Below are 57,671 nucleotides of genomic sequence, written 5' to 3' on the forward strand. Positions count from 1 at the left end.
CTGCTTCATCGGGTTCGGATCTGCGGAAGAACCCGGAGAATCCGCACCGAAAGCTAATAGAAACAAAACGCAACAAGCGGCACATATAAGCAGCAGATTTAGGATTTTCATCAGGCAATCCTCCGAATCTCATTTGCTTACAGTATAACCCGCTTTCGTTATGCACATGTTTGGCCAGGTTAAAGATTTTGTAAAGCTGTTTTATCCCAGGAAGGATTGAAGCATCCAACGGTGTTTTTCCAGAGAGGTTTGAATCGCTAATAGCATGTCCGATGTCGTCTCATCGTCGGCCTCTTCACACGCTTTGATTCCAGCCTTCAGCTCCTCGATGACGATGCTGAAATCTTCGATGATCGCTTCCACCATTTTCGTGGCTGTCTCGCTGCCGGATGCTTCCTTAAGTGAAGAAAGCTCCAAATATTGTTTCATCGTTGCTGCAGGCTGTCCGCCGATGGCAAGCTGACGTTCGGCAAGCTCGTCGACATGGAGGGCTGCTTCATTATAAAGCTCTTCAAATTTAACATGAAGCGTAAAAAATTGATTGCCTTTTACATACCAGTGGAAATTATGAAGCTTAATGTAAAGTAAGCCCCAATTCGCAATTTGTTTGTTGAGTACGACTTGAATCGATTGAGATGTTGCTGTTGCCATGATCAAACGCCTCCTTCATTAATCAAATCTTCCTTAATTATACAGGAACGCAACCGTTCATGCTAATTTGCCTCATTTTCGCTGTTTTCATGTAAATTATGTTGCAATTTAGAACTAAGTATTTCAAGGTTGGGCATTTTGTCTTATACTAGGGAAAGATGATCAATACATAGTAAATTGGTTGGAATTAAAACCAATGCATAGAGGAGGCAATCGCATGTCTAAATACCATCCGCTTAGCGAAGCGCAAGCGATCCAGTACGCCCGGCAAATTCCGGACTTGTTTCAGGCAGGAGCAGAGCTGTCCAGCCGGGAAATCGGTGACGGCAATTTAAATTTAGTGTTCCACATTTCGGAGCCAAGCACAGGCAAAAGTATTATTTTAAAACAAGCTCTTCCTTATGCCAAAGTGGTCGGGGAATCCTGGCCCTTAACACTAGACCGCGCTCGCATTGAAAGCGAAGCGCTGCAAATTGAAGAGTCGCTGTGCCCGGATCTCGTTCCGCACGTTTATGCTTACGAACCGGATCTCGCGCTGACCGTGATGGAAGATTTAAGCGATCATGTCATCATGCGCAAAGGGCTCATTGAGCGAAATCAATACCCGTTGTTTGCAGAGCATATCGGCCGTTTTCTGGCTCACACCCTTTTCTTCACCTCGGATTTGGGGAAAAATCAGCAGGAAAAGAAAGTTCAGCTTGGACGTTTTATCAATCCGGAGCTTTGCAAAATTACGGAAGATTTGATTTTTGACGATCCTTATCGCGACGCGGATACGAATAGCATCGAAGCCCATATTCGTGATGCTGCCGAGCAAATTTGGAATGATAACGAGCTTCATCTGGAAGTAGCTATTTTGCGCAACAAATTCCTGACCAGCGCTCAAGCGCTTTTGCACGGAGATCTGCATACCGGCAGTATTTTCATTAAGCCTGATTCTACCAAAGTAATTGACCCTGAATTCGCTTATTACGGTCCGATGGGTTTCGATATTGGCGCCGTTTTAGCGAATCTGCTGCTTAACTTTGCCGGCCAAGAAGGTTGGAGCAAGGATGATGAGAGCCGTGCCGCTTACCGTAATTACTTGCTGCAAACGGTTAAAGACGTATGGTCCAACTTCGAAAGCAACTTCCGCAAGCTATGGAATGAGCATGGGGTTGACCGTGTTTTCCAAACGCCGGGGTATCAGGACTATTTCATGGCGACTTTGCTTCAGGATACCTTCGGATTCACGGGAGCTAAAATGGTGCGCCGCGTGTATGGACTTGCGCATGTAGCGGATATCGATAAGATTGACGATGCATCAGCCAGAGAGCGCGCCCAACGCCTTGCTTTAGCCATTGGAACGAAGCTGATTCGTATCAACCGTCAAGCAAAATCAATCGATGAACTTATTGATCTGGTCACCCAAGAATCAACTATAGAAAGAGGACTTGCACTATGAGCCATATCGGAGCAGAAGTAACGAACGAGCAAGGGGCATTGCAATCCTTGCGCTGGAACGGCCAGCAGCTGGATCTGTTAGATCAGCGATTGCTGCCGGAAGAAATCGTGTATTTACCGCTGGAAACACCGATTGAGGTGTGGGAAGCGATCCGTCACTTGAAGGTACGCGGCGCTCCTGCGATCGGGATCGCCGCCGCGTATGGGGTTTATCTGGGCGTCCGTGGCCTGGATGCCGGTGTGGACGGGCTTCAGGCCGAAGTCCAGAAGCAAGCGGACTACCTGGCGACGTCGCGCCCGACGGCCGTGAATTTGTTCTGGGCGCTCGACCGCATGCGGGCTCGAGCGGAAGCACTTGCGTCAACCGGCGTGAATGCGGCTGACTTCAAGCAAGCGCTCCTCGACGAAGCGAAGCAAATTCAAGCGGAGGACGAGGAGACGAATCGGTTGATCGGCGAGCATGCGCTGACGCTGTTCGCCGACGGTTTCGGCGTGCTGACGCACTGCAACGCCGGCGGCCTCGCCACCGCCAAGTACGGCACAGCGCTAGCGCCGTTCTACTTGGCGAAAGAGAAAGGCGTGAACATCAAGGTGTTCGCGGATGAGACCCGGCCGGTGCTGCAGGGCGCACGGCTGACGGCTTTTGAGCTGCAGCAAGCCGGCGTGGACGTGACGCTGATCTGCGACAACATGGCCGGCGCGGTCATGTCCAAGGGTTGGATTCAAGCGGTTATCGTCGGGACGGACCGCGTAGCGGCGAATGGCGATGTCGCCAACAAGATCGGCACTTACAGCGTAGCCGTGTTGGCCAAGGCACACGGCATTCCGTTCTATGTGGCGTGCCCGCTGTCCACGATCGATCTGAACACGCCAACCGGCGCCGATATTCCGATCGAAGAACGTCACGAGGATGAAATTACGCAAGGCTTCGGCAAGCGTACTGCGCCTCAAGGCGTGAAAGTCTACAATCCGGCATTCGACGTAACGCCGAATGAGTACGTCACCGCGATTATCACGGAAAAAGGCATCGTGCGCGCGCCTTATAACGAAAGCTTGCGCGGCCTTTTCGAATAAAGAAAAAGTGGTTGAACAAGGAGTTAACTCCTGCTCAACCACTTTTTTCATTCCCGCTTGACTTAAGCTTGTTTTTCCGCGCTAACGGCCAGCCAAAGGCATGAGAGCCGACTTTAACGCGGAAAAACAGTCTTAAACTGCCGAAGATCCTTGCCCGCACCGTGCTTCCGCGGACTTAAGCATGTTTTTCCGCGTTATCGTCCTGCCATCGATTGCCTGCTCGACTTTAACGCGGAAAAATAGCGTTAACTGCTAGTTATTGCCGATTCCTCTAAAGACGCGCAGCTCTTCTCAGGTGTGTGCCCTCTTTTGGTCATTCGTGAAACGCTGCAAAGGGCATGAACATTACAGGCCGCCTCTTCGCTCCTCTATCCGGTACCTTTAACTTTCTCCCGATACTGCACCGGAGTCATGCCATAAGCTTTCTTGAACACGTAGTGCAAGTAATTGCTTGTGGCGAAGCCGTTGCTCTCCGCGATCTTTTCAAGCGTCCAGTTGCTTTGTAGCAGCTCGTTGCATACATGCTGCAGCCGAACTTGCTGCAAGTAATCGCTGAATGCGATTCCAGCCAGCTCCTTGAAAATACGCTGCAGCTGCCGTGAGCTGATCTGCACGCGCTCCGAAACAATTTCCAGCGTCAGCGGACGTCGGTAGTTGTCTTGAATAAACTGCACCGCAAGCTGGTAGCGGTAGCTCTTCATGTCGCGTGCAGGCAGGTTTAGTCCCTGCGGCTCTTCTCTATAAGCGCCTACGGTTCTTAACAGCATTTGCACAATGGCTTGCTTAATCATGGTGTAATGGCCTAATTGGTTGCTCCGCCAAGCTTCATAGGCGATAAGGAACCACTTCATCGCATCCTGCCGGTCCATCGCCGGCCAATGCGGAAGCTCTTCGAGCTGCCGGATGCACGCATCGGCCTCGGCAATCTCCCACGCCTCTCCCCAGGCACCCATGACGTGGGAATTTTCGGTAGCTTGATCCAGCTTAACGATATCCACGTGCAGGCACAGCTCATCCATCGCTTCCCGCTCATCAGCTTCCTGACGATGGCTGACGCCTGGACCCGTCAAATAAAGCATCCCCTCATGAAGGGGATGAACCGTCCCATCGAGTGTAACGGTGCCTTTTCCACGTGGTATGTAATGAAACTCATATTCAGAATGATGATGGAAATCGATAACGGTACCAGGCGGAAAAGAGGTTAGATGACACCGAAGTATGCGAAACCCGTAGCTTCCCCAACGAAAAGCAAGTTCCAACCGATCCAAGGCCATTGGATTTTCGAGCATCGGTTCAAAATAAAAAGGTTGGACCATCAGCTTCCCGTGGTTGCTTGTGTTCATACATAACCTCCTTTCCGTGTCATTCTAACGAATTATGCCTGTAAAGAATCGATTCGAACCTGCCCTTTGGAGGCGGCAGATCGATTGGAAGCCTCCATCAGCTTCGTCAGATCTACGGCGAGTTGTATATTTTCAGTTGCTTTGGTTCCATTTTGAATATGGGATACCCATTGTTCAAACGCGGATAGTCTCGCATCCGGCAGATTTCCTTGCTCTATCCACTTCCCGCTTGCTTCAGGGAGTCTTGTTGTGCGAAGCAGCAGCTTGCCGTCATGATCGGAGTACAGCAAGCTTCCATCCGTTCCGTGAACTTCAATCACAAACGGCGAAAATGCATTCACGAAGCCGGCCTCGACGATGCCGATTGCGCCATTATCATATTGCAGCGTAGATACGGCATTATCTTCCACTTCCCTGCCTGTCACATATCCGTAAGAAGCGCTTACAGACTGCGGCATTCCGAGGAAAAGCCGGGTCAAATACATGGGATGGCAGCCAAGATCGATCAAAGCTCCGCCACCGCACTGCTCTGCATTATAGAAATGTTCCGGAAGCCAGCCCTTCGGATTAGACGCTGTGGAAAGACCGCCATTATGGGACAAGCGTGTCCGCACCAACGTAATTTGACCGAGCAGCTCTTGCCGCACAATATCTTGAACTGCTAAGGTATAACTTGCGTTCAGCCTTGGAAGCGATACCGTCAACTGGACCCCCGCTTCCTCAACTGCTTGCAAAATTTCATTGACTTCCCGCAACGTCGGTGCAATTACTTTTTCAGTAAAAATATGTTTGCCCGCCTTCGCAGCCGCAACCATTACATCGCGGTGAAGATTCGTTGGCGTATCGACGACAACGCCATCAATTTCAGGATTCGCAAGCAGTTCTTGCAAATCTGAATAGAAAGCGACACCGCGAGCCTCTGCCTCTGCTTGTCCCCGCTCCTGCACCTCATCCCAAACGGCTACAATTTCCGTATTCGGATGCTCGGCTACTTGTTTCGCATAGTCTCTTGCATGAACGTGCCAAAAACTTAACATTGCTACTTTTATCATGATTAACCTCCAAAAAAGTGACTTGGATTCATTGTAGCATGACAAAGGAGCCTGATAAATTTCGAATTAGCGACAGACAACTATATAAAATTACGACATAACCAAAAGTAAAGGCGAACCGTGTTAAGTTATTTCGTTACGGGTGCCGCTTTAAAATATTCCTCCATCGTAAGCCCTTTAGCTGTAAGCTCTTTGGACAAATCCGTGCCTACATAGCGAATATGCCAAGGTTCATACTGGTAACCGGTAATGTTGGCTTTCCCTTTCGGATAACGAACAATGAAGCCATATTCGGCTGCATGCTGTTCGATCCATTTCGCTTCTTTCGTGCCTCCAAAACAATCCTCGGCCGCACATTTGCCATCGCTGCCCGTTACATCAATAGCCAGTCCCGTTTCATGCTCACTCGTACCAGGGACTGCACTATAGGTTTTCGCTTTTTCCTCGCCATCTTTCAGAACGTATCTCTGAAAAACGGACTTCTGCGTTGCGTAAGAACGGTAAGCCGACACGCCCACAAGGTGAATGCCGTCCTTCTCCGCTCCTGCAAAAAGTTTTTCCAGCGCATCTGCCGCTGTCTTGCGCATCTCCCGTTTCTCGATCTTTTCTGAGAAGACAAATGGAACATCAGGATACACCAAATCTGTAGGTTCGTAGTCGGGGGGCAAAGAATTTTGCTTGTTGACGAGTACGGTGATGCTTTCAGGTTTGGCAACGACTTGAACAGCTCCATTTTTTCCGCTGTTTGCTGAAGGCGTAGGCGTAACGCTTGGGGCTTGCGTCGGTTTGGGTGACGGCGATGCCGACGATGTGGCTTTATCAGAAGCCGATGCAGAAGGGGAGACGGTGCTCGTTGCATTAGCTGTACTGCTTGCTGTCGCGCCTGCTGAAGGTGTCGGCTCCGCCTTGTTGCTGCTGCAACCTGTTAATATCGTAAACGCCGCAACTAACGCAAGCGTGTATTTCATCTGATGGTTCATGTTCGTAAAATCCTCCTCAATATTGAAAAAGCACATATGGAATAGACTGTTTTAGTAATGAAAAAGTTTCAAATTCGGCAAAGCCAAAAAAGAAAAGCCGCCAAACAGCAGTTGCGCCTCATTCGCAGCCTTAACATATTTTATGCCTTCTGCATTCACCTTTCAAGCTTCATTAAACTTGATAATTCCAAGTGGAATAGTATAGAATAAACAATGACATTGTTAATAATTAATCCAAATAAGCGAGGATGTGAGCTCATATGCTTTTTACTCCCTATACCATTAAAGAAGTGACTTTAAAAAATCGGATCGTCATGTCCCCCATGTGTATGTACGCCTCGGACGAAACTGGCGTAGTGAAGGATTGGCATCATGTCCATTATGCGACCCGCGCGGTAGGTCAGGTAGGCCTCGTTATTTTGGAAGCCAGCGCTGTGACCGCGCAAGGAAGAATTTCGCCTAAAGATCTGGGCATTTGGGATGACACTCATGTGGAGGGTCTCCGGCGAGTCGTCGACTCGATCCACGGGCATGGTGCCCATGCAGGCATTCAACTGGCCCATGCCGGGCGCAAAGCCGTCCTGGACGGTCCGATAATCGCTCCTACGGCCATCCCTTTCTCGGATGCTTACAAAACGCCTGAAGCCGCTACGTACCAACAAATCCAAGATACGATTGCAGCTTTCGCCGATGCCGCGTCACGAGCCAAGCAAGCCGGGTTCGACGTGATTGAAATCCATGGTGCTCATGGCTACCTGATCAATGAATTTCTATCTCCACTCACCAATCACCGGGAAGATGAATACGGTGGCGACAGGGACCGGCGCTTCCGCTTCTTGAGCGAAATTGTCACCCGTATCCGGGAGCGCTGGGACGGTCCTCTATTCCTGCGTATATCCGCTCATGAATACGCACCGCAAGGGCTGACTCCCGAAGATCACGTCCACTACGCATCTAAACTGAAGGCGCTGGGCGTAGACTTGATCGACGTCAGCTCAGGCGGTCATGTCCCCGTTGTCCCGACCGTATATCCGGGCTATCAGGTTCCATTCGCCGAAACCATTCGTACTCAAGCAGGCATTCCTGTAGGTGCCGTCGGGTTGATTACAGAGCCTGAACAAGCCGAAGAGATATTGCGCAACGAACGGGCTGATCTGATCTTCCTAGGTCGAGTTTTGCTGCGGGACCCGTATTGGGCAAGAACAGCGGCTCGCAAGCTTAACGCCGAAATCACGCCGCCTGCATCCTACCAACGCGGTTGGTAAAACAGAAAAAAGTCTCACCCCGAAGCCATCGGAGTGAGACTTTTCACTTTCTCTTTAAAGTACTTTAGATAAAAATGACTTCGTACGTTCCTGTTTCGCATGCTCAAAAATTTGCTCGGGCGTTCCTTCCTCCACGATCACACCTTGCTCCATGAACATAACGCGGTCGCCTACCTCGCGGGCAAAGCCCATCTCATGAGTTACAACAACCATCGTCATTCCCTCTTTGGCGAGCTGCTTCATCACCGCTAATACTTCGCCGACCATCTCAGGATCAAGCGCCGAGGTGGGCTCGTCGAACAGCATAATTTTAGGTTCCATCGCAAGCGCTCTTGCTATCGCAACACGCTGCGCCTGACCGCCGGAGAGTGAGTCCGGAAGCGCATTGGCTTTATCGGAAAGGCCTACATTTTCAAGAAGTTCAAGCGCTTTTTTCCGCGCCTTCTCCACAGGCCATTTTCTTACTTGAATCGGTGCATGCGTAATATTGTCGATCACCTTCATGTGCGGGAACAAATGAAACCGTTGGAATACCATACCTAACTCCATGCGAATTTCGTGAATTTTGTTCGCCGGATCCAGCAACGATTTGCCTTCAACGAGAATGGTTCCTCCGTCCGGCTGTTCCAGCAGATTCAGACAACGTAGAAACGTGGATTTCCCTGAACCGGATGGCCCAATGACGACAAGAACTTCTTTATTTTGGATGTCAGCGTTAATATCCCGAAGGACGACATTGTCGCCGTATGCTTTTTTCAAGTTTCTAACTTCGATCATGGCGCTCATCTTCGTTACACTTTCCTTTCCAGATATCCGAGAAGCTTACTTAGGGAGTAAGTGAGAATGAAATAGATCAAAGCTGCCGTCAAATACGGCTCCCAGACTTTAAAGTACTGGCTGCGCATCGCGTTCGACCAATACATCAGCTCCGGCGCAGCGATGATTGCAAATAACGACGAGTCTTTGATCAAAACGATAAACTCATTGCCGAACGGCGGAATCATGCGTTTGATGGCTTGCGGCAAAATGATCGATTTCATCGTTTGGACATGTGTCATCCCGAGCGAATAAGCAGCTTCCGTTTGCCCCTTATCGATGGATTGAATCCCGGCTCTATAAATCTCGGCCATGTACCCTGCTGAATTTAAAGAAAGAGCCACAATGGATGCTGCAATCGCATTCGTTGTACCGATGAATAAAGGAACGACCCCGAAATGGACAAGCAGAATTTGTACGAGGAGCGGCGTGCCGCGAAAAAAGTTTACATACATGCTCGTCGGCCAGCGAAGGTACCAACGGCTTGACAATTTACCCAACCCAACACCAAGGCCTAATACGGAGCCAAAAAGGATGGATAGGATTGATATGCCTATTGTCCAAAGAGTACCCTTTAGTAACAAAGGAATGTACTCTGCAATGATGTCAAAACGAAAATCCATAAACACTTCCCTTTCGTTTCCTATTTTGCTGTTTACAGAATAAAAGCATGCGCAAAGTTGAAGTTACGCATGCTTGCCAAACGATTATTTTTGCTCGAGCAGCTTCTTGGTGTCAGGCTCTTGACCGAACCATTTTTTGTACACTTTCGCATATGCACCGTTCTCAATAACTTTCTTGATCGCAGGATCAAGCTTAGCTTTGAGTTCGCTGCCTTTAGGGAGCAGAATTCCGTAGTATTCGGATTCAAAGTTTTTTGGATCCGGGATTGCCACTAATTTTTTATTCGGATTGTTTTTCACATATTCGCGAATGATGGCAATATCCGCTACAACTGCGTCAACACCGCCATTTTCAAGCTCCATCAACGCGAGTGTATTGTTGTCCAAACGTTTCAGGGCCTTGTTATCAGCACCCATAATTTTGGTCATCAACGTATCAGCCGTCGTAGAGATTTGAACCGCTACTTTCTTATCTTTCAGATCCGTTGCGCTTTTGATCGGGCTTCCTTCTTTAACCAGAATCATGTTCGTGGACTCAAAGTAAGGAATTGTGTAATCGTAGGTTTGTTTACGTTCGTCAGTAATCGAAACGCTGGAAATACCCCCTTGATATTCTTTACCCTGCTGAACGCTTGTCAGCATCGTATCCCAGCCTGTGTTGGTTACATCATATTGAAGCCCAGCTTCTTTCATTACTTCTGCAAGGAAATCAATATCGAAACCTGACAATTTGTCTTTATCCATGTATTCCATTGGCGCATAAGCCGCATCTGTCGCAAATTTGTACTTCGTGCCCCCAGCTTGATTGGGTTTAGCCCCGCAAGCGGTAATCGCCAAAATGAATACTAAAGCTAAAATCATTACACTTAGTTTTTTCAAAGTTATTCCTCCACCATTATGTAAAATGTATGTATCATATTCTAACACCTGGTCAATAAAATGACAACGTATGAAGAATGCAAAAAAGGCAGGAAAATACAGGAATGAAGCGTTTTCTCCTAATATTAGGCATGAGAAAAGCGTTCCCCTAAGATAAGAGAACGCCTGAGAAACCTCATTTAACTTTCATTTACCCACACTTCATGCCAAAACCCCGTATTCGGATCAATTACATACTCCCAATACTTTGTATCTCGTATGTCCAGAGATTGCAATTCTGGTTTGACCCACGACTTTTTCGGCTGTACGACTGCCTGCTCATTAAGTTCCACGTATGATCCTCCTTGTATTTCATTTGGGGTCCCCGCAAAGTACCCGGATTATGCTCCAGAGCTTGGCGTCACTTTGTGGGGCTTTGTTCATTTGGGGTCCCCGCAAAGTACCCGGATTACGCTACAGAGCTTGGAGTCACTTTGTGGGATTAAGTCTAGAATAAGCCTGCTCCTGTGAAGATGCCTTTAACGAAATCCATTTTGTTCATCGGCCCTTCTATATTCCCTGCATGATCCACACTGTAGTACTCCACCGTCTTCGTCGATCCGGCGGTTACCGTGAACGATCCGGAGTAGAGGGTCCACGCTCCGCCATTGATGCGGTATAACGTAGTCTTTACGCCTGATCCCGCTTCAGGATCTGTGGCGCGCAGGGTCGTAGTAAATCCGCTGATGTATTGTTGTCCTGCCTTGTTGCGGGCAAAGATCGGGTCGAAGTGATATAGCGTAACCGGTGCCGTCTTGTCGAGCTTCAGCTCGATAGATTTGACGTTCTCTACGTTCCCTGCATTGTCGGTGCTTCGATACTCATACGTATATACCCCATTTTGCTGAACAAGGATCGGACCTGTGTACACATTCCACGTTCCGCCGTTTACGCGGTATTCGGTTCGCTTTACGCCTGAGGCGTATTCCGTCGCGAGTGCGCTAGGACCACTGTCCGTTGCAGTGAGCGTCAGCGTGATATCAGATCGATAGAAGTTATAGACAGGGTCCGGTCCATAAACCGACGAAGCTACAGCGGCGGTAACCGGTGGAAGAGTGTCGACAGGCACCGGAGTTGTTGCGTTCACCGTTACTGTGGCTACGTTGCTCGTTACCGTTGCTGTCTTGCTGCCTGTTGCGCTGTTGTTCGTGTTCGTCACCACGACATAGTAGTAGGTCGTTCCAGCCTTTGACGTCGGCGCCGCATACGATGCGCCCATTGCGCCGGTGATCGCTGTGCCGCCGCTATTGCTGCTCGTCGTGCTGCTGTACCACTGGTAGTTCAGCGTTCCGCTATCGCTCACCGTTGCCGCTATGCTCAAAACCGGGCTGCTGGCGCCTTCGTTCACCGTCGCTCCCACCGGCTGCGTAACGATAACTGGCGTGGCCGCATTCACCAATGCCCACTTTGCATACAACTTCACGTCAGCTAAGCCTAATCTTATCGGAGCGCCTGCCGTATAATCCGTTCCGGTTCCGTCTGCCTTTGTATTCCAACCGGCGAACGTGTAGCCCGTCTTCACTAAGACTCCCGTGTTGCCCAGAATCGTGGCTGCATCTCCTTTATGATAGGCGTTGCTGTCCGTCGGCACACTGCCTGACGTAGCGCCGTTGCCATCATAAGTTACCGCGAATGTCAATATAAATGCCATGACGCTTGATTTACTGCTGTTATTCCCATCCTGAAATACAACATATAAATTGCCGTTGCTGTCGTCGATAACCATTCGTGTATAAAAAGCATCACCTGCCGTAAAACCGGCGGCGCCCACATTCTCCCACGCGCTACCATTAAATTTCTTGACTGTAGCTTTACGTTTTTTACCAAAATCAGAATACACAACATAGGGCGCGCCGCCGCTGTCGAAGATTATACTTGGACGATCTGCGCTGTCTTCCGTAAAACCGGCGGAACCTACATTCTCCCACGATTTCCCGTTATATTTCATGACGGTCGCTCGGCTGCCGTACTTGCCGTCCGGATACGAGACATAGGGCGTGCCACTGCTATCGACTGCGATATCTGTAAAATCGGGATTGCCTGAAGTAAAACCGGCGGGACCTACATTCTCCCACGATATCCCGTTATATTTCATAACGGTCGCCATACCCATTTTGACCCAATCCTTATATACAACATATGGCGTACCGCTTTTGTCGATAGCTATATGTGTAGAGGTTACATTACCAGACGAAAAACCGGGAGATCCTGTATACTCCCACGTGTTCGAGACTCTGTTAAATTTCATTACGCTCGCTTTATTGCCGCGACTCTCATCCTGATATACAACATAAGGCGTATCACTGCTGTCGATGGCTATATTGGTCTCATAGACAGTACCTATCGAAAAACCAGGGGAGCCTACATTCTCCCACGAGTTCCCATTGTACTTCATAACGGTAGCTTTTCTACTCCTCCCCCCATCCTGATACACAACATAGGGCGCTCCTTTGCTATCGACGGCTATACTTGGATACGCTACAGAATACGTCGAAAATCCGGGGGGACCTACATTTTCCCACGAGCTTCCGTTATATTTCATGACAGTTGCTTGGTAGGCGTTCCCCCCATCCTGATACACGACATAGGGCGTACCTCTGCTGTCGATGGCTATACCGGTATAATCAGCTCTGCCTGCCGAAAAACCTGTGGAGCCAACGTCGACCCATTGGTTAACTCTCGCCGTCACCCACTTTGCGTACAGCATCATATCCGTCTTAATCGGCGTATTGAAATCGAATGCTGAGTTCAAACCGCTGTCGCTGTACCATCCGCCGAACGTGTAGCCGAGCTTCGACGGATCGGCAGGCTTGATCGCCGTATGGTTATAGTTCACCGTCTGGCTGCTCACAGAGGCACCGCCATTACTGTTGAAGCTTACTGTCTGCTGAAGGATAAAGCACGCTTTGACAGAACCAGGCGCAGGATCGCCGAAAGTACCATTATCACAAGTGAAAGTGCTGCTAAAATCACCATATGTATATTTCCCATTAACGCCGTAACGCACGTGCACGGTTCCAGTCCCACTAACACTGCAGGTATCATGCTCAAAAGCGCAGAATGCAAGATTAGCCGAGCTCACGGCTACCGTACTTGTCGCCGTGTAACTTCCGACCGTCGTCGTCACCTTGATATAAGCTATTCCTGCGCCCACCGGCGTCACCGCGCCGCTGCTGTCTACTGTCGCTACTGACATATCGCTGCTCGACCATGTCACATTTTGCACTGCGTTGCTCGGTGATACAGTCGCTGTCAGTTTAGCCGTTCCGGCACCCGCCGTCAGCGTCAGCGTGCTCTTATCCAGCGTCACTCCTGTCACTGGCACCGCCGTCCACTTCGCATATAGCGTCACGTCAGCTGAACCTATGCTGATCCGGGTACCTGCCGCATAATCCGTTCCCGTTCCGTCCGGCTCCGTATTCCAACCCGAGAACGTATAGCCCGTCTTCACTAAGCCTCCTGTGTTGTCCTGAACCTTGGCCGAATCTCCCGGTTGGTAGGCAGTACTGTCCGTCGGCGCGCTGCCGGATGTAGCGCCGTTCTTGTCATATGTCACAGTGTATGCCATTGTAAACTTCATGACGGTCGCCCTATTGCTGTTACCCCCGTCCTGATAAGTGATATAGGGTGTGCCGCCGCTGTCGAGGGCTATGTTTGTATAATTGGCTCTACCTGCCGAGAAACCGACGGAGCCTACTCTCTCCCACGAGCTTCCGTTATATTTCATGACCGTGGCTTTAAGACCGTTAGTCGCATCCTGATACGCGACATAGGGTGTGCCGCTTCGATCGACGGCTATGCTCGTATATTCCGCATTGCCTGCCGAGAAACCGGCGGAGCCTACAGTCTCCCACGAGTTTATGTTATATTTCATGACTGTTGCTTTAGAGTTTTTGTCCTGATCCTGATACACCACATAGGGCGTGTCGTTACTATCGATGGCAATTCTTGTATAACTTACGTTGCTTGCCGAAAAGCCGGCGGAGCCTACGGTCTCCCACGAGCTTCCGTTATATTTCATGACTGTTGCTTTAGAGTTTTTGTCCTGATCCTGATACACCACATAGGGCGTGTCGTTACTATCGATGGCAATTCTTGTATAACTTACGTTGCTTGCCGAAAAGCCGGCGGAGCCTACGGTCTCCCACGAGCTTCCGTTATATTTCATGACCGTTGGCTTACCATTGATGCTCCCGTCCTGATACGCTACATAAGGCGTTCCGCCGCTATCGATGGCAATATCCGTATACGTGGCGCTGCCTGCCGAAAAGCCGGCGGATCCTACAATCTCCCATGAGCTTCCGTTATATTTCATGACCGTAGCTTTAGAGCTGTTTCCCCCATCTCGATACACGACATAAGGCGTGCCGCTTTGATCGAAGGCTATGCTTGTATAATCCGCATTGCCTGCCGAGAAACCGGCGGAGCCTACAGTCTCCCACTCTAATCCGTTAAAGTTCATGACTGTTGCTTTAAAGTTTTTGTCCTGATCCCGATATACCACATAGGGCGTGTCGTTACTGTCGATGGCAATTCTTGTATAACTTACGTTGCCTGCCGAAAAGCCGGCGGAACCCACATTCCGCCACTTAAATCCGTCATATTTCATGACTGTTGCTTTTTTACCCGATTCTTCATACACAACATAGGGCGTTCCATTGCTGTCTAAGGCTATACTTGTATGATCTGCGGATTTCGCCGAAAAACCAGAGTAGCCTACATTGACCCAATTATTAGCGGCCGCCTCGGCAACCATTGGCGCGCCCATGCCTGACAAAAAAATCAGCATTCCCAGTATGATACATAATACTTTACGATGATTCTGATTTGCCTTTCGATTCAATATCATCTCGCTCCCTTCGAAAATAAATCAAAAGCAATATTCTGGTGCCAACCTTGCCGAAATTTCAATTCTTTAATAAGTCTACAACTGCCAAATAAAAGAATAATGAAAAATTCGGCCATAAACAGGTAAAAACCGCGCAGCATCAAGCCTTTGCGGTTTTTTTTCAATTGTAATTATTAAATTAAGTTTTAAAGAATAGTTGTGTTTATACATAATCTCACAAAAAAAACGCCGGGATCCGGATCCCAACGTCTTTATTTTGGATATAAAACAAACCGTCACATCATTTTCAGAATTGCTTCCCGGCCTGTCATTCCCGCAACAATCCCCAAATCTTCTGCTGTATAGGTCACAGATTCAAGCGGAGCATCCAATAGCTCTTGAATCGTTCGGACTCCCGTTGCCCGAGCAGCAATAATGTTTCTGTCCCTCAATCGTTCGTTCAGCAGCGCAACATCCAGCGCGCCGCACATAATATATCCTTTATCCGTCGTAACGACAAGCAATGTAGTCTTGGGCAGCTTCACTTCTATAGCTATAGCCGTATGTCCTTCAAGGAGAATGGGTTCTACGCGCATCATGCTCTGCACAGCTCCTCTTTGCAGTCTTACGGGTAGTATATGCGCGTAGTGCTAGTACGGTGTAACGAAAGTCGCAGCTACTAGTCCTTTTTGAAACTGTCCTGCAAGCAAGAGGTGTTTTTGGACATCATATCATGATATAGTTACATAATGAAGATTATCATCAGGAGCAAGGAGGCCGTATGAGTCAAGGTAAAGCAAATACGAATCAGACCGGACATTTATTCACCGTAGAGATATTAATCGAGGATGCCACCAATGGCCTTGCTTTGGAGAAGCTCCTTCGTGTATTAAATGCAAATACCGTTAAGGATTATCAAATTATAAAAGGTATCGAGCTGGGCAAATTAATCGAGCTCAATATGAATAAAGAAAACGCCATCCAGAATGAATCTCCCAAAAAAGCACAAGCATCGTCAACCGGAACAGCCGCTGCCGGACCGTCTGATGCCCCTGCATCCCAAAAAATCATTGAGCAATTGGAAAGCTTCAAAGCGAAAAATACACTGATCCGTCTAACGGTCATTAAAGCCAAGGGCATCAAACTTAACCTGCCATGCCGCATTCTGAATTATGACAGCAGCAGCCAGAACGTTACCGTTTATCATGTGGATGAGAAAAAAGTATATTTATTTAAATTAAACGAAATCGAAGATTACGTTGCTTTCTAAAAACATCATTTAAGATAAACCGTCGGGGACTTCCCTGACGGTCCTTTTGCGTGTAAATCCATTTATGTGCGACTTAGGATGGATACAAGGTATAGCATCTGCTCACTTCGAATCAGTAACGATGTAAAAAGGGTATCCCCTCATACGGGATACCCTTCTTTTTATCATGTCGGCTCATTAGCAGCCGCCGCATGAGCGTTGCTGCTCAGCATGCTTTCGATTTCACCGGCGCTTACCGGCGGACTGAACCAGTATCCCTGTACTTCATTGCAGCGGTTCTGATGAAGGAAGCGCAGCTGATCCTCCGTTTCTACCCCTTCGGCAATGACTTTCAAGTTCAGGTGGTGGGTCATCGCAATGATGGTCGCTACGATCGCCGCGTCGTTCGGATCCACCATAATATCGCGGACAAACGATCGATCAATTTTCAGCTTATCGATCGGGAATTTTTTCAAATAATAGAGAGAGCTGTATCCGGTACCAAAGTCATCGATGCTGACGTTCACCCCAAGCTCTTTGAGCTCAAGCAGGCACTGAATGGCATGATCCACGTCCATCGTCATGCTTTCCGTAATTTCCAACTCCAGATATTGCGGGTCCAAGCCGGTTTGCTCCAGCACATAACTAATCTTGCCTTTGAGGTTATGCTGGAAAAATTGCCGCATCGACAGGTTGACCGATATCGGCATCGGCGGGAAGCCTTGATTTTGCCATGCCTTATTCTGCTTGCATGCGGCACGCAGCACCCATTCGCCAATCGGCACAATGAGTCCCGATTCTTCAGCGAACGGAATAAAATGATTCGGCGATACGATGCCCCGCTCCGGATGGTCCCAACGAATCAGCGCTTCGATACCGACGATGCGGCCCGTTTCAATCTCCACCTGCGGTTGGTAGTAGAGAATGAATTCATCCCCGGCGATCGCCTTGCGAAGCTCGTTTTCAAGTTTCAACCGATTAATGGATACCGACTTCATATCGGAGTTGAAGATTTGGAAATCGTTGCGTCCTTTTTCCTTAGCTCTGGCTAAGGCGATGTCCGCATATTTCATTAACGTTTCCGCATCTTCGGCATCTTCGGAGGAGATCGCAATCCCGATGCTCGCCGTGACATGAAGCTCATATTGTTCAAGCAGAAAAGGTTTCTCCAGCACCCGGTTGATGCCGGCAACCAGCGCAATCGCATCATTTGAATCCGCTACGTTAGCAAAGAAGAATGCGAACTCGTCACCTTCTGTCCGAGCGAGAAAATCATTTTCCGTTACACATCTTGTGAATCTTTCTGCCAGTTGCAACAGCAGCATATTGCCGTAATCGTGGCCAAAGCTGTCGTTTACAAGTTTAAACCGATCAATGTCCAGATAGAAAACAGCGAGCTTCTGCCCCTTAGACTTCGACAAAACGATCGATTCGTTCAAATGATCCTTAAATTTCCGGCGGTTCGGCAGTCCGGTCATATCGTCATAATAGGCCATATACCGGATTTGTTCGTCTCCGCGCTTGCGCTCTGTAATATCCTGACAGATTAAAATACTGCCGTTTGTTTCGGGCTGAATGAGCACAGGAACAGCTGTCACATGCAGATCAACCCTATAGCCGCTTTTATGCAGTACAGCGGTTTCAAAAGTCGTCGGCGCGCCCGCATAAACCTGATCCAAACAGCTAGTTGTAACTTCCGAGCATTCCGCTGTCACATAGGAAGAAAAGGACTGATTCATCAGTTCGCTCACACTATATCCCATAATGGTCTCGGCTGCATGATTGATTCGAATGAACTGTCCGCCTCCGTCAAAAATACCGATTGCATTAGGATTATGCTCGAACAGGGAATCGAGTACACTTTGATGATCGTGGTCTTGCGCCTTTAGAGCTATCGATGCTTTCGTGCTGCTATCGCTCCAGCGCCATATAACGAGCAGCATCAGAGAGGCTAGTATACAAATCCACGCAGCATACGGCTTTATGTAAAGGCTTCCGAATACGACGAGAATGAGATACCCGCCTACATATACCCGCTTTTTCACAGGTTGTCCTCCTTCTACAGCACCGTCATAGATGAATGGGTAGCGTTACGGTGACGACTGTTCCTTCGCCCACTTTACTTTCTATTAATAAATATCCGTGATGATCTTCAATGATTTTATACGTAATCATCATGCCTAGCCCCGTGCCTTTTTCCTTCGTCGTATAGAACGGCTCCCCCAACCGGGCCAACACATCCTCAGGAATCCCGCTGCCTCTATCTTGGAGAACGATTCGAATCTGTCTGGCACCTTCTGCCCGCAGAAAAATATCGATTGGACCGCCATCCGGCATAGCTTCTATGGCATTCTTGATAAGATTAATGAACGCCTGTTTCAATTGATTCTCTTCACAAAGGACAAGAGGCAAATCCCGCTCGGCAACTAGGTGGATTTGAATGTTGCTTAGATGGGCCTGCGTTTCCAGAAGGGTCACTACACCGTTCAATATCGATTCGATGCTCTTAGACTGGTAGCGAACCATCTGCGGCTTTGCCAGCACCAGCATCTCTGTAATAATGAGCTCGATTCGGCTAAGCTCGGACATCATGATTTCGTAATATTCCGGTTTATTCGCCGCACCAGATTGCATGAATTGAATGAATCCCTTCAGCGATGTGAGCGGATTGCGAATCTCATGTGCGACCCCTGCCGCGATCTGCCCGACAACGGACAATTTCTCGGATTTGCGCAGCATCTCTTCTGTTTTTTGCCGTTCCGTTATATCCTTGAACGTCATCACTACACCAATCTTACGTCCGTTATCATACATCGGCGAGGTCATATATTCGACAGGAAAAGATTCACCATTTTTCTTGACAAATATCTCGTTCGAATTGCAATCGCACCCCCCTTCCAGCATGGTTCTGTATAAAGGGGAGCTGTTCGAGGGGCTCATCAATTCGCCCGCTTCGCAGGCCCCAGTCAAGATGAGATAAGGATTTTTACCAAGCATTTCTTCGTATGTATAACCTGTTAATCGTCTGGCCGCATCATTCCAAAATATCGTTCCCAAATGCTCGTCGATGCCGAAAATACCGTCTGAAACTGCATTAAGGATGAGCTGGTTTTTGTTATGTAATTCATCGATTGTCGCTTCATTAAGCTTCCGTTCTGTAATATCTTGAACTTGAGAGACATAGTATAGAGGCTTGCCGTCTTCATCTCTGACCAGCGATACGCTGAGAATTCCCCAAATTACTGAACCATCCCGGTGCACGTAACGTTTTTCCACTTGAAAAGAATGCCGTTGTCCTTGAACAGCTTGTTCCTGCAGCTGCAAATCGATCTCCCTATCATCAGGATACGAAAATTCGCTGTAATGTCGGCCTACCAATTCTTCTTCGGTAAAACCGAACAGGTTGCATAACATTGCATTCACCATGAGAAATCTGCCGTCCAAACTTACGAGTGCCATACCGATGGCTGCGCAGTCAAAAGAATGATGAAACAGATCATCGCCTGTGAGTAGACCAAGCTCCTCTGGAATCTGTTTCCTTTTATTAGATGGATTCCCTGTGAATTCTGCCATGCTTCCCTTCCTTTCGAGTGAGGAAGAATGATCTTTTCAATTCGGCATAATAATTCTACATAAACTGCGCTTTTTCCTGCTAAAGGCATAAAGAAAAGAAAAAAGAGTCGGATTTATCCGACTCTTGTCTTATTGCGTCATCTTATTTCCAAGCTGCTATCGCCAGAAGAATCCATCCTACCAAAAAGCTGACTCCCCCAAGCGGGGTAATAGGCCCAAAGAACTTAAGCCCCGTCAAACTCAAAGCATATAAACTTCCCGAGAACAGGACAATGCCAATAAAGATTGCCCAACCTGACGCTTGGACCATTGAACTGTGGCTAAGCTTGTCCGATAAGATCGCAATCAAAATAAGGGCAAGCGCATGAATCATGTGATACTGCACGCCGGTATGGAAAACGTCGAGTTTATCCGGTGTCAGCTTTTGCTTCAAATAATGCGCGCCGAAAGCTCCTAAAGCAACGGATAAGAATGCATTCACGCTGCCCAGGAACAAAAAGATTTTCATCATGCTCGTCTACTCCTTCATCCATGTAGATATTCCTTCCTATCATAGCTGATTTGCGGCAAGGATTCCACCTTCATGGATGGGACTTCAGGCAGCAATTCTATAGAGTGGTTTTAGCTAAACTCTCCGATATCATGCTGACCGACGATCAGTCTAACCGGTTCCAGGAAAACGCGCGTTACGGTAGGTTTTTTGATCAAGTCAATCTCAATGTCTTCTACTTTGTAACGACTGGTTTTACCCTCTCTTTTGTCATAAACGACATCGAATTGTTTCAAGCCTAGTTGGTAAATCAGAACGGATGCACCGATGGACAGTGCGGTAGATTCAAATTCTCCATGCTCAAATAAAACTTCCGATAACACCTCTTCATTCATGTCTACGATCGTAACTTTTTGACAAAATTGATACTTCAAAACGGACAGCCCCCTTAGTTTCTGATCATATGGCTACAATTCTCGCTAAATTGTCGAATTTCCTGCAAAAAGAAGCGCTATTCTTCAACATTCACATAAAATCCAATAAAAAGATCACGACAGGAATCGTGAACATACTGAATAATGTGGAGGTGAACACCGCTTGCGATGAAAATTCCGGTTCATTGTCATACTCAATAGCAAGCAGTACACTGCTTAGCGAAGTAGGCACGGCACAAGAAAGCACCAGTGCTTTGGCCGTCAGCCCATTAATGCCGAGCAGCCAAACAATGAGAAACCCCAGAGCAGGAGCGACTGCAAGCCTTAGTATATTGGAAACCAGCACATTCGAAAAATGAAATTCCCACTTCATGCCGCCTAGCTGCACGCCGAGTGTGAGCAAAGCCGTCGCCATGAATGCGCCTGAGATATATTGCAACGGCAAATAGATGGAATGCGGTACGGGCAAGTGAAAATAGCGAAGCAATATGGCAACCGGAATCGCATAAATAACCGGAAGCGAGATGATCGTCTTCATCGTCGCTTTCCAGGTGGATTTATGCGCATTCACCGTGTAAATGCCATAGGTATTCGGGATCAGGGTCTGCATGATCATAATGACGATTTGAATCGAGAGCGTGTATGTGTTGCCGGCGAATACCGTTTGGTTTAGCGGAATGGCATAGTTCGCACTGTTGTAAAAAATGACGCTGTTGCGCATCGCGCTGCGCATGCCGCCTTGCATTTTTTTGACTCGAATTACAACTTCGATCAGTGCAAAAAGCAGGCTGAAAAACAGCACAAAAAATAAGAGAACCTGCATGAGGACGTGCAAGTTCATTTCGGATTCATAGAGCTTGACGAAAACGAGAGCAGGTGAAAATACATAGAAATTCAGTTTGGACAAAGTACGAATATCCACTTTGAATGCGCGGTACATCGCAGCGCCAATAGCAATCATAATACTGATTGGAACAATATTGTTGATGAGGATATAAACAAAGTAGGTCATCTCTTAATCTCTCTTCTCTAGTTGATAGGATGTAACCTATTGTATCATACCTGAATGCAAAAAAAGACCTTCAGGCAGCGTTAATCTACCAGAAGGCCACACGATTTCAATTATTTAATCCCTGAGCTTTTCACATATTCCAGCCATTGTTTCTTATACTCGGCCTGGATCTTTTCTAGTCCGGCTGCTTTGGCTTTTTCCATGAAGGTTTTGAGTCCGCCTTCTACGTCCGCTACCAATCCTGCTTCAAGCGGATATAGATACTGCTTTTCAACTTGTTCCAATGCGGCTCTCTCGGCTTGATAGCTCGTGTAGTCTTCAGCGAAGCCTGTGAACTTATCAGGAGATTGGATTTTGTCCAGCTGTTGGAAGATTTGCTTAACACCATCATAACCTTTATCGAAGAGCATGAATTCCGGATTTCTCCAAGCCCAACTTTGCATGCCTTCTCTAGGGAAGCCGTTGCTATTCGTATCGCCAATCATGGTATAGTAGCCGTTGTCAACTTTATAGTTCTTGCCTTCGATACCATACTGCGTCAGCAGATTGTACGTTTTATCCGTCACCATTTTTTCGTAAAAAGCAAGCGCTCTTTCAGGGTTCTTGCTGCTCTTAGGAATCGCAAATCCATTGTGGATCGGGTGAACGGGTTCTGCGTGCCCTTTAATTAGCGGAGCCGAGTAGTATTCAAGCTTCCAGTCCGGATGCGCAGCAGCGACTTTGAGCTTTTGATCGTTAAAGCGGCTAGGGTTATCCCCTAAGTTCGCTGCAGCTTTTCCATTAATAATCAAATCCGTCATAGAATCCTTAACGTTCAGCACGTTTTTGGTCATATATCCGTTATCTTGCCATTTTTTGAGTGTTTTCAGCTCATTCAAATGCTCTGGCGAACCCCAGTAGGAAGTGACTTCGGTAGGATTTTTATAAGGAATTTGTATACCGTATGGAAGCGCTCCGACCGGGTCGATCGTTAAGTTTTTATACAAGTCGGAAAGATTCTGTTTGACATCGCTATTTGCTGCTAAAGGAGTAATATCCGGTACATTCTTCTTGATGCCGTCCAAATAAGCTTCAAAATTGGCAAGCGAGTCCGGCTTCGGCAAATTGAATTTCTCCCGTAGATCTTCACGCCAGATAAAGCCCGTTGTCACATACTCTTTATAGGTAGCGGGAACGGTATAAATTTTACCGTCGATTTTTACGGCATCCCACATATCTTTAGGCACGAAGCTGTTTAATTTCGGAGCTGCTTTAGGGAGCAAATCGTCAAGCGGCAGGAAAGCTCCTTTTTTCGCATAGGCTTGATACTGCGTCCAGTCAGCGGTGAAAATCAAATCGATCGGCTGTCCGGACGACAAAAGCAATTTATACTTCTGATCCCAATCTGTCCAGGTCGTGAAGTTAAACTTGACCGTCGCGTTCAGATCCTTCAGCGCAAGCTTGTTGATTTCTTCTTCAATAACCGGAAGATCTTTAGGAGCTGGGCCTAACATATAAAATTGCAGCTCCACCTTCTTGGATGTATCAAGCCCCGCCGGCTTGGCGGCTGCGGATGCCTCAGGCGCTTTCGTTGCTTGCGCTCCTGCAGCAGGACTGGCAGCGGGTGCGGTAGAACTGCTGCAGCCGGCAGCGATGGAGCCTGCGAGCACTAGCGCCATGGACGCGCTGTACATCTTTTTGGGGTTACTTTTCATGTGAATCCTCCCTTTTTATGATTGAATGATATATGTTAGCTGACGGAATGACTCCTCTTCAGTTCTAACCTTTGACAGCGCCAATCGTTAATCCTTTAACGAAAAATCTTTGTACGAACGGATATAGAAAGAGAATCGGGCCCGTGACAATCATAGCCATCGCCAGTTTGGTCGACTCCGTAGGGATATCCTGTCCAAACGACACTCCTGTACTTACGCCAAGCTGCGATACGGCTGCTGCTGTATTAATGATGTTATAAAGGAAATATTGCAGCTCATATTTTTCCTGGTCGTTGATAAACAGGGAAGTCGAGAACCAGCCATTCCAATAATGCAGTGCCAGAAATAACCCGACTGTTGCTATGCCTGGCATCGCAAGCGGCAGCACGACGCGATAATAAATCGTGAAGTCGTTGGCACCGTCAATCTTGGATGATTCCGTCAGTTCATCAGGGACTGCAGATTTAATGAAGCTTCTCATTAAAATAATAAGAAATGGCGTCATCAGTCCCGGAAAAATGAGCGCCGTATACGTATCCGTTAACTGCAGATATTTGGTGATCATGATGTACCAAGGCACAAGACCTCCGCCAAACAGCGTTGTGAAGTAAATGTAAAATGACAGCTGATTGCGGTATCTGAAATCTTTTCTTTGCAAAACGTATCCGGCCATGGTCATCATGAACAATCCGAGCGTTGTACCGACAACGGTAACGAAGATCGTCACCCCATAAGCCTTCAGTATTTTTTGCGGGAAAGTCAGAACGGCTTCATAAGCTGCGAGGGAATATACCTTCGGAAACAAATGATACCCGTCGCGAACAATCGATTCATTGTCCGTAAACGATCCGGATAAAAGAAGGAGAAATGGAAAGATACAGACAATTGAAATAAGCACAATGATCGTATAAGCAATGATATTGAAAAGAACAGAATCGAGACTTTTGATTCTCAATGCAAACACCTCCTAGAAAAGCGCATATTCTTCATTCGATTTTTTAATGAAATAGTTCACGGTCATAATCAAAACGAAACCGAAAAAAGATTGGAACAATCCGGCTGATGTCGCCATCCCGATATCAAAGGTCACTTTCAGCGAACGAAATACGTAGGTATCCAATATGTCCGTCGTATTGTACAAGATCCCGTTATTGCCGATGAGCTGATAAAAGAGATCAAATTGACCTTTCATAATACTTCCTAAGGCAAAGAGCAGCAAAATGATAAACGTTGGCTTGAGCATCGGTAGTGTAATGTACCAGATCCGCTGGAAAATGTTCGCCCCGTCGATTTTGGCAGCTTCATAGTATTCGTCACTGATACCTGTAATGGTGGCAAGGTAAATGACCATTGTATATCCCAAATTTTTCCACACATAAAAAATAACTAATAGAAAAACCCAGGCCACAGGCGTGTTATAAATGTCCATCGGATTCGACCCTAGCGATTTTAGCGTCGTGTTCACAAAGCCCGTATCGTAGTTGAACATGTTGTAAGCGATCGCATTCAATAATACGAAAGAGATGAAATAAGGCAGAAACATAACGGACTGCGTAATTTTCTTAAAAAGCTTGCCTTTCATTTCACTCAGCAATATCGCGCAAAAGATCGCAGCGCCGTTCACAAAGATAATAAACGCAACGTTGTAAGCTACCGTATTTCTTGTCAGTGACCAAAGCGCTCCTGACTTCCAAAGGAATTTAAAGTTCTCCAATCCGACAAATGGACTTCCGAATAGCCCCCCATTGAAATCGAATCGCGTGAAAGCATAGTAGATCCCCACCATCGGCACATAAGAATTAATGAAAAAGAATAATAAGGTTGGCGCTATCATGAGAAACAAAATTTTGTTTTTGTTTAACTCGTATAAGAAGCCGTTCTTTCGTAGCATGCTGCGAAACCTCCCTACATGATTTTGATCATGATCTGCTTGATGTCATGCTCGAATTATATACATGGCCGAACCATCAGCGATACTGAAGTTATGCGATCATTATGAAAAATGTGGAGGAAGAGCCCCGCTATGGCATATGTACATTTTAAACATTCATGGATTTATCGTATTTTTAGCGGGTTTTGGCCCTCTTTGCCTCTCCGGCTCCATTGCATGAGCAAATGGGGTACGATATACTTTTCCTACGAACGAGAAGGGAGGCTGTGCAATTGATGAAGCGCACGAAGGACAATAAACATGTCTACCGGAACATTTTAATGAGCATCATTCTGTCTATTGTCATCACTCTGCTTGTGTCTTCTACCATCCTTTACGTGAATTTCGACAATATCGCGCTCAAACAAGTATATGAATCCGACTCCAACAGCCTCACGCAGACCAGTCAGGAAATTCTCAAAGTAACCGAAACCGCTACCTCGCTTTCCTTTCAAATTTATCGGGATTTCGCGATCACGAAGCTGCTTTTTTACGATAAGCCGGATATTTATGATGTAACCAACGCTATGGGACAGCTGAACAATTATCGCTTCGCCATGCCGTTCATCGATTCCATTTATGTGTACAACGGAAAATCGGAGCTTTTCTATGTAAGTTCCAACAACTCTCAAAGCGGCATTCAAACCAAATCCACCCTAGGCGATCAAAGCATGGTCGATATTTTGGATCATTTTCAGGATTACACGCCTTTTTTACCCGTACCCAGAACGTTTAATCCGGCTGATAGTAGCCAGCCTACGGTGTCTAAGGTCGGTATTTACTCCTATTTGTGCTACGATGCAATCAATCTGAATAAAACCTTGAATTCTGCGGTTATCGTAAATATCTCAGAGTCGTTCATTAATAAGTCGTTGAAAAACATGCCAAACAGCCATTTCACCAGCGAGTTTATTATGAATAAAGACGGCGTTCTTCTTTCAACCGATCGAAACAACCCGGTGTTAAGCGATTACTCTAGCAAATCGTACATTCAAAAAATTACTGCAAACGCTTTATCCCCAGGTTATTTTGTGGATCACGTAGACGGGGTTAAGTCACTTATCTCCTACACGGCTCCAGATTCGCTCGGATGGCGGTATGTACGCACCACGCCTTACTCGATTATTACCCAAGAAATAAAAAGCATGAGAACGAAGACGATTTACATTGGTTTAACCATTCTCTTGGCCGGTCTGCTCGTTTCCATCTTTATGTCGCGCAAGCTATTCGATCCGATCGATAAAGTCATACGCAGTTTGAAAACATTGGAAATTGAGAAAAGAGATCATTTGCAAATCTTGCGGCAAGATTTCCTGAGAAATATGTTTGTAGGAAGAGAAAGTTATCATCAGGCTGCCTTACAGGAGAAGCTGCGATACTTTGGATCAAAAATCAACATCCAGCATCCATCGCTGCTGCTAATGGTCAAAATCGATCGTTTCGCGGAACATCTTGAACAATATCAAGATCAGTTTAAATTACTGCGATATGCCGTGATGAATATAGGCACAGAGGTCAGCGCACCCGCGTTTCAAGCTGAAGCCGTTGATATGGGGGACGACCATATCCTTCTGCTGCTTACCGCCCAGGACGCCGATTTCGAATGGAACCAGGAGATATTCATGGAAATGCTTCATCAGATGCAAACCTCTATTGCAACTTATATCAAGTTGTCTGTTTCCATTACAGTAAGTCCTCTACAAGCGCAAGCGGGTCCTTGTATTCATCTCTATAAGCAGCTGCTGGAAGCTTCACAGCACAGGATGTTCAGAGGCCATGGCTGCATCATTTGGTCCGAGGAAATTATGAGCTACAGATCGAAGGAATATAAATTTCCTGCCCAGAAGGAAAAGCAATTAGTTGATAGCTTAATGACCGGGGATACGGCCGAAGCCGGAGCTATCTATTCCGAGATTGTGCAAGAAACCGCAGAGTATCCTTATTCGGTCATTCAATTAGCCGTATCCCACTTAACGTTAACGGTCAATAACGTACTCCATACGGTCAATAAAAATAATGCGATTACCGGTTACCTGTATCTGGATTCGACAATGGTCTCCTTGAATCAGGTTGAAACCATTGAGGAAATCAATGTCCAATTTTATCGGTTGTTCGATCAGCTGCATAAAAAACTGGATGAAAAAAGAAACATGAAGCACGTAGAATTGATCAAAAGGATGAATGACATTATCGAGAGAGACTACGCCAACCAGAATCTGTCCTTGAACTCCATCGCCGATGAGCTCGATATGTCGCCGATTTATATTAGCCGTTTATATAAACAGCATACATTGGTAGCACTTACGGATGTGATTCATGATGTTCGCATGAACAAGTCGAAAGAGCTGCTTCTCCACTCTTCCCTTTCCGTGGCTGAAATTGCGGAAAAAACCGGATTTACGAGCGACTCCTATTTCTATAGAAAATTTAAGAAGCATAACGGAATTACACCGAACGATTTTCGAAGACAGTACACGCAAAATTCGGGATGATGGGTCTACGACCGTATGCTTTCGATCCATTTTTGTGGAAAGTTTTATTATAGGGATTGTTTCCCGTTGATTCACTGTTTCGGTGCACATAATATAAAGGTATCTAGCAATATAAGTAACACAAAAGGAGAGTTATTCATGTCTGAGGTCGTTCTTAACTAGCAATTTCATAATGCAATTTGTTGATCTTGGCTTACGCCATTCAACCGTCCATTCAGGCCGGTTTGTTTTGTCGTATTCTTAGGACAGATTGCATGTGATGCGGTTAAGAACATGGTTTCTCCCTTAGCGGACCGGAAACGATTGTTGTTTCCGGTCCGTTTTTTTTCATACCCAAAAGGAGGCTTACCCTTGAACAAATCCACTTATCAACGTTTGGAATATGACCGTATTAAGCTGCGTTTGGCCGATTTTGCCATGAGTTATTTGGGCCGTGCCCACATCGAGAACATGGAGCCGAAATATGAGCTGTCGGTTGTAAAGACTCTGCTTCAAGAGACGGAAGAAGCGGTTCTTGTGATCGCACACGGCGCAAGCGTGCCTATCCCAGCCCTGGAAGGAATAGAGCCGCTGATCAGCTCATTCGGCAAAGGATTTATTTTCACGCCGCAGGACTTTCTGCATTTCGCCAGATTCATTGAAAGCACACAGCAACTTAAAACATTTATGAAAAAGAGGGAATCCGTCTCCCCGCGCATCGCCTCATACGCGTTGTCCTTATATGAACTGCGTGAACTTTTAGGCGAGATTCACCGCTGCATCCGCCACGGTCAAGTGGCCGATGAAGCGAGCGCTGCCTTAACGCGTATTCGCAAGAAGATGAATATTCTTGACGAGCGAATTCGCAAAAAGCTCGACATGGCTATGTCCAAGTATCGCAGCTATTTGCAAGAAAGCGTCATTTCAACCAGAGGCGGCCGCTATGTGCTGCCGGTAAAGAAGGAATACCGCAAACTGGTCGGAGGTGCCGTACTGGACGAGTCGGCAAGCGGCCAGACGGTATTTATTGAGCCGTCCGATATCGCAGACCTGCTTTACGAATTATCGCTTCTACAGACCGAGGAAGCTGCCGAAGAAACCAAGGTGCTTAGTGAACTCACGGATCTGGCAGAAATCAATAAGAATGAAATCTTAATCAATCTGGAAACGATCGGCCACTATGATTTTGTGTTCGCAAAAGCGAAGTTTGCGCGGACCATCGACGGACGTGCCGTTACGTTGAACGACCGTGGCCGCCTCTCTCTTTACGGCGCTCGTCATCCGCTGCTTGGCAAGCAATCCGTACCGCTCGATATCCACATTGGAGACGACTTCCGTGCGCTCGTCATAACAGGGCCGAATACAGGAGGCAAAACCATTTCGCTGAAAACCGTCGGATTGCTGACGCTTATGGTACAGTCAGGCTTGCTCGTACCGGTCGGTGAAGGGAGCGAGTTTGCGTTGTACCGTTCCGTTATGGCAGATATTGGCGACGGGCAAAGTCTGGAACATTCGCTCAGCACGTTCTCGTCACATGTAAAGAACGTAATCGGTATCCTCAAGGAAGCCGGGCCTTCCTCGCTTGTTCTTCTCGACGAGCTCGCCTCAGGGACCGACCCGGGCGAAGGAATCGGCCTGTCGATCGCCGTGCTTGAGGAACTGTATCGCCGCGGCGCGACGGTCATGGCAACGACGCATTTTAACGAAATCAAGAAATTTGCCTCCGCTGCGCCGGGCTTCGAAAATGCGCGTATGGAGTTCGATGCGGAAACGCTTGAGCCCCTTTATAAGCTGACGATCGGTGAAGCAGGCAACTCTTATGCTTTCCATATCGCACAAAAGCTCGGTATGCCTCAGGAGCTCATTGATAGATCGAAGCAGATTACGTACGAGGCGACACTTCGCTCATCCGAAGCGCCTGCAGTTGCATCTAACGTTGCGGCAACACCTGTAAAGGTCCCGACGCAAAAGCAACGTGCGCGATCTCCACAAACTAGCTTCGCTATCGGTGACTGCGTATGGGTCCATTCACTCCGTCGAAGGGGTATCGTATGCAGCGAGCCGGATGACCGCGGAAACATCTTAGTGCAAATTCAGAAAGAGAAAGTACGCATCAACCGCAAGCGATTGTCGCTTTACATCGCACGCAGCGAACTATATCCGGACGAAGCTTACGATATGGACATCGTGTTTGAATCAAAAGATACGCGAAAGAAGCGAAAACAGATGAGCAAACGTCATGTCGAGGGGCTGCAGATTGAGCATAAGCGGAATGAGGAATGATGAATGAAAAAAGCCGAACGTATAAGTCTCTTTTTTACGAAGCATATTAGGCTATACGAATGGAAGGAGGAAAAGTATGGAGAATCGGAAAAGTCAAACTGAACAAAATTCGGAATCTACGGTTATTGCCGGAGATAAATCGGAGCAAACGGATGATTATAATCTGGATGTTGCTCTTCACATTAGCTCCGACCAAACGAGTCCAGCAACTTGCAGGGCAGATATCGACGAATAGAAGCAAAATGAAGAAAGCGCATGTTGTAAAGGGAAGACCCTCTAGCAGCATGCGCTTTCTATCTATTCTTCAATGCCTGTTTGTTGATTATTCTTCTCTGTTTCTTCGACTGAGTATTTCATCCCGCCGTTACGGGCATGATCCAAGACAACATTAACTTCCTTGGATTGACCGGTTTTAGGATCGAATGAAGTGACCGTTTCCTTTTGCTCGTCCATGATTCTTTCACCTCCGCCATTAGACTGCACATATTTGACGAAAATCATCCATATGTGAGCCTAACTGGGCAAATGACCGCCAAACACATCATAAAGGCATCAGTTGGATGCTGTATGAGCAAGAATGTTTATGAGCTTGCCAAAGGGGTCGCGCACATAAAATCGCCGAACGCCCCATGGCTCATCCACCGGTCCGTATTCGATCGGAAATCCGGCATTTTTCATCCCTTCAAGCGCCGCATCAACATCATCGACTTCAAGCGATAGATCAGGCGTTGGCGTGTTGGCGCCACCCTGCGAGGCGAAACTGATCTGGATGGCCATCTCCTCTTGCGAGCCATACGTAGCAATCCAGCCATGATCCATCAATAAATCGAGACCGAGCACGTCCTGGTAAAAGCGTTTAGCCGCCGAGATATGCTGCGTATCTATATTGGCTACGATTCGTTTGACCTTCACTTCAAACCTCCTTGCTTGACCGAATTATTGCATAGGACTACTCGCAGCTGATTCCATTGATGTAGTAAGCGTTTTTCTCGTATGTGGTAAATGCGACCTCGACTTCCGTAATATCGAGAGCAAGAACATGGTCTGTTATCGCTTTAGCAACCTGGTCGCGAATGACAGGCCCTCTTTCAAACCAGGCAACCTCGATAAATGGATAGGCTTCTACGATTTTACCGGCAAAAATCGTCGGATGCTGGATGCATTCCAAAATAAAGTTATCCACCCCGCATTCGCAAATGGATGCAAGCTGTTCAATTAGCGCCTCGCTCATGAGACAAAGCTGATCCGTAGTTAAGCCTCTTACCGTTAACCTTGGCAACAAAAATCCCCCCTTGATTTAGAAACTAATTGCTCGCATTGACGCTGCTAATGATACGTTTTAACTGTTCATTAAAGTTGTAAATCTCCTCAGGGGACAAGCCGCTGGAGGCAAGCAATGATTGTGGAATGCACAGCGCCTTTTCATAGAGTGCGAGCCCTGTTTCCGTGATGCGAATAATGACAACCCGTTCGTCTTCGGTCGATCTTTGCCGCTTAATAAGCTGCTGTGCTTCCATTCGCTTCAGCATCGGCGTTAGGGTGCCTGAATCCAGGTCCAGCTTATCGCTAAGCTCTTTCACCGTGCTTTCCTGCTGATCCCACAACACCAGGAGCACCAGATACTGCGGATAAGTGATCCCCAACTCCTCAAGAAACGGCCGATACATCCGTGTAATCGCTCTCGAGCTTGCGTAGAGACTGAAGCAAAGCTGATTTTCCAATTTGAGAAACTCGTTGCTGCTCATAAGACAAGTATCCTTTCCTTTAATCATATTGTAAACAATCGATTTGCTTCAAATGTATAGAAAAATTGTGGTCGTGTCAATGAGGGACTTTCAAATGCATGCAGACCAAATTGGAATATATTCTAATTGAAGGACAAAATCGATTGGAATAAATTCTAATCTAAGGACAAAATCCAATACAGATCAATAACTAGTACAGATCTAAATCCAGTACAGATCTAAATCCAGTACAGATCAAAATCAAATACAGATCAAAATCAAACAATACAGAGCAAACAATGCAGAGCAAACAATACAGAGCAAAGTCCAATACAGAGCAAACAATACAGAGCAAACAATACAGAGCAAACAATACAGAGCAAACAATACAGAGCAAAGTCCAATACAGAGCAAAGTCCAATACAGAGCAAAGTCCAGTAGAGATCAGAATCTAGTACAAATCAAAATCCAGTACCGGGCATAGTCACCTTGCGGGTGATTTAGATATAGCCAACAAATTAGAGACTATGGGTCGCTGATAGCGTACCTGTTGGACGCAATTTTTTTGAAGGTATGTTCCAAAAGGGGCTCGAAAGAACAAAGGTCTTTAATCAAAGAACCATTTTCTTTATTTATGGTCCTTTGTTCTTTAATCACCCCCTGGACGGCGATTCCTCCACTTTTAGCGTCTATTCGGGCTCTATTAGGGAACGTTAGTTCGCTAATAGAGAGTAAGTGAGTAAGTGAATAGGTGAGTAAGCAAGTGAGTGTTTGAGTGAGTGTTTGAGTGAGTGAGTGCTGTCAGCAGACGAAGGTGACGGACTCCTAAGTGTAAAAAACAACCAAACACACACGAATGAGGTTCCAAATAAATGCTTATTGACCAACAATCAGCATCTTGCCTAATTCCCAAAACAAAAATAAACGCTGCCCGGAGCCGGGAAGCTCGGGCAGTTCAGTAATGTTAATGCATTAAGGTAAAGCAAGCTTGCCCATGATGGTGGATCGCTCAGCTCCTGTTGCTGAGGGAAGGTTGTTTGGCACGCCGTGAATCCAATCATTGCCCAGTAAGGCGAACAAAATCGCTTCTTTGGCATCGCTCGAAATGCCAAATTCATCCGATGTGAGGATGGTTTGCTGCGGAAGCAGCTTGCCGAGCATTCGAAGGAGTGTTCGGTTGTGCGCTCCGCCACCGCTAATGATCACTTCCGCAATATCGAATTGCGGGAAAATGAACGCTTGGTAGGCGCGAGCGATGGAATGCGCGGTAAAAGCTGTTGCTGTAGCAACGATATCCTCCCATATAAGTCTCTTCTGCTTGGCCGTTATGAGCCATGAGGAAGCGTAGGACTTACCGAAGAGTTCGCGGCCTGTTGTTTTTGGCGGGAGCTGCTGAAAGTAAGGATGCGCCAGCATTTCACTGAGCAGTTCCGTGTTAACGTGACCCCTCGCTGCCCAAACACCGTCCGCATCATAAGTTAACTGACCTTGGGACAGTTCGTAGACAACCTGATCAAGCACCATGTTGCCTGGTCCCGTATCAAAGGCGATGAGCTGATTGGCATCAGCTGAGGCTGGAATCGCTGTGCAGTTGCCGATTCCGCCTATATTTTGAAGGATGCGGCCTTTCAACGCATCTCTGAATAAGATGAAGTCGCCATAAGGCGCAAGCGGAGCGCCTTGACCGCCAACCGCCATATCGGCGGTTCGGAAATCCCCGACAACGGGTTTGCCCATACGTTTGGCGATAACGGACAAATCACCGATCTGCAGCGTCGATTTTGGCAGAAATGGATGGGCCCGATCCGCCTCGGGGATATGCCAAACCGTCTGCCCATGAGAGCTGATCAGATCGATCTCCTCCAAGGGGAGCTTGGCTGCGGCGGCGGTTTGAATGACTGCCTCCGCAAAGCGCTCGGCGATGGCGAAGTTCATGCCGCACAGCTGGGCTACATCGGAATGCTCGACGGAGCACAATTGTTTTAGTTTCTCACGTACTTCCGCTTCGTACGGAAAGCTTTCAAAGTGGATGAGTTCCACCTTTGTCTCGATACCACAGCCGTCGATACGGACAAGCGCAACATCGATGCCGTCGAGCGAAGTACCCGACATGATGCCGGCAATGGTAAGCGTTGTACGATCTAACAGGCTTCTCAGACTCAGCATCACTCGCCGGCCTCCCATCTCCAACCCGCCGGATAGTCCGGCCCGAGTGAAACGGGGAGACGGCCCGTCGGCGTCAGTTGACCTAGCAGGCAGCGGGCCGCGCTTTGCAGCGCCAGCGGCCGGCTTTCGTAGGCCGCGATGAAGGTCGAAACCTCCGGCAGCTCCAGCAAGTCGTACGGCACGCGCAGCGCGACGATGACCAGCGGCTTGCCGAGCGCCTGCAGGTCGCGTACCAGCGCGGCCTGCTCGGGATGGAATCGGGCGTTATACGTCCCGATGACGATCTGTTCCGCAGCTAGCGCGTCGGCGAGCACAGCGGAGCTGCGTTCGCCGACTTCCCGCAGCGGGAGCACGCAATCGAGCACGTCAAGGCCGTGCTCGGCCAGCGCAGCCCCCAAGCTCGCGGGGCCCGCGTACGTTTCGTCGACGCCCGACGAAACGGCTGCGGCCACGGTGACCGCGAGCGTTCGGGCGCGCCTCAGCGGCAGCAGCTGCCGCTCGTCCTTGACGAGCGTGATGCTCGCCTCGCTGAGGCGCTGAGCGACCGCGCGGTGCGCCGCGGTCCCGACTGCGGGCGCGGCCGCTGCGCCCGGCCGCGAAGCGAGCACGCCGCGCCGCTGCTTCAGCGCGAGCAGGCGGGCGACCGAAGCGTCTATGCGCGCTTCGGTCAGGCGCCCTTCGCGCACGGCGCGCTCGATCGCCGCGATGGCGGCGATCTGGCGGTCGCGGCTGTGGCTGATCAGGATCAGATCAGCCCCCGCTTCGACCGCCATGACAGCAGCCGGCACGGTGCCGTAGTGCTCGGCGATGGCATTCATTTCCATGCAGTCGGTCATGATCACGCCTGCAAAGCCCAGTTCCTCGCGGAGCAGACCGGTGAGCACCGCCTTCGATAGCGTGACCGGCCGCTTTTCCGGCTCGAATGCTGGGAAATAAATATGCGCCGACATAATCGCATCGACGTCGCTTCGGATCGCTTCGACGAAGGGAACCAGCTCCACCGAGCGGATTCGCTCAGCTTCGTGCGCAATCGTCGGCAAGTCCAGATGGGAGTCCACATTCGTATCGCCGTGACCGGGAAAATGCTTGGCCGTCGCCACGATGCCGGCTTCCTGAAAACCCTGAACAACCTGTCGTCCAAAAGAGGCAACAAGTTCCGGCGACTCGCCGAACGAACGGACGCCAATCACCGGATTATCCGGATTGTTGTTCACATCCAGCACGGGAGCAAAGTTCATATTGATCCCGAGAGCCTTCAGCTCTGATCCGGAAATCAACGCAGCTTCATAAACTCCGTTACAATTATTTTCCACTCCTACCCCTTGCCTTGTTCCTACTCTTGCTCCTTCTCCTATTCCTTGCCCCGCTTCAGCGCCATCCTTTGCATCCGTCCCAAAGGCTCCAGCCGCCAGAGCCATTTGCCCAGGCATCAGGGCAACGCCCTCCGTAATACGAGCGACCATGCCTCCCTCTTGATCGATCGAAATCCAAAGCGGCAATGTACTCGAGCGCTCCGCTATTTGCTGCAGGTTGTCAGATAACTCAGCAACCTGCTGGGTATTCACCACATTACGCGCAAAATAAATGACGCCGCCAATGTGGTGCTCAGCGATCAGCGCCTCCAACTCGTCGGTCGCTTCCGTGCCGACGAACCCGCATAGGATCATCTGACCGATTTTCTCCCGCAGCGTCATCGATTGGACATCTTTCATCCTCTGTCTCTCCCCTCATCTAACAAAACTGACTCCTGAACCCGCTTCTCATGTTAAGTTCAATTATTTTAATCGGTTCTTATTTTAATCGGTTCAACGCCATCAAAACCGCACCGCTGGACGCATCCTTTCTGGCGGCAAAACATTGCATATCAGGATAGCGATGTTTCAATAGGTCTACGAATGTTTTCTGCACATAGTCATTCTTCAAAAGCACACTCCCTGCCATTGCCAGGCTTCCTTCTTGCAGAGTCAGTCTTTCCGCTACTGGACCCACCAGCTCGAATAAGGAAGATGCGCTCTTGTTCGCAATCGATAATGCCACTTGATCGCCTAAAGCACAGGCATCGGATAAGATGGGCGCCAAAGCGGCGATATCCTTTTTATTGGTATGTTTGTCATACACAAAGCGGATAATTTGCTGAACCGACTCCATCTGAAGCTGCTCATAGACCATTCCCGTGATGGCTGTTTCGGGCAAACGGCCATCGTGGGACCGCACTAATGCAGTGAGCAGATCCCGACCTATACTGTAGCCGCTGCCCTCGTCATCAATGAGATAGCCGTAACCACCGGCACGATGAGATAACCCCGATTCATTTTTTCCATAGCAGATGGATCCGGTACCCGCAATGAGAATGATGCCGTATTCGCTGTCATGCGCGCCGGTAAGCGCCGTTTCCTGATCGCCAGTAATGAATAATGCGCCTTGATATCCGCATTCCCTGACATTCGATTCCAGCCGGGTAACCACCGTTGGATTGCTGACCCCCGCCGCACCAATGCAAATTTGCGCGCAATGCTCTAGTCCTCCGCATACCCGGGCTATCGTATCAAAAATGTCTTGCAGAGTAGAGCGGACACTTATCTCGTCCTGTCCATTATAGTTAATCGCACCGGATGTAAAGGTGTGCACGACTAGCCCTCTCTCATCGGCTACCGTCACAGCGGTTTTCGTACCTCCGCCATCCAGTCCGGCTACATATCTCTTCATATGGTCATCTCCTAAGCGTTAATACAGATGATACTGCTTTTTCATATCAGCAAACTCCCGGCTTTCTTCACGGAATTGCTCCAGCAAAGCCTGAACATCCACCGTTTCTTCACGATACAGCCTATCCCCGCACAATAAATCAATAAAAGGTCTGGCGTTCTCCCTTACAGGCGGCAGAAACGCAAATTGCTCATAGTTCATTTTGATGGCGTACATGAGCGTAATTCCTGTTTCCAATGGCTGAATCGCTCGGTTGTCCAGCACATGAAGCTGCACGCCTCCGCATTGCTCTCCCTGAAACTTAGAAAAAGTAGGCTTAAAATAGACCGGTCGAAATACAACTCCGGGCAATTTTTTGCCGTTCATTTCATCCGCCAGCTTTTGCGCATCGATGAACGGAGCTCCCACCATCTCAAAAGGTAGTGTGGTTCCCCTTCCTTCCGAAATGTTGGTGCCTTCAAATATGCAAGTGCCGGGATACAGCAGTGCCGTGTCAAACCGGGGAATCCCCAAAGAAGGCATGATCCACGTACGTCCAGTATCCGGGAATTGCATCTTCCGCTCCCAACCGTCGCAGCGCACCACATGCAGGTTACAATTCCAGTTCATTTGGTCGTTAGCCATTGTCGCCACTTCGCCGGCTGTCAGACCGTAGCGCACACAAAGCGGATAGTTGCCGACAAACGATTGATACTCCCGCTTTAATAGATTGCCCTCTACCGTCACCCCGTCCAGCGGATCGATCCGATCCAAGACAACAACCGCCTTGCCTGCTTTCGCACAGTCTTCCATAGCATATAGCATCGTATAAATAAAGGTATAATACCGCGCTCCCACATCCTGAATATCATAAACAACCATATCGACTTCATCCAGCATTTCCTTGCTCAGACGTTTGGAATCCCTGCGATACAAGCTATACACCGGCACATTCGTCATTGGATCCAGATAAGTGTCCACATAGGCTCCGGCAGCTTGATCTCCCCGCACCCCATGCTCCGGCGAAAAAAGAGCTGCCATATGGAAATTCTCATGCAAAATTTGAATCGTCGAGACAAGATCATGGTTTAATCCGGTAGGTGCCGTAATCAGTCCCAATCGTTTTCCTTTAAACAGATGGGCATATTGCCCAATACAATCGATACCGTTTCGTATCATAACGGCCTCCCGAATTCTTGATTGATTTAAAATGACTGTAACAATTGCCTTGTTACAGTCATTTTTAGCCATATTTATAGTTCGGTTTTAAGTACACGTATCGTTTCTTCCGGAATCATGAACGTCTGCGCATATTGTTTTCTGGCTTCTATCCCGCGAACTCTTACCAAATGCTTGTAGTATTCCAGATAAGGAAATGACTTGCTGCCCGTCACGAACCAATGCAAGGATACGGCCTTAACCCATAAATCATAGGCTTCTTCGGAGAAATCCACGTAAACGTAAGGTCTATAGTCAACCGCATCTTCCCAGTTCTCGGCATAATAAAGTCTGGAGGCGAAGTGGGAAGGAAGCTCCCGTTCAAAAGAATGGAGTCCGGCAAAGAAACGGGCATCGTTCACAATGCGGTGCGTTGTCATATGATCTTTATGCATACTGTTTTTAAAATGCGTGATGATCACATTCGGACGGACCTGGCGGATGACGTCACACACCTTAAGACGCATTTCCTGATCATCCTGCAATTCGCCATCCGGGATGTCGAAGACGATAGCTTCACCGCCGAGCATCTCGGCGAAACCCTTGGCTTCATTCACTTTCTGCGCACGATAATCCAACATATCCCTGCCTGCGGGAACGCCCCGTTCGCCTGCTGTGAGCGCTAACGTCACAATGCGGTCGCCTTTCATAGAATGGCTTGCCAGTACGCCGCCAGCCGTTAGCTCCATATCGCCCACGTGTCCACCGATGGCCAGAATCGTTAACTTTTCACTCATCGCGCTAACTCCCTTCTCATGACAGAAAATTGTTTTACGGTTTTGAAGCCGGCCTTCTCATAAATACGGATTGCCGGATTCGTGCTTCCGGTATAGAGCGACATGTATTCCGTCTGAATACCACTGAACGCTTCGCATAGCTTAAAGAACAGAATCGTGCCCAGGCCATGTCCCTCATGATCAGGATGTACGCTGATGCCGGCAAAATAACCCCGGCCATTCTCCTGACGAATGACCGGACCGGCGAATCCGACTGCCTGGTTCTGAAACGCGGCGATCACCACAGGCACACCAGCTGACGTGGATTGAGCGATTTCTCTCTGCCATAAAGCGTTATTCAATCCGCGAAGCATTTCTTCCACGCCGTAGTGCCTGGATGGATCGAACAATTCCACCGTGTAACCGTCAACCGCCGCTTTTTTTTCCTTCGCCCTTATATCCTCCGGAATTGTGAATCCCGTAAGGTTCAAATACATGGCACATTCTTTGGCTCGCTCCACGTATCCTGTACTTAATAAATATTCATAAAATTGACTATCGACCGGCACGCCCGGTGCGTTGTTATGCTCATGTTTAGGGGTACCCGGTATATACCACGGCAGCCACATCGGATTAAAGAACAGGATGTCGGCTTGCTTTTTGCCCAATTGCCTGAAGCGATATTCTAAAGCATCCAACATCAGCCTGTAGTTTTCATTGCTTTTATGGGTGGCGGATAAAACGATGCAAGTGATATAGCCTGCTACCTCCCCTAGAGGAAGATCATCGCCCGTGCACCCGCACGCAAACCCTTTAACTGTATCGTCTTCCAGTAAAACAAACGTATTGTCCCCGTCAAAGTACGGGCTGGACAAAAAAATGTCTCCGAAACTTTTTTCCGTAAGCTCTTTATATCCTTCTTTAACAGCTTCCTCATTCCATAAGGCAATGACTGCTTGTGTATATTGATGATCCCAAGGCACGATCATGACGATGTGATACCTCCAACCGTATAGGAATCCAGCAAATGCGCATGCCGGGTTATCAGCCCTTCACCGCTCCGACGGTTACGCCCTCCAGGAAGTACTTTTGCAGGCTGAAGAAGAGAATAAACATAGGAAGCGCAGAGATTGTAGCACCTGCCATCATTGGCGAGATATAAGTCGTATTGGCGAATCGGAAGTTTTTCAACCCGACCTGAATCGTTTGCATTTCCATCGTATTGGTGACGAGAAGCGGCCAGAAGAACGTATTCCAGCTGTCCATAAAGGTAAGAATCGCCATAACGGCCAAAACGGTTTTAGACAACGGAAGGATGATCCTCCAGTAGATTTGGAATTGGCTGCACCCCTCAATTTTGGCACTCTCCAGAATTTCGGAGGGGATTCCGCTCATAAACTGCTTGGCGAGAAAAATATTATAGACCGTAACAATACTCGGAATAATTAACGCGGTGTACGTATTCTGCAGCTCAAAGACATTAACCATCAGAATATAGAGCGGCACCTGGGTTACTTGGTATGGGATCATCATGGCAACCAGCAGCAAGGCAAACAGGGGGCCTCTTCCCTTAAACCGGAGTTTGGAAAATGCAAACCCCGCCATGCTGGCAAAAACCACATTGGAGACCATAACCGTGGTGGCCACGATCAGCGAGTTCAATATCCAGCGGTACGAATACTCGCTATAAGCGAAGAAAAACTTGTAGGAATCGAACGAAAATTTACTTGGCCAAATGGTATAGTCTACCGCTCCTGCTTCAACCGGGTCGCCAAACGCAGAGATGATCATAAAATAAATCGGAAATATCGTCGCCAGAGCAAAAAGGAGAAGGACGATAAAAATGATCGTATTCCGAATGTGTTTTACTTTTGGATTTCCCGTATGATTGCTGTACAACGCCATTTTGATCCCCCTCTCTTAAAACTCGACGTCTTTACCTGCGTATTTGAATTGAATTAATGAGACTCCTGCGATGATTAAGGCTAAAATCAGAGATTGTGCAGCAGCCTTCCCGAAGTCGAATAGAGTAAACGCATTATTGAAAATCAGCAAGCCAACCATCGTGGTTGCGTTGTCCGGTCCTCCGCCTGTCATCAGATAGGCGTTCTGGAACACCTGAAATGAACCGATCACCCCGGTCACGAGCAAAAACAGCGTAGCCGGTTTCAGGGAAGGAACGACGATGTGCCACAGCTTTTGAAGAAAATTGGCACCATCGATTTCGGCTGCTTCATAATAGGTATCATCAATGCCGAGTAAACCGGCGAGGTAGATGATAATACTTGTGCCGTGACTGGACATCCAGGACATCAGCACTAATGAGAACATCGAAGTGCTGCTTGCGCCAAGCCAGTTTTGGTTGCCGATGCCAAAGAAATGCAAGAACTGGTTGAGAATCCCTCCCGGCATGGCGTCAAATATCCACAGCCACACGACCGACAAAGCAACGCCGGAAGCTACGACAGGCAAATAGTAAATACCTTTAAAGAACGACTGCGTCTTTTTCCTGAGCGGAAGAATCAAAATAGCGATGATCAAGGACAGGAGCAAATTGACGGGTACTGTCAGAGCCGTATAGACGACTGTATTGCGCATCGCTTTCCAGAACAAAGGATCTTTTAGCGTATTGGTATAATTGTCGAATCCAATAAAGGTGGAACCGAGAGGCTTATATGCTTGAAAGCTAATAATAAAAGCGCTCACGACCGGGTATGCGGTAAACATCGCAAAAGCGACCAAAGCGACGGCGATGAATGCATATCCCCAAGTACCTTCTCCTCTGATTCCCCTTCTTTTCATCGGTTTTGCGATATTGGCCATAGTGTCAAACCCCGTTTCAGAAACTCGGTTTAAAATAGTTCGGATAGCCGTGCAACTTCCACACGACTATCCGACGCTTGAACTTTCGTTTTAGTCTTTTACAACTCCGTTTTCACCGAACGTTTGGATTGCAGCGGCTTTAACGGCCTCATACATAGCTTCAGGCGTAATTTCACCTGCGATTAACGCTTGGAATTTAGGCACAATGACTTCGGTTTCCAGTTTAATCGCTTTCGCACCCAATTCAGACGGGATATCAGGACGAGCCGGCGTTGCGTTTTTCAGCATATTTTCAACAGCTGCAACGTTCTCCGGCATTCTGTCAATTTTCATGCTTTCCGCAGCTTTTCTGCCGCTTTGCGTGATATGGGCAGCGAAAAGATCGTTATTCGTCGTTGCGGCAACTTTACCGCTAGCCAGGAAATAAGCTGCTTTTACGACATTTGCTTTATGCTCAGGCGTTGGTTCCTTTTTCCCGCGGAACGTCAGATATCCGTCAACGACAGTTGATGCTGATGGTTTCGCACCTTGGAACGTAGGAGCAGGCAGTACGATGTAGTTAACCGGGATACTGTCTTTGACAGCACTGCCGTCTTTCGCTTCAAGCTTCTTGTTGTTCGTTTTCGCGGAATTCTCAAACGTTGCAAGCCCTTTGCCGGTGATCATCGTTTGACCCGTCAAGAACATATTCCAGCGTTTGCCGGCGTCTACGGAGCTGAGCTCTTTCGGCATGGAGCCGTCATCAATCAGCTGACGAAGATTTTTCAACAATCCCAGGTAGTTTTTGCTGGTGTACGCATATTTCAAATCCTTATCAAAAGCTGCAGGCATACCGGCATTTTTCGCCATGATGCCCAAATAGTCTACCGCCGCAACGCCTTTCACAGCAAATACAAAGCCGTAGCGGGTTTTGCCGTTCTCAGTCACGACACCTTTCTTGATGGCCTCGCGAAACTCATCGTAAGTCCAGCCGTTTTGCTGCACTTTTTTCCAGTCGATTCCTGCTTTTTCCAAGAACTCTTTGTTGCCTCCGAGTGCATGGACTTCCATATAAGCCGGGAAGCCATACAACCCTTTGCCGTTCTTCATATATTCAAGCGGCGCTTTATCGTAATCGCCCACCATTTCCGGGGTTGCTGTATCCGTAACATCCATGAGCAAGCCTTGCTGCACATACTTGGAAATGCTGTCAGAACCGGCGAACGCAATATCCGGAGGGCTGCCTGCATTAACCTGCGTATCGAGCTTCTGCTTCATATCTTCCCAGCTTGCGGGTTCGATTTTCAAAGTCAGATTCGGGTACTGGGCATTAAAATCTTTGGAAATTTGCTCAAAAGTCTTTTGGAAATTGGGAGAAACCGGCGGAAGCAGAGCCGTGATCGTATCCTTTGCAGTGGAGGCTGCGGCGGTTGCAGCAGCTGAGCTGCCAGGGGCCGGTGTACCCGTTTCTTTACCGGAATTGCTGGAAGTGCCGCCACAAGCCGTTAAAGCCATGGTTAAAGCCAAGACAGGTGCGAATACGTACATGTTTCTTTTCATAGAAAATGACCTCCCATTAAATGTTTAAACAACCTTGCTAAAGCTGCGAATTGCTGCTTTCAAACTGCCGTCACACTCAGCCAACACACGCTGTGCCTCTCCTGCATCCAAACCGGTTTTTATCATCATAATGGCTAATTTACAGTTCATGGAAGCGCTCTCTAAATGTGATGTGGCTGTGACTTCGTCGACGCCAGTCGCTGCCTGAATGATGCGGACGGAACGATCATATAACTTATTATTGCTTGCCTTCATATCTACCATCAGGTTATTATACGTTTTTCCCAGCTTCACCATCGTACAGGTCGTGAGCATGTTGAGAACCAGCTTCTGAGCAGTCCCCGATTTTAATCGGGTAGATCCCATGATGACTTCCGGCCCAACTACAGGCGCAATACATACATCGCAGACAGGCTCTAATTTGGAATCGGTATTATTGGTTACGCCTATCGTGGCAGCTCCAAGTTCCTTAGCCCTCTTCAAACCGGCAATGACGAATTGTGCACTTCCGCTAGCTGTAATGCCAATGACGGCATCTCTTGCTGTTACGCGACAGCGCTCTATGAGTGCGACCCCCTCCTCCGCATTGTCTTCATAGCCTTCAACAGCCAGTCTCAGTGCCCCGTCGCCTCCGGCAATATGTCCCTGTACCATCCAGGGGTCAATACCGAAAGTAGGAGGACATTCCGATGCGTCGAGTACTCCGAGTCTGCCAGAAGATCCAGCTCCTACGTAAAACATTCTGCCGCCGTTTTTAAGCACCTGATGCAAAATATCAACTGCTTTCACAATTTGCGGTATTTCTGCTGCCACTGCATTAGGTACTGTAGCGTCCTGCTCATTCATCAGCCGCAACATTTGTTCAGTCGAGCATTCATCTATCATCAGTGTTCTCTCGTTGATTTTTTCCGTAGTCAATCCCGACAGATACTCATCCATAGCCATCCTCCTATCCTGCATTTCTCAGTTTCTATCCTCATACTAACGAAAAATTTCATGTCGGTCAACAGTTTTTGAAATTTTATTTCTTTTTGAAAGAAACTGCTGATTTTTTGTTTCTTTCAACAAAAAAAAGACACCGGCTCACCTGGGAAAGCCGATGTTTGAGCATTTATTTGCGATGCTTGCTCGCGATAATATCGTGAGTCTTGGTCAAAAACTTCTTCACATTCTTATACTCCGCGCTGGCTACCCCTGCAAAAAGAATATCAATGACGGTTAGCATAGCGATTCGCGAGCCCATCGCACCGCTTCTGATGGTTACCTCCGGCGTAGAAATACTCAGCGCAATATTCGCCTTATCCGCAAGCTCGCTTTTGTTATACTTGGTAATCGCGATAATACAAGCGCCATTCTTTTTAGCAATGTCCAGCGAATCGAGAATTTCCACCGTCGTGCCGGAGTTCGATATAAAGATCGCCACATCATTTTTATCCAGCAGGGTTGCTGCAGTAAGCTGACTGTGTCCGTCCGTATAGGTGTGGCATATTTTGTTGATCCGCGAAAATTTCTGCTCCGCATCGATGCCGACCAAGCCGGACGCACCGATACCGAAAAAGGCGATCCGTTTGCATTCGCGCAACACTTTAACGGCACGGGCAATTTCATTCTTGTCGATGACGCTGAGCGTATCTTCAATAGATTTGCTATTATTGCGGGCAATGTTCGAAATAATCGTAGAGAGATCATCGCCGGGCTGAATATCGGTATACTGATCCTTGTGCTCCTCGTCTCTGGATCCGAGCGTAGCCGATATGCTGACAATAAAATTACGGTAACCTTTATAACCCATGGTTTTACAGAAACGAAGAACAGAAGCGTCGCTGGTTTTCGTCAGTTGAGCAAGGTTTTTAATCGAAAGATGAGGGATTTCCTCTACGTTCTCCAGGATATACTCTGCGACCAGCTTCTCTACGGGCGTCAGACTGTCTTTCATATCCCGAATTTTAATTAAAATATTATCATTAATCGACATGTTATCCCTACTCATCCTAGATTCAAGTTGTGAAATTTAATTTCATCATAAGTGTAATGTTTCAAAAATACAAGATTCATATTGGAGTGAAAACCGAAAAATGAAAGAAAATTTATTTCAAAATATATAAGTCATATTAAAATTTTATTTCTAATTTTTATTGCAGACCTTCAGAATTCAATGCTATAATGGCGTCGAAGATTGAGTAATGGAAGGGTGGATCATGGGATGAGTCATAAGTTGAAAATAGCCATCATTGGATCAGGCAGCACCTACACTCCGGAGTTGATTGAGGGCATGCTGAAACGCAAGGATGGATTGCCCATAGATGAGCTGGTTCTTATGGATATTGATGCAAGAAAGCTCGATATTGTTGGCCGGCTCTGCGAACGCATGATACAGGCGGAAAATCTTCCTTGCCGGGTGGTCATGACGCAAAATTTGGATGAAGCGCTGCTGAATGCGAACTTTGTGTTGTGTCAAATCCGCGTGGGCAAGCTGCCTGCCAGAGTACTCGATGAGACCATTCCTTTGAAATACGATTTAATTGGCCAGGAAACCTGCGGGATCGGCGGATTTTTCAAAGCCATGCGCACGATTCCGGTGATGCTGCATATTGCGCAGCGCATGAAAGAACTTTGTCCGGATGCCTGGCTCATCAACTTCTCCAATCCGGCCGGCATTATTACAGAAGCGCTGCTTAACCATACCGATGTAAAGATGCTGGGTCTTTGCAATGTGCCTTTCAACATGTTTAAAAGCATTCGCGAAACTTTGCAGCTGGATAGTGCCAGCTTTACCTACGTTGGATTGAATCATCTCAGTTGGATTACATCCATTGAGCAGGATGGCACGGATTATTTGAAAACGGCGCTAGACATGGGACTTAACAGTGAAGCTATGAAAAATATTCCTTCCAGCGGATTCAGCAAAGAATTCGTTCAAATGGTAGGAGCCATCCCTTCCTCTTATCTGGAATATTATTACTTCAAAGATAAGAAGCTGAAACTGCTTAAAGAAAGTGAACTGACACGCGGCGAAAAATGTATGCAGATCGAGGAGGAGCTTCTCAACATCTACATGGACGCTAAGCTTCATATCAAGCCTGATCTGCTTTCCACACGCGGTGGCGCCAACTATTCGGAAGTGGCCATCAGTCTAGTGGATGCGATCTATAACGACAAAAAAGAGGTACATGTCGTCAACCTGCTTAATAATGGCGCACTAGACTTCATGGAAGACTCCGATGCCGTGGAGGTTTGTGCGGTTGTTGGTAAAAATGGCGCCGAGCCGATTCAGGTTCACGATTTCCGCAATCAGCATATCATTGATTATATGCGTATGGTTAAAGCCTACGAGCGCGAGACCGTAGCTGCAGCCGTTAGCGGCAGCGAGGATGCCGCCATGCGCGCCTTGTTGATGAATCCGTTAGTCGGTGACTATCATACGGCTGCGAATTGCTTTAATGAGTTAAAAGAAGCTCATAAAGCCTATCTCCCACAATTTTTCACTAACGAGAAGTCGTCATGACAGACAAGAACTATATCATTGGCGTTGATGGCGGGAATAGCAAAACCGACTATTTTCTGTTTGATCTTCAAGGAAACTTTGTCGATCATATTCACACAGGCACATGCAGTCATGAGCAGTTTCCCGATGCCTATACAAGCACATACCGAATCATGAATGAGAATATTCAGCAGTTGCTTACACGCAACCGGCTGTCCATGGATAATCTTGCAGCCGGCGCCTTTGGCCTAGCTGGCGCGGACATTCCATCACAAAAGGAACATTTAAGCAAGGTCATTGAACGGATCGGCTTCACGCACTATGCCGTGGACAACGACTCTTTCTTGGGGGTAAAAGCCGGCAGTGAAAAAGGCTTCGGCATTTGCTCCATTAATGGCTCCGGCGCCTCCACCGGCGGCATCTCTCCAAGCGGAAACCGCCTTCAGGTAGGCGGCGTGGGCAGCGAGCTATCCGGCGATGAAGCCGGTGGATTTTTTCTCGCAAGAAAAGTGCTTCGTTCTGTGTACGATTATTTCTACCGCCTGGGTCCGGAAACCCAGATGACGGCGCCCGTCATGGAACTTCTGCAACTACCGGGCAAAGAACTGTTTATCGAATTTGCCGTGGACGGCATGTTCAAGCGAACAATCCCTACTACCAAACTGGTGCAAATTTTGTTCGCTGCTGCCGACATCGGGGATCCCGTAGCTCTGCATATTCTGGATAATACGGCCAAACAACTGGCCTACTCCACTGTCGGCTGCATGCACAATCTGGATTTCGGTCATGAAGTCGACATCATTTTGGCAGGATCTGTTTGGGTCAAGGCGGAAAGTCCGCTACTGCTGCAAAGTTATAAAAATTATGTGGCTAACTTCAGCAATCGCCATTGTCGCTTCATTCTTTTGCAAGTTCCACCTGCAACTGGAGCCATATTATGGGCATTAGAACTCGCGTACGGCCGTCCTGTTCATCTAGATATTCGGCGAAAAGTCATTGAAGCCGTAGAACAAGTTCAAAGAACCATCTAACGGACTTTGCGCAAAATGGGAACAACTATAGAAGGTAAAGGAGTGTCCGTTGATGCAACATTTGTTAAATGAATTAACGACCGAGCAGCCGAATAGCAAAACGTTTGATATCGATCAGCTTTCATCCGAGCAAATCGTTACGCTCATCAATGAAGAAGATCGCGGGGTCGCCGATGCCATCCAAGGCATCCTCCCTCAGATCGCTCAAGCGGTTGATTATATTGTAGCGGCATTTCGCCATGGCGGCAGATTGCTTTATGTCGGAGCCGGTTCGAGCGGGAGAATCGGCATCCTCGATGCCTCAGAATGTCCGCCGACGTTCGGCACAGAGCCTTCTATGGTACAAGGCCTCATCGCCGGCGGTGAAAGAGCGATCAAAGACGCAGTAGAAGGGGCGGAAGATAACGAAGAGCTGGGCGCACAAGATATGGACATTCATGGCGTCGGGGAGCATGATGTGGTAGTGGGTATTGCCGCAAGCGGCCGCACCCCCTATGTACTGGGGGCTATGAAACGTTCCCGCGAACTGGGGGCCACCGTCATCGGTCTGTGCAACAATTACGGCACGCCTATGGCCGAACTTGCGCAGCTCATGATCGAAGCGGTCGTCGGACCTGAGGTCATTCTTGGTTCTACACGAATGAAATCAGGGACGGCACAAAAGCTGATTCTGAACATGCTCTCCACATCGGCGATGATCCGCATCGGCAAAGTGTATCAAAACCTGATGGTGGACCTCCATCCATCCAACGAAAAATTGATCTTCCGCTCCAAGCGGATTATCCGCATGGCAACAGGCGCATCCGAGGAAGCGGTGAACGCCGCTTATAATGAGGCTGGCGGTCATGTGAAAACGGCGATCGTCATGATCCTGGCTAACGTCAGCGTTGCCGAGGCACGACTCATGCTTAGTCAGACGGACGGATTCGTCCGCCAAGCGATTAAGCTGGCTGAGCATTAATTTGAAGAAATCCGTCCCGGAATAGGGGCGGATTTTTCTCGTTTTTCAGCCTGCTTCGCTGATTCGATTGCACATCATGCAACCATTGGTACTTTCAAAGAAATGGGGGGTAACCTTCGGGTCACCTGCTTGACAAAGACCAAAGGTCGCTATTAGCGAATAAGTTTGACGCTAAATTTCGGCGAAATGGTCATTTCGGGGCTCGAAAGAACAAAAGTCCATAAACAACGAACAATCTTCGCTAATTATGGACTTTTATTCGTTCGAAGCCTGATTGGCGGTCATTTACCCATCAAATGCGTCAAAATGTTCTCTATTAGCGACCCTGGTTCTTTCCACGACGGGTAAGGGGGAACTGTAGACTTATAGGGCTTTACCGACTGTTTAAGTATTTTATTTTTCCCGCATCAGTCAATCCACTAAATGTTCATATAAAAAGTCCACAATATGAACAGCCTTCATCTGGCCGGACATTTGCTCCCTCTCAATCCCCAGCTTCATTTGCAGCAAGCAGCCCGGGTTGCTGGTCAGCAAATAATGTGCGCGCGTTTCTTTCACATGCTCCATTTTATGATCAAGAATATCCATCGACATCTCGGGCTGCACCAAATTATAAATACCTGCCGAACCGCAACAGCGGTCTGCGCCTCTTAGTTCGACCAACTGAGCCCCTTCGATTCGGTTCATCAGATCGCGCGGAGCGTTGCCGGCCTTCATAACGTTGCGCAAATGGCAAGAATCCTGATAGGTAATTGAAACCTGCTTCTGATCGGAGGCAGGCTTGGCAACCGAGAACTTCGGTATGCTGCCTTTTTCCATCAACATCTGGCTGACATCTTTCACGTTCCCGGCGAACTTCAACGCCGCCGCCGCATACTCAGGATCGTCATGCAGCAGATGGCCGTATTCGACCAACAATGCCCCGCAGCCGCCTGCATTCGAAATGATGTAATCCACGCCGGACGCTTGAAAAGCGTCGATGTTTTTGCGCGCAAGCTCCTTGGCTTGATCAAGCTCGCCGCTATGCGCATGGAGTGCACCGCAACAGTTCTGCGTTGGCGGGATGACCACATCGAAGCCAGCTTCAGATAACAATTTCACCGTATTCATATTCGTTTCCGTGAACAGCACATCCATAATGCAGCCCCGGAACATCCCGACCGTTGCGATCGGTTTCTTGCCACCCTTAGCAGGCACATAAGTGCCAAGCTGCTCCACGACGCCTCGGGAAGAAGCCTCCGGCAAGATGCGTTCCATTTGGCTCATTGATTCCGGGAACAGGCTCATCATGCCTGATTTGCGTACGAGTCCTTGTATGCCGGAACGTTGGTAGAGACGAAGTGCTGAGCCGAGCAGGCGCATTCTTTTCTGGTTGGGAAATAGCTGCTGGAACGCCAGGTTCCGAATTGGCTTGATCCACCAGCGGTGATCGGTATGTTTTTCGATGGCATCTCTAGTCTGCTCCAATAGCTGGCCGTATTTGACATCGGCAGGACAGACCGGCTCGCAGGCTCGGCAGCCGAGGCAGAGATCCATCTGCTTTTGAAAGGAGCTGTCCGGCACCATGAGATCGTCCACGACAGCTTTCATCAGAGCGATACGCCCCCGGGGGGACGCCGCTTCCAAGCCGGTTTCTTTGTACGTAGGACAAGACGGCTGACAGAAGCCGCAACGGATGCAGTTGCTCAGCTCATCGTAATTGAGCGTAAGTTTTAACCGTTCGGTGAGCGGATTCGGACTCGTCGCAGCAAGTTTGGGCTTGATGGATAAAGCCTCATTCATCGCTGAACCACCAACCTTTTGCGCGATTCCTTGGCAAAGATTTTGCCCGGATTCATGATATGGTTCGGATCGAATGCATGTTTGATCCCTTTCATCAGCTCTATACCTGCTGTTCCGACCTTCCACTCCAGATATGGCGCCTTCATCATGCCGACGCCATGTTCTCCGGTAATAGTGCCCCCCATCCGAATAGCCGCATCAAAAATCTCCTCAAACGCCAGCTCCACGCGATGGATCTCATCAGGATCGCGCACATCCGTCGTACATGTGGGATGTAAATTGCCATCCCCTGCGTGTCCGAACGTACAAATTTGCACGTTGTATTTTTGCGCTATCTTGTTGATTTCAATGACCATGTCCGCAATTTTGGAGCGAGGCACCGTGGCATCTTCCAGAATCGTAGTCGGACGAATTCTCGCCAACGTAGAAAGCGCACTGCGGCGCGCCATCATGAGCTTTTCCGCCTCTTGGGCGCTGCTCGCAATTTTGACTTCCGCCGCCCCCTGCTCCCTACAGATCCGCGTAATTGCTTCAATATCTTGTTCAACCGCCGACATATCGCTGCCATCCTGCTCGATCAGCAGGACAGCCTCCATGTCTAACGGCAACCCGATCTTGTTAAATGCTTCGACAACACGCAGCGTCGGATTATCGATAAATTCCAGCGTTGCCGGAATAATTTGATGGCCGATGATCGCTGAGACCGTTTTTGCTGCGGCATAGATGTCTTCGTACATCGCCAGCATCGTCTTTTTATACTTGGGAGCAGGCAAAAGCTTGACCGTAGCTTCCGTGATAATGGCAAGCGTCCCCTCGGAACCGACCAGCAGCTTGGTTAAGTCATAGCCGGCTACATCTTTATAAAGCTTGCCGCCCGTACGGATGATCTCGCCGGAAGGCAGCACCGCTTCCAAACCGATCACATAATCTTTGGTCGTGCCGTACTTGAGCCCTCTGAGCCCACCTGCACATTCCATGATGTTACCGCCCAGCGTAGACACAACCATACTGCTCGGATCAGGCGGATAAAATAACCCCAGCGCTTCAACCGCAAGATGAAACTCCTTCGTATTGAGTCCCGGCTGAAACGTAGCGGTGAGATTGTCCTGATCGATCTCAATCAACCGATTCATGCGGTTCATCACCATCACAATGCCGCCCTCGACCGCGACCGTTCCTCCGCAGAGATTGCTTCCCGCTCCGCGACCTATAATCGGGATGCGGTGCTCGTTTGCGATCTTGAGTATCGCAGCCACTTCCTCAGAAGTACTCGGATAGATCACACCGTCCGGCATGGATTGCACCATGGGCGTGGCATCGTAAGAATGGGTAACCAGAGCTTCAGGATCGTCTTTAAACCAGGTATCGCCTACGATCTGACGAAGCTTTATTCGAATGGATTCAGCTAACATGGCTAGGCTCCTTTCATAAAAGACCGCAAAGTGAACAGGTCATCTGATGACTTTTCAACAATTATATCGTATGCTTGAATAGATGTATATAAGTTTTTGGGAGGTCCGAGCATGTCATCTTCATTTCCATCCGTTAAACCGCAAAAAGGATCGGACATCGTCCTAGCCCAGTTGAAGCAGCGCATCGAATCCGGCGAATATGAGCCTGGATACCGTCTGCCCTCCGTGGTAGACCTGGCCGCAGGCTTCAATGTCGGGCGTTCCACCATTCGCGAAGCGCTTAGCGCTTTGAAAGCGATGGGCTGGCTCGACATTCGCCATGGCGGAGGCACCTTCGTCAGCCAAGTGCTGCCTAGCGAGCCGCTGCCGGATGCCGGCGACTTTTTTCATAAGAAAGAATCTTTTCAGGAAATTCTCGAAATTCGTAAATATATTGAATCGGGATGCGCCTCGCTTGCTGCGAAACGTAGAACGGAAGAAGATATTGAGCTGTTGAATCAAATTCTTGTTCGTATGCGAGAAGCGCTAGAGAATGAACAGGAGTCCGAAGAAGCCGATGTGCAATTTCATCTACAGATTGCCAAAGCGACACATAATACTTTATTTATTCAGATGATGGACTCGCTCACCAAGAGGATGCAAGAAAGCATGGGTGACTCCCGTAGACTTTGGTTCTTTTCTGAGCTGGCTTCCGGTCAGCAGCTTTTGGAGGAACATACAGGCATTTATGAGGCCATTCAGGAGCAAAATGAGGCGCTGGCCGCGGATCGGATGATGCAGCATTTGTTGAAGGTGGAGTTGGTTTTGGAGCGGATGAAGGCAGCGGGGAACGTGAAACAATCCAAGGAGACTCTGTCATGAAAAATCATATCGACAATTTTGATCAGATGCTGGCGATCACGGCGGATCTCTTTTATTCGCTTGAGCATGAATTGTTCTTTTCCTCCATGCATCTGGAAGGCAAAAGAATACTGGATGTAGGTTGCGGGAATGGCGCCTATTTGAGTAAGGTGCATGGAAGCTTCCCAACGGCTGAGTTGGTTGGGGTTGAATATGACGAGGGTATATTTCAAAAGGCAATAGGCAAAGCCAATGAAAAGATGCAGTTCCATCGTATGAGCTATGAGGAATTGCCTGTAACCCAGCCCTTTGATTTAGTCATTCTTCGGCTGGTAATTCACCATCTGCCGGATAAGAAACATTTCAGCAACTGGCTTCGATCGGTAACCCATGCTGAATCAACGATCCTCGTCATCGAGATTGATAATGAGAAATTGAACGATAACGAGCAGCTGCCTTTGTTTAGTGCTTTGTACAAGCAGTCCCGCCAGGGGATTATTAAGAATCGTTTCCTTGATGTGAAAGACGCTCTTAGAATTGAAATGGAGCACTACGGATGGTTACACGAACAAACAACAACGTATAGCATCTCAGCTGATCAAACCGAAATTAAACAAAAACTATATGCCTATATGAAACTAGTAGCACAATCGAATGTTTCAGGTCCGATTCCACTTGATTTGTTGGATGAGCTGGAGACTTGGCTTTATCATCCTACGGCCACGCATCAGGTTCATATGTTTGGCATGACTTTTTATTGTCGAATTAGGTAGAATATTGGTGGAAATTTCCGGTAATTCATGGTATGCTTTTTCCTGTAGGTAAATATACCCAATTACTAGTAGTGATATGGATGACAGCAGATCAAATTTTACATGCAAAAATTAGCCAAAAAGCTTGGGAAGACGCATCTTTTAGAGAGAAGCTTCTTTCTGACCCGAAAGCTGCGCTTAAAGAGGCATTTGATATTTTGATTCCTGATCATATTGAGATTAAGACAGTCGAGGAAACTGCGAACCAGCATGTACTTGTCATTCCTACGAATCCGACTAATGTATTGGATGGCACGAGCGTTATGAAAGATGTATGGTAATCTCATAGTAAAGGACATAACATATGAATTGGTTCGAAGCCTACAAAAGGGAATTGGCTGATATATTTGCAGTCTCTAAAAATATCATTTCCAAATTCCCGGCTCCACTAGATCAACTCGGTCTCACCTATCTATCTAAGTTCGATGCTACTAAAGAAGATAGCACTAAAAACTACATCTGTTACCTTCTTCCATTCTGGATGTCAGACCTAGCTCCATTACCTCAAGAAACAATCAAAAAACTTTCTCTTGCGAACGTATTTGTCATGCTTTATTTCTTCATACAAGACGATGTTATGGACTCACCAACGGGTGAACACAGGGATAAACTACCGCTCGGTAACTTATTTTATTTGCAGTATCTATCTATTTATCGCGAGTTATTTCCATCGGATTCAGCATTCTGGACTTATTTTGATAAATACGTAAAAGAGTGGTCAGAGGCCGTTTCGAACGAGAGTAACAAGAATTATTTCATGAACGACATAGGGATGGTTGCTAAAAAGGCAAGTCCAGTCAAGTTTGCTAGTACCGGAGCGCTAGTTCTTTCAAACCAGTCATATTTGATTCTGAAGGCCGATCAAGCGATCAACCAGGTATTAGTAACCCTGCAAATGTTGGACGATTGGGCAGATTGGCCAGAAGATATGGCGGATGGTGCTTATAACTGTCTATTGTCATTGATGAGCTCTCATCTTCAACTCCCAGCGTTGACCATTCTAACCTCTGAATTGGTGAAACAGCAGTTGTATGTGCATGACTTTCTTACCATATACGCTCAGATTGCTTCAAAAAATAACGAAGAATTAAAGAAATTAGAGCTTCATATTCCACAACTTTTCGCATTCCATGATTCATTAGTGAACAACTTACTCACAGCAGCGAACGAAATCACAACGAATAGAGAGAAACTAGCATTAGGCGGATTTAACTATTTTTTATCAAGACACGTCTGTAATTAAATCCATTTTGGGAGTGATAGCATGTCAGCTGAGCAAATTCTTAAAACTAAAATAGTTCAAAAAGCATTGCAGGATACGGCTTTTAAAAATCATCTTGTATCAGATCCTAAAGGAGCACTTAAGAAAGCATTTAACATTGAGATTCCGGATAACGTCGAGATTAAAATTGCTGAAGAAACTAATTCCCAACTGATTCTCGTCCTACCCGCGAATCCAACTGAAATATTAGATATTACAGAAAGTCCTAGATCTGAATGGTAATTTCACGCTCAAGTTTTATTCGAAGTACCCATCAAGCTAGGTGAGGCGCCTCTATTTTCTCAAAATATGTCGAATTTTAGTGAATTTTAATAGATAATATTGGTAGACCATGGTATAATTTCCTTGTAGGTAAATATACCCAATTAACAAGGAGTGATCATGATGTCAGCTGAAGAAATTTTAAAATCACAAATTATCCAAAAAGCTTGGGAAGACGAAACTTTTAAAAAACAGCTTTTATCTGACCCAAAGACAGCTTTAAAAGAAGCGTTTGGCATCGATATTCCTGACAATATTCAGATTAAAGCAGTCGAAGAGACTAAAGAGCAATTTGTTTTAGTCATTCCTTCGAACCCAGCCTTGATCTCTGCAAACAGTGAAGCCACAACACTAGATTACTGGTAATTAAACATAAAAAAAGGTGCCCACGTAAACTTACGTGAAGCACTTTTTTTATACCATATTCATGAAGAATTAAACGCAGGTAACTTAATAATGACCTCAGTTCCAACTTGAATCTGACTTTTGAATTCGATACTTCCTCTCATGGCTTCGATAATACGAAAAGTTACCATTAATCCAAGCCCAGTCCCCTTCGTTTTCGTGGAAAAATACGGTTCTCCTAATTTCGCAAGTTTTGAAGATTCGATTCCTTCACCATTATCTTTTATATGAATAAAAACCTTTCCATTTTCTTTATAAGCCCAAATATCAATTTGACCCTCTTTATGGAATGCTTCGATACTATTTTTAATAATATTAATAAGTGCTTGCTTTAGTTTTGATGAATTTCCACGTATATACAGCTCCTGAGGTATATCTACCAAAACCTTTCCGCCATGCAAAGTTGCTAAAGGAACAATAATTCCTTCAATCTGTTTCAACTCTTTAGAAACATTTAACTCGGACAGATCTTCCATTTGAGGCTTGGCAAATGTTAAAAAATCAGTAATGATATGTGAAGCTCTATCCAATTCATCTATTGCCATCTCCATATACTGTCTATTTTTGGTATCGGATTTACCAGCAACTAATTGTAAAAATCCCCGTGTAACTTGCAATGGATTCCTTACTTCGTGAGCAATTGATGCTGCTAACGCACTAATAATCTCCATTTTCTCAGATTGTAGCAATTGTTTGTTATAAAATTCAAGTTCTCTCGAATAATTCACTATTTGATCTTGATATGTAGCCAAGCGTCTTCCCAAAATGACGATCAGCATGATGATAAAACCAACCATCCCCCATTTCCATAAAAATAACTCATGCATTTGTTTGCTGAAATAAAACCAAAATAGATCGATGACGCCCATTAAAGAAAAAAAACCAAACCCCGTTGAAAAGATCACTGCATCTTTGTTGCCTCTTAAAACATATCTGAACGAGAACCCCAAAAGCAAGACAAACTGTACTAACATAATGCTGCCTTGAATTGTTACAGAAATTGTAAAGTACATCTTTGCAAGATGTAAAGAAAGAAATTGATTAACAATCATAAAACTTAATAGGAATACTGAGTAGAGTATCTGAAATTTTCTAAATTTACGAAACAGGCTTAGCTCAGTTGGGCTATCAAATATTTTTTCGAAATAATAACTTAATGATGGCAAGCATACAGCTAATGCTATATCAAACATATTCGAAATGACTGTCCCATACTCCGAATAATAGTCGTAAATAAAAGGTACAGAAGTAATAAAGATTGTACCCATTGCTAAAATAACGATTATTAATGATATCCAACTGGTAAGCTGTACTTTTTTTAGAAACATTGAACTAATTAGCATAATAAAAGCAATAAAAAGAAATGCAAAACCAAGAATAATGTTACCCATGTCTTGGATTACATAACGTTGGATTAGATTAGAGTTTTGTCCAATTTGTATGTCGGAGTGTATGCCTATTCTAGTCATTGCTGTTCCCAACTTTAGGTATACCGTTTTTCCTGCGTCTTCGCTACTTAGTGGAATTAATAATCGTTGAACATCAAATTGGAAATTACGATGATTTTCTTGAATTAGCTGGTTTTCTAAGTATACTGCAAGATGTTGCGTAAATAATTCGCTTATGAAAACTCCATAATGGTTTGGAAGAGTTGCAGGTAACTTTATTTTAATCCAAGCGGAAGTTATGCCTTCAGGCTTAGCCGAAGAATTTCTAAGATCCGATACGGCAATCCATTCCCCCGTCCCCTTCACTAACTCCTCAACAGAATCAGGCCCACCCCACATAATACTCCACTCAGGTATCGTCTTCATATCATCTTGACCCGCAGCTTGCACCGGTGGCGAGACCATTCCGCAGCTAATCAAAATAAACAAAATAGGGATCAAGAGATATTTATGGATCGCTTGCACAAACATTCACCCTCCCTAGTTTAATTACAAAATAATACAATATCATCTAATTTTCGACGAATTTCGATATTATCCTTCTCGATTTAAGTAAACGTTAGGAAAATAATGCTAAAACCCCCTGCGATTTTTCGCAAGGGGTTTATTGGATTCACTTCATTTTTTATTTTACAAATGCTGCATGCAACCGACTCACCGCAGGTTGCGTCTCAGCCACAACATGGCCATGGCTCACGACATAGCGGCAAGCCGGCTGCCGCCGTACAAGATCCATGGCATCGCTGCCCTCCAGCAGAATGAAACTAGCTGGATGGCCTACCGCTAAGCCATATGACTCAAGCTGCAGCGTCTTCGCCCCGCGGATGGTAACCATCCGCACGAGCTCGGCGACTTCCTCACGGCCCGTCATATGTGCCAGGTGCGCGGCCATGTGGGCTGCTTGCAGCATATTGCCGGTGCCGAGCGGATAGAACGGCGTCTGGATGTCGTCA

The 57,671-nt window shown here is 47.3% G+C and carries 54 protein-coding genes (2 of these 54 cut by a window edge); 16 read left to right on the forward strand and 38 right to left on the reverse strand.

Annotated features, from left to right (window positions below; translation table 11 throughout):
• On the reverse strand, positions 1-111 hold the 5' portion of the coding sequence (locus ACFQZT_RS00305; RefSeq protein WP_379295392.1) for a hypothetical protein. Its footprint begins 57 nt before the window's first position; the window shows 111 of its 168 coding nt (coding positions 1-111); its start codon is at positions 109-111; the stop codon falls past the left edge of the window.
• A gap of 90 nt (positions 112-201) precedes the next feature.
• The gene (locus ACFQZT_RS00310; RefSeq protein WP_379295394.1) at positions 202-651 is read right to left on the reverse strand and encodes a Dps family protein; all 450 of its coding nucleotides are present in this window, start codon (positions 649-651) and stop codon (positions 202-204) included.
• A 217-nt stretch (positions 652-868) separates the two neighbouring features.
• Between ACFQZT_RS00310 and mtnK the strand changes: the two genes are divergently transcribed.
• Complete coding sequence (gene mtnK, locus ACFQZT_RS00315; protein WP_379295396.1) at positions 869-2,095, forward strand: S-methyl-5-thioribose kinase; 1,227 nt, start codon at positions 869-871, stop codon at positions 2,093-2,095.
• Positions 2,092-3,168 (forward strand): S-methyl-5-thioribose-1-phosphate isomerase, encoded by a 1,077-nt coding sequence (mtnA, locus tag ACFQZT_RS00320; RefSeq protein WP_379295398.1) that lies wholly within the window; start codon positions 2,092-2,094, stop codon positions 3,166-3,168. The genes mtnK and mtnA overlap by 4 nt, the downstream gene beginning before the upstream one ends.
• 368 nt (positions 3,169-3,536) lie before the next feature.
• Here the strand turns inward: mtnA and ACFQZT_RS00325 are convergent, their stop codons facing one another.
• From ACFQZT_RS00325 to ACFQZT_RS00335, 3 genes are all read right to left on the reverse strand, one after another.
• The gene (locus ACFQZT_RS00325; RefSeq protein ID WP_379295400.1) at positions 3,537-4,511 is read right to left on the reverse strand and encodes an AraC family transcriptional regulator; all 975 of its coding nucleotides are present in this window, start codon (positions 4,509-4,511) and stop codon (positions 3,537-3,539) included.
• Between the two features lie 32 nt (positions 4,512-4,543).
• Positions 4,544-5,563, reverse strand: a complete 1,020-nt coding sequence (locus ACFQZT_RS00330; RefSeq protein WP_379295402.1) for a Gfo/Idh/MocA family protein — start codon at positions 5,561-5,563, stop codon at positions 4,544-4,546.
• Positions 5,564-5,691: 128 nt separating this feature from the next.
• Positions 5,692-6,543, reverse strand: coding sequence for a D-alanyl-D-alanine carboxypeptidase family protein (locus ACFQZT_RS00335; protein WP_379295404.1), 852 nt, complete (start codon positions 6,541-6,543; stop codon positions 5,692-5,694).
• 260 nt (positions 6,544-6,803) lie between these two features.
• On the opposite strand from ACFQZT_RS00335, the gene namA reads away from it, so the two are divergent.
• Positions 6,804-7,808, forward strand: a complete 1,005-nt coding sequence (gene namA / locus ACFQZT_RS00340; RefSeq protein ID WP_379295406.1) for an NADPH dehydrogenase NamA — start codon at positions 6,804-6,806, stop codon at positions 7,806-7,808.
• A 54-nt stretch (positions 7,809-7,862) separates the two neighbouring features.
• Here namA and ACFQZT_RS00345 read toward each other — a convergent pair whose 3' ends face one another.
• The 6 genes from ACFQZT_RS00345 to ACFQZT_RS00370 all read right to left on the reverse strand — a co-directional run bounded on the left by ACFQZT_RS00345 (position 7,863) and on the right by ACFQZT_RS00370 (position 15,592).
• Positions 7,863-8,585 carry an amino acid ABC transporter ATP-binding protein gene (locus ACFQZT_RS00345; protein WP_379295742.1) on the reverse strand — a complete coding sequence of 241 codons (723 nt, stop codon included), beginning with the start codon at positions 8,583-8,585 and terminating at the stop codon, positions 7,863-7,865.
• Between the two features lie 14 nt (positions 8,586-8,599).
• Positions 8,600-9,247: an amino acid ABC transporter permease gene (locus ACFQZT_RS00350; protein WP_379295408.1), complete on the reverse strand. Its 648-nt coding sequence runs from the start codon at positions 9,245-9,247 to the stop codon at positions 8,600-8,602.
• A gap of 84 nt (positions 9,248-9,331) precedes the next feature.
• Positions 9,332-10,108, reverse strand: coding sequence for a basic amino acid ABC transporter substrate-binding protein (locus ACFQZT_RS00355; protein ID WP_379295744.1), 777 nt, complete (start codon positions 10,106-10,108; stop codon positions 9,332-9,334).
• Between the two features lie 197 nt (positions 10,109-10,305).
• The gene (locus tag ACFQZT_RS00360) at positions 10,306-10,458 is read right to left on the reverse strand and encodes a hypothetical protein (protein WP_379295410.1); all 153 of its coding nucleotides are present in this window, start codon (positions 10,456-10,458) and stop codon (positions 10,306-10,308) included.
• A gap of 155 nt (positions 10,459-10,613) precedes the next feature.
• The gene (locus ACFQZT_RS00365; RefSeq protein ID WP_379295412.1) at positions 10,614-15,008 is read right to left on the reverse strand and encodes an InlB B-repeat-containing protein; all 4,395 of its coding nucleotides are present in this window, start codon (positions 15,006-15,008) and stop codon (positions 10,614-10,616) included.
• A 281-nt stretch (positions 15,009-15,289) separates the two neighbouring features.
• Entirely contained in the window at positions 15,290-15,592 is a 303-nt protein-coding gene (locus tag ACFQZT_RS00370) for a YunC family protein (protein WP_379295414.1), read from the reverse strand.
• A 182-nt stretch (positions 15,593-15,774) separates the two neighbouring features.
• Here ACFQZT_RS00370 and ACFQZT_RS00375 point away from each other — a divergent pair, with 182 nt between their 5' ends.
• Positions 15,775-16,263 (forward strand): hypothetical protein, encoded by a 489-nt coding sequence (locus ACFQZT_RS00375; protein ID WP_379295416.1) that lies wholly within the window; start codon positions 15,775-15,777, stop codon positions 16,261-16,263.
• Positions 16,264-16,427: 164 nt separating this feature from the next.
• Here the strand turns inward: ACFQZT_RS00375 and ACFQZT_RS00380 are convergent, their stop codons facing one another.
• The 8 genes from ACFQZT_RS00380 to ACFQZT_RS00415 form a co-directional block, all read right to left on the reverse strand.
• Entirely contained in the window at positions 16,428-18,287 is a 1,860-nt protein-coding gene (locus ACFQZT_RS00380) for a putative bifunctional diguanylate cyclase/phosphodiesterase (protein ID WP_379295418.1), read from the reverse strand.
• Positions 18,288-18,312: 25 nt separating this feature from the next.
• Positions 18,313-19,815, reverse strand: coding sequence for a PAS domain-containing sensor histidine kinase (locus tag ACFQZT_RS00385; protein WP_379295420.1), 1,503 nt, complete (start codon positions 19,813-19,815; stop codon positions 18,313-18,315).
• Positions 19,816-19,957: 142 nt separating this feature from the next.
• On the reverse strand, positions 19,958-20,323 hold the full coding sequence (locus ACFQZT_RS00390) for a DUF423 domain-containing protein (protein ID WP_379295746.1): 366 nt from the start codon (positions 20,321-20,323) through the stop codon (positions 19,958-19,960).
• A 113-nt stretch (positions 20,324-20,436) separates the two neighbouring features.
• Entirely contained in the window at positions 20,437-20,739 is a 303-nt protein-coding gene (locus ACFQZT_RS00395; protein ID WP_379295422.1) for a hypothetical protein, read from the reverse strand.
• Between the two features lie 91 nt (positions 20,740-20,830).
• A complete protein-coding gene (locus ACFQZT_RS00400; protein WP_379295424.1) occupies positions 20,831-21,751 on the reverse strand; it encodes an AEC family transporter in 921 nt (306 codons plus the stop codon).
• Positions 21,752-21,861: 110 nt separating this feature from the next.
• Positions 21,862-23,445, reverse strand: a complete 1,584-nt coding sequence (locus tag ACFQZT_RS00405) for an extracellular solute-binding protein (RefSeq protein WP_379295426.1) — start codon at positions 23,443-23,445, stop codon at positions 21,862-21,864.
• Between the two features lie 64 nt (positions 23,446-23,509).
• Positions 23,510-24,400, reverse strand: a complete 891-nt coding sequence (locus tag ACFQZT_RS00410) for a carbohydrate ABC transporter permease (RefSeq protein ID WP_379295428.1) — start codon at positions 24,398-24,400, stop codon at positions 23,510-23,512.
• 12 nt (positions 24,401-24,412) lie between these two features.
• On the reverse strand, positions 24,413-25,336 hold the full coding sequence (locus tag ACFQZT_RS00415) for an ABC transporter permease (protein WP_379295430.1): 924 nt from the start codon (positions 25,334-25,336) through the stop codon (positions 24,413-24,415).
• 275 nt (positions 25,337-25,611) lie between these two features.
• On the opposite strand from ACFQZT_RS00415, the gene ACFQZT_RS00420 reads away from it, so the two are divergent.
• The 3 genes from ACFQZT_RS00420 to ACFQZT_RS00430 all read left to right on the forward strand — a co-directional run bounded on the left by ACFQZT_RS00420 (position 25,612) and on the right by ACFQZT_RS00430 (position 30,364).
• Positions 25,612-27,867, forward strand: coding sequence for a helix-turn-helix domain-containing protein (locus ACFQZT_RS00420; protein ID WP_379295432.1), 2,256 nt, complete (start codon positions 25,612-25,614; stop codon positions 27,865-27,867).
• Positions 27,868-28,218: 351 nt separating this feature from the next.
• A complete protein-coding gene (locus tag ACFQZT_RS00425; RefSeq protein ID WP_379295434.1) occupies positions 28,219-30,129 on the forward strand; it encodes an endonuclease MutS2 in 1,911 nt (636 codons plus the stop codon).
• A 76-nt stretch (positions 30,130-30,205) separates the two neighbouring features.
• The gene (locus tag ACFQZT_RS00430) at positions 30,206-30,364 is read left to right on the forward strand and encodes a hypothetical protein (RefSeq protein WP_379295436.1); all 159 of its coding nucleotides are present in this window, start codon (positions 30,206-30,208) and stop codon (positions 30,362-30,364) included.
• Between the two features lie 62 nt (positions 30,365-30,426).
• On the opposite strand, the gene ACFQZT_RS00435 is transcribed toward ACFQZT_RS00430, so the two are convergent.
• From ACFQZT_RS00435 to ACFQZT_RS00505, 15 genes are all read right to left on the reverse strand, one after another.
• Positions 30,427-30,582 (reverse strand): hypothetical protein, encoded by a 156-nt coding sequence (locus tag ACFQZT_RS00435; RefSeq protein ID WP_379295438.1) that lies wholly within the window; start codon positions 30,580-30,582, stop codon positions 30,427-30,429.
• A gap of 99 nt (positions 30,583-30,681) precedes the next feature.
• Positions 30,682-31,041: a VOC family protein gene (locus ACFQZT_RS00440; RefSeq protein ID WP_379295440.1), complete on the reverse strand. Its 360-nt coding sequence runs from the start codon at positions 31,039-31,041 to the stop codon at positions 30,682-30,684.
• A gap of 37 nt (positions 31,042-31,078) precedes the next feature.
• Positions 31,079-31,408: a DUF1904 family protein gene (locus ACFQZT_RS00445; RefSeq protein ID WP_379295442.1), complete on the reverse strand. Its 330-nt coding sequence runs from the start codon at positions 31,406-31,408 to the stop codon at positions 31,079-31,081.
• Positions 31,409-31,433: 25 nt separating this feature from the next.
• A complete protein-coding gene (locus tag ACFQZT_RS00450) occupies positions 31,434-31,874 on the reverse strand; it encodes a MarR family winged helix-turn-helix transcriptional regulator (RefSeq protein WP_379295444.1) in 441 nt (146 codons plus the stop codon).
• A 951-nt stretch (positions 31,875-32,825) separates the two neighbouring features.
• Complete coding sequence (locus ACFQZT_RS00455) at positions 32,826-34,019, reverse strand: anhydro-N-acetylmuramic acid kinase (protein WP_379295748.1); 1,194 nt, start codon at positions 34,017-34,019, stop codon at positions 32,826-32,828.
• Positions 34,019-35,731 carry a glycoside hydrolase family 3 protein gene (locus ACFQZT_RS00460; protein ID WP_379295446.1) on the reverse strand — a complete coding sequence of 571 codons (1,713 nt, stop codon included), beginning with the start codon at positions 35,729-35,731 and terminating at the stop codon, positions 34,019-34,021. The genes ACFQZT_RS00455 and ACFQZT_RS00460 overlap by 1 nt, the downstream gene beginning before the upstream one ends.
• Positions 35,732-35,810: 79 nt before the next feature.
• Positions 35,811-36,725 carry an N-acetylglucosamine kinase gene (locus ACFQZT_RS00465; protein ID WP_379295448.1) on the reverse strand — a complete coding sequence of 305 codons (915 nt, stop codon included), beginning with the start codon at positions 36,723-36,725 and terminating at the stop codon, positions 35,811-35,813.
• 18 nt (positions 36,726-36,743) lie between these two features.
• Entirely contained in the window at positions 36,744-37,883 is a 1,140-nt protein-coding gene (locus ACFQZT_RS00470; RefSeq protein ID WP_379295450.1) for an exo-beta-N-acetylmuramidase NamZ family protein, read from the reverse strand.
• 74 nt (positions 37,884-37,957) lie between these two features.
• Positions 37,958-38,659, reverse strand: a complete 702-nt coding sequence (locus tag ACFQZT_RS00475) for a PIG-L deacetylase family protein (RefSeq protein WP_379295452.1) — start codon at positions 38,657-38,659, stop codon at positions 37,958-37,960.
• The gene (locus ACFQZT_RS00480) at positions 38,656-39,627 is read right to left on the reverse strand and encodes a GNAT family N-acetyltransferase (RefSeq protein ID WP_379295454.1); all 972 of its coding nucleotides are present in this window, start codon (positions 39,625-39,627) and stop codon (positions 38,656-38,658) included. The genes ACFQZT_RS00475 and ACFQZT_RS00480 overlap by 4 nt, the downstream gene beginning before the upstream one ends.
• 55 nt (positions 39,628-39,682) lie before the next feature.
• Complete coding sequence (locus ACFQZT_RS00485; protein WP_379295456.1) at positions 39,683-40,543, reverse strand: carbohydrate ABC transporter permease; 861 nt, start codon at positions 40,541-40,543, stop codon at positions 39,683-39,685.
• 15 nt (positions 40,544-40,558) lie between these two features.
• Complete coding sequence (locus ACFQZT_RS00490) at positions 40,559-41,461, reverse strand: carbohydrate ABC transporter permease (RefSeq protein ID WP_379295458.1); 903 nt, start codon at positions 41,459-41,461, stop codon at positions 40,559-40,561.
• Between the two features lie 90 nt (positions 41,462-41,551).
• On the reverse strand, positions 41,552-43,000 hold the full coding sequence (locus ACFQZT_RS00495; RefSeq protein WP_379295460.1) for an ABC transporter substrate-binding protein: 1,449 nt from the start codon (positions 42,998-43,000) through the stop codon (positions 41,552-41,554).
• Positions 43,001-43,024: 24 nt separating this feature from the next.
• Positions 43,025-43,939: an N-acetylmuramic acid 6-phosphate etherase gene (gene murQ, locus ACFQZT_RS00500; protein WP_379295462.1), complete on the reverse strand. Its 915-nt coding sequence runs from the start codon at positions 43,937-43,939 to the stop codon at positions 43,025-43,027.
• Between the two features lie 172 nt (positions 43,940-44,111).
• Positions 44,112-44,975 carry a MurR/RpiR family transcriptional regulator gene (locus tag ACFQZT_RS00505; protein WP_379295464.1) on the reverse strand — a complete coding sequence of 288 codons (864 nt, stop codon included), beginning with the start codon at positions 44,973-44,975 and terminating at the stop codon, positions 44,112-44,114.
• A gap of 228 nt (positions 44,976-45,203) precedes the next feature.
• Here ACFQZT_RS00505 and ACFQZT_RS00510 point away from each other — a divergent pair, with 228 nt between their 5' ends.
• The 3 genes from ACFQZT_RS00510 to murQ (ACFQZT_RS00520) are packed head-to-tail and all read left to right on the forward strand — an operon-like array spanning position 45,204 to position 48,476.
• On the forward strand, positions 45,204-46,505 hold the full coding sequence (locus ACFQZT_RS00510) for a 6-phospho-beta-glucosidase (protein WP_379295466.1): 1,302 nt from the start codon (positions 45,204-45,206) through the stop codon (positions 46,503-46,505).
• Positions 46,502-47,515: an N-acetylglucosamine kinase gene (locus ACFQZT_RS00515; protein ID WP_379295468.1), complete on the forward strand. Its 1,014-nt coding sequence runs from the start codon at positions 46,502-46,504 to the stop codon at positions 47,513-47,515. Before ACFQZT_RS00510 ends, ACFQZT_RS00515 begins: the two co-directional genes overlap by 4 nt.
• Positions 47,516-47,567: 52 nt before the next feature.
• Positions 47,568-48,476 carry an N-acetylmuramic acid 6-phosphate etherase gene (gene murQ / locus ACFQZT_RS00520; RefSeq protein ID WP_379295470.1) on the forward strand — a complete coding sequence of 303 codons (909 nt, stop codon included), beginning with the start codon at positions 47,568-47,570 and terminating at the stop codon, positions 48,474-48,476.
• A 411-nt stretch (positions 48,477-48,887) separates the two neighbouring features.
• Here the strand turns inward: murQ (ACFQZT_RS00520) and ACFQZT_RS00525 are convergent, their stop codons facing one another.
• Together ACFQZT_RS00525 and ACFQZT_RS00530 are read right to left on the reverse strand one after the other, a co-directional pair.
• Positions 48,888-50,258 carry a (Fe-S)-binding protein gene (locus ACFQZT_RS00525; protein WP_379295473.1) on the reverse strand — a complete coding sequence of 457 codons (1,371 nt, stop codon included), beginning with the start codon at positions 50,256-50,258 and terminating at the stop codon, positions 48,888-48,890.
• Positions 50,255-51,670, reverse strand: coding sequence for an FAD-binding oxidoreductase (locus ACFQZT_RS00530; RefSeq protein WP_379295475.1), 1,416 nt, complete (start codon positions 51,668-51,670; stop codon positions 50,255-50,257). Before ACFQZT_RS00530 ends, ACFQZT_RS00525 begins: the two co-directional genes overlap by 4 nt.
• A 111-nt stretch (positions 51,671-51,781) precedes the next feature.
• On the opposite strand from ACFQZT_RS00530, the gene ACFQZT_RS00535 reads away from it, so the two are divergent.
• From ACFQZT_RS00535 to ACFQZT_RS00560, 6 genes are all read left to right on the forward strand, one after another.
• Positions 51,782-52,531 carry a FadR/GntR family transcriptional regulator gene (locus tag ACFQZT_RS00535; protein ID WP_379295477.1) on the forward strand — a complete coding sequence of 250 codons (750 nt, stop codon included), beginning with the start codon at positions 51,782-51,784 and terminating at the stop codon, positions 52,529-52,531.
• Entirely contained in the window at positions 52,528-53,283 is a 756-nt protein-coding gene (locus ACFQZT_RS00540; protein ID WP_379295479.1) for a methyltransferase domain-containing protein, read from the forward strand. The genes ACFQZT_RS00535 and ACFQZT_RS00540 overlap by 4 nt, the downstream gene beginning before the upstream one ends.
• 80 nt (positions 53,284-53,363) lie before the next feature.
• On the forward strand, positions 53,364-53,603 hold the full coding sequence (locus ACFQZT_RS00545; RefSeq protein ID WP_379295481.1) for an NHLP leader peptide family RiPP precursor: 240 nt from the start codon (positions 53,364-53,366) through the stop codon (positions 53,601-53,603).
• 23 nt (positions 53,604-53,626) lie between these two features.
• Positions 53,627-54,565 (forward strand): hypothetical protein, encoded by a 939-nt coding sequence (locus ACFQZT_RS00550; protein WP_379295486.1) that lies wholly within the window; start codon positions 53,627-53,629, stop codon positions 54,563-54,565.
• 21 nt (positions 54,566-54,586) lie between these two features.
• Positions 54,587-54,826, forward strand: coding sequence for an NHLP leader peptide family RiPP precursor (locus ACFQZT_RS00555; RefSeq protein ID WP_379295488.1), 240 nt, complete (start codon positions 54,587-54,589; stop codon positions 54,824-54,826).
• A 159-nt stretch (positions 54,827-54,985) separates the two neighbouring features.
• The gene (locus tag ACFQZT_RS00560; protein WP_379295490.1) at positions 54,986-55,231 is read left to right on the forward strand and encodes an NHLP leader peptide family RiPP precursor; all 246 of its coding nucleotides are present in this window, start codon (positions 54,986-54,988) and stop codon (positions 55,229-55,231) included.
• Positions 55,232-55,290: 59 nt separating this feature from the next.
• On the opposite strand, the gene ACFQZT_RS00565 is transcribed toward ACFQZT_RS00560, so the two are convergent.
• Positions 55,291-57,189, reverse strand: a complete 1,899-nt coding sequence (locus tag ACFQZT_RS00565) for an ATP-binding protein (RefSeq protein ID WP_379295492.1) — start codon at positions 57,187-57,189, stop codon at positions 55,291-55,293.
• A gap of 154 nt (positions 57,190-57,343) precedes the next feature.
• On the reverse strand, positions 57,344-57,671 hold the final stretch of the coding sequence (locus ACFQZT_RS00570; protein ID WP_379295494.1) for an amidohydrolase family protein. Its footprint extends 932 nt past the window's final position; 328 of the gene's 1,260 nt are visible here — the last part of the coding sequence; the start codon falls outside the window, past its right edge; it ends in the stop codon at positions 57,344-57,346.

Origin of the sequence: Paenibacillus sp. GCM10027628 (assembly GCF_042676385.1) — a bacterium.
In the GTDB taxonomy this organism is placed as follows: domain Bacteria; phylum Bacillota; class Bacilli; order Paenibacillales; family NBRC-103111; genus Paenibacillus_E.

What these genes read in the sequence shown, in the direction of transcription:
- ACFQZT_RS00310 (WP_379295394.1), bottom strand. Translation starts at nt 651, where the DNA reads ATGGCAACAGCAACATCTCAATCGATTCAAGTCGTACTCAACAAACAA.
- mtnK (WP_379295396.1), top strand. Translation starts at nt 869, where the DNA reads ATGTCTAAATACCATCCGCTTAGCGAAGCGCAAGCGATCCAGTACGCC.
- mtnA (WP_379295398.1), top strand. Translation starts at nt 2,092, where the DNA reads ATGAGCCATATCGGAGCAGAAGTAACGAACGAGCAAGGGGCATTGCAA.
- ACFQZT_RS00325 (WP_379295400.1), bottom strand. Translation starts at nt 4,511, where the DNA reads ATGAACACAAGCAACCACGGGAAGCTGATGGTCCAACCTTTTTATTTT.
- ACFQZT_RS00330 (WP_379295402.1), bottom strand. Translation starts at nt 5,563, where the DNA reads ATGATAAAAGTAGCAATGTTAAGTTTTTGGCACGTTCATGCAAGAGAC.
- ACFQZT_RS00335 (WP_379295404.1), bottom strand. Translation starts at nt 6,543, where the DNA reads ATGAACCATCAGATGAAATACACGCTTGCGTTAGTTGCGGCGTTTACG.
- namA (WP_379295406.1), top strand. Translation starts at nt 6,804, where the DNA reads ATGCTTTTTACTCCCTATACCATTAAAGAAGTGACTTTAAAAAATCGG.
- ACFQZT_RS00345 (WP_379295742.1), bottom strand. Translation starts at nt 8,585, where the DNA reads ATGATCGAAGTTAGAAACTTGAAAAAAGCATACGGCGACAATGTCGTC.
- ACFQZT_RS00350 (WP_379295408.1), bottom strand. Translation starts at nt 9,247, where the DNA reads ATGGATTTTCGTTTTGACATCATTGCAGAGTACATTCCTTTGTTACTA.
- ACFQZT_RS00355 (WP_379295744.1), bottom strand. Translation starts at nt 10,108, where the DNA reads ATGATTTTAGCTTTAGTATTCATTTTGGCGATTACCGCTTGCGGGGCT.
- ACFQZT_RS00370 (WP_379295414.1), bottom strand. Translation starts at nt 15,592, where the DNA reads ATGATGCGCGTAGAACCCATTCTCCTTGAAGGACATACGGCTATAGCT.
- ACFQZT_RS00375 (WP_379295416.1), top strand. Translation starts at nt 15,775, where the DNA reads ATGAGTCAAGGTAAAGCAAATACGAATCAGACCGGACATTTATTCACC.
- ACFQZT_RS00385 (WP_379295420.1), bottom strand. Translation starts at nt 19,815, where the DNA reads ATGGCAGAATTCACAGGGAATCCATCTAATAAAAGGAAACAGATTCCA.
- ACFQZT_RS00390 (WP_379295746.1), bottom strand. Translation starts at nt 20,323, where the DNA reads ATGAAAATCTTTTTGTTCCTGGGCAGCGTGAATGCATTCTTATCCGTT.
- ACFQZT_RS00400 (WP_379295424.1), bottom strand. Translation starts at nt 21,751, where the DNA reads ATGACCTACTTTGTTTATATCCTCATCAACAATATTGTTCCAATCAGT.
- ACFQZT_RS00405 (WP_379295426.1), bottom strand. Translation starts at nt 23,445, where the DNA reads ATGAAAAGTAACCCCAAAAAGATGTACAGCGCGTCCATGGCGCTAGTG.
- ACFQZT_RS00415 (WP_379295430.1), bottom strand. Translation starts at nt 25,336, where the DNA reads ATGCTACGAAAGAACGGCTTCTTATACGAGTTAAACAAAAACAAAATT.
- ACFQZT_RS00420 (WP_379295432.1), top strand. Translation starts at nt 25,612, where the DNA reads ATGAAGCGCACGAAGGACAATAAACATGTCTACCGGAACATTTTAATG.
- ACFQZT_RS00430 (WP_379295436.1), top strand. Translation starts at nt 30,206, where the DNA reads ATGGAGAATCGGAAAAGTCAAACTGAACAAAATTCGGAATCTACGGTT.
- ACFQZT_RS00435 (WP_379295438.1), bottom strand. Translation starts at nt 30,582, where the DNA reads ATGGACGAGCAAAAGGAAACGGTCACTTCATTCGATCCTAAAACCGGT.
- ACFQZT_RS00450 (WP_379295444.1), bottom strand. Translation starts at nt 31,874, where the DNA reads ATGAGCAGCAACGAGTTTCTCAAATTGGAAAATCAGCTTTGCTTCAGT.
- ACFQZT_RS00455 (WP_379295748.1), bottom strand. Translation starts at nt 34,019, where the DNA reads ATGCTGAGTCTGAGAAGCCTGTTAGATCGTACAACGCTTACCATTGCC.
- ACFQZT_RS00460 (WP_379295446.1), bottom strand. Translation starts at nt 35,731, where the DNA reads ATGAAAGATGTCCAATCGATGACGCTGCGGGAGAAAATCGGTCAGATG.
- ACFQZT_RS00465 (WP_379295448.1), bottom strand. Translation starts at nt 36,725, where the DNA reads ATGAAGAGATATGTAGCCGGACTGGATGGCGGAGGTACGAAAACCGCT.
- ACFQZT_RS00470 (WP_379295450.1), bottom strand. Translation starts at nt 37,883, where the DNA reads ATGATACGAAACGGTATCGATTGTATTGGGCAATATGCCCATCTGTTT.
- ACFQZT_RS00475 (WP_379295452.1), bottom strand. Translation starts at nt 38,659, where the DNA reads ATGAGTGAAAAGTTAACGATTCTGGCCATCGGTGGACACGTGGGCGAT.
- ACFQZT_RS00480 (WP_379295454.1), bottom strand. Translation starts at nt 39,627, where the DNA reads ATGATCGTGCCTTGGGATCATCAATATACACAAGCAGTCATTGCCTTA.
- ACFQZT_RS00485 (WP_379295456.1), bottom strand. Translation starts at nt 40,543, where the DNA reads ATGGCGTTGTACAGCAATCATACGGGAAATCCAAAAGTAAAACACATT.
- ACFQZT_RS00490 (WP_379295458.1), bottom strand. Translation starts at nt 41,461, where the DNA reads ATGGCCAATATCGCAAAACCGATGAAAAGAAGGGGAATCAGAGGAGAA.
- ACFQZT_RS00495 (WP_379295460.1), bottom strand. Translation starts at nt 43,000, where the DNA reads ATGAAAAGAAACATGTACGTATTCGCACCTGTCTTGGCTTTAACCATG.
- murQ (WP_379295462.1), bottom strand. Translation starts at nt 43,939, where the DNA reads ATGGATGAGTATCTGTCGGGATTGACTACGGAAAAAATCAACGAGAGA.
- ACFQZT_RS00505 (WP_379295464.1), bottom strand. Translation starts at nt 44,975, where the DNA reads ATGTCGATTAATGATAATATTTTAATTAAAATTCGGGATATGAAAGAC.
- ACFQZT_RS00510 (WP_379295466.1), top strand. Translation starts at nt 45,204, where the DNA reads ATGAGTCATAAGTTGAAAATAGCCATCATTGGATCAGGCAGCACCTAC.
- ACFQZT_RS00515 (WP_379295468.1), top strand. Translation starts at nt 46,502, where the DNA reads ATGACAGACAAGAACTATATCATTGGCGTTGATGGCGGGAATAGCAAA.
- murQ (WP_379295470.1), top strand. Translation starts at nt 47,568, where the DNA reads ATGCAACATTTGTTAAATGAATTAACGACCGAGCAGCCGAATAGCAAA.
- ACFQZT_RS00525 (WP_379295473.1), bottom strand. Translation starts at nt 50,258, where the DNA reads ATGAATGAGGCTTTATCCATCAAGCCCAAACTTGCTGCGACGAGTCCG.
- ACFQZT_RS00530 (WP_379295475.1), bottom strand. Translation starts at nt 51,670, where the DNA reads ATGTTAGCTGAATCCATTCGAATAAAGCTTCGTCAGATCGTAGGCGAT.
- ACFQZT_RS00535 (WP_379295477.1), top strand. Translation starts at nt 51,782, where the DNA reads ATGTCATCTTCATTTCCATCCGTTAAACCGCAAAAAGGATCGGACATC.
- ACFQZT_RS00540 (WP_379295479.1), top strand. Translation starts at nt 52,528, where the DNA reads ATGAAAAATCATATCGACAATTTTGATCAGATGCTGGCGATCACGGCG.
- ACFQZT_RS00545 (WP_379295481.1), top strand. Translation starts at nt 53,364, where the DNA reads ATGACAGCAGATCAAATTTTACATGCAAAAATTAGCCAAAAAGCTTGG.
- ACFQZT_RS00550 (WP_379295486.1), top strand. Translation starts at nt 53,627, where the DNA reads ATGAATTGGTTCGAAGCCTACAAAAGGGAATTGGCTGATATATTTGCA.
- ACFQZT_RS00555 (WP_379295488.1), top strand. Translation starts at nt 54,587, where the DNA reads ATGTCAGCTGAGCAAATTCTTAAAACTAAAATAGTTCAAAAAGCATTG.
- ACFQZT_RS00560 (WP_379295490.1), top strand. Translation starts at nt 54,986, where the DNA reads ATGATGTCAGCTGAAGAAATTTTAAAATCACAAATTATCCAAAAAGCT.
- ACFQZT_RS00565 (WP_379295492.1), bottom strand. Translation starts at nt 57,189, where the DNA reads ATGTTTGTGCAAGCGATCCATAAATATCTCTTGATCCCTATTTTGTTT.